Annotated in this window: 53 protein-coding genes (1 of these 53 only partly in view); 30 read left to right on the top strand and 23 right to left on the bottom strand. The window is 41.7% G+C overall.

The window, feature by feature from the left end:
- Window positions 1-1,286: the 3' portion of a DNA polymerase III subunit gamma/tau gene (locus Q0R88_RS07110; protein ID WP_295714269.1), read on the top strand. Its footprint begins 535 nt before the window's first position; the window shows 1,286 of its 1,821 coding nt (coding positions 536-1,821); its start codon lies beyond the left edge, outside the window; the stop codon is at window positions 1,284-1,286.
- A gap of 116 nt (window positions 1,287-1,402) precedes the next feature.
- On the opposite strand, the gene Q0R88_RS07105 is transcribed toward Q0R88_RS07110, so the two are convergent.
- Together Q0R88_RS07105 and Q0R88_RS07100 are read right to left on the bottom strand one after the other, a co-directional pair.
- On the bottom strand, window positions 1,403-1,858 hold the full coding sequence (locus tag Q0R88_RS07105) for a hypothetical protein (RefSeq protein ID WP_295714266.1): 456 nt from the start codon (window positions 1,856-1,858) through the stop codon (window positions 1,403-1,405).
- Between the two features lie 90 nt (window positions 1,859-1,948).
- Complete coding sequence (locus Q0R88_RS07100) at window positions 1,949-2,656, bottom strand: hypothetical protein (RefSeq protein ID WP_295714263.1); 708 nt, start codon at window positions 2,654-2,656, stop codon at window positions 1,949-1,951.
- A gap of 209 nt (window positions 2,657-2,865) precedes the next feature.
- Between Q0R88_RS07100 and Q0R88_RS07095 the strand changes: the two genes are divergently transcribed.
- Window positions 2,866-4,095, top strand: coding sequence for an NADP-dependent isocitrate dehydrogenase (locus Q0R88_RS07095; RefSeq protein ID WP_295714259.1), 1,230 nt, complete (start codon window positions 2,866-2,868; stop codon window positions 4,093-4,095).
- A 175-nt stretch (window positions 4,096-4,270) separates the two neighbouring features.
- Here Q0R88_RS07095 and tyrS read toward each other — a convergent pair whose 3' ends face one another.
- A complete protein-coding gene (tyrS, locus tag Q0R88_RS07090; protein WP_295714257.1) occupies window positions 4,271-5,554 on the bottom strand; it encodes a tyrosine--tRNA ligase in 1,284 nt (427 codons plus the stop codon).
- A 168-nt stretch (window positions 5,555-5,722) separates the two neighbouring features.
- On the opposite strand from tyrS, the gene Q0R88_RS07085 reads away from it, so the two are divergent.
- Window positions 5,723-6,394: a hypothetical protein gene (locus Q0R88_RS07085; RefSeq protein ID WP_295714255.1), complete on the top strand. Its 672-nt coding sequence runs from the start codon at window positions 5,723-5,725 to the stop codon at window positions 6,392-6,394.
- A gap of 8 nt (window positions 6,395-6,402) precedes the next feature.
- Here Q0R88_RS07085 and Q0R88_RS07080 read toward each other — a convergent pair whose 3' ends face one another.
- Window positions 6,403-6,702 carry a hypothetical protein gene (locus tag Q0R88_RS07080; RefSeq protein ID WP_295714253.1) on the bottom strand — a complete coding sequence of 100 codons (300 nt, stop codon included), beginning with the start codon at window positions 6,700-6,702 and terminating at the stop codon, window positions 6,403-6,405.
- 208 nt (window positions 6,703-6,910) lie between these two features.
- Here Q0R88_RS07080 and rpsA point away from each other — a divergent pair, with 208 nt between their 5' ends.
- The 5 genes from rpsA (at window position 6,911) to Q0R88_RS07055 (ending at window position 12,975) form a co-directional block, all read left to right on the top strand.
- Window positions 6,911-8,902: a 30S ribosomal protein S1 gene (rpsA, locus tag Q0R88_RS07075; protein ID WP_295714306.1), complete on the top strand. Its 1,992-nt coding sequence runs from the start codon at window positions 6,911-6,913 to the stop codon at window positions 8,900-8,902.
- A 105-nt stretch (window positions 8,903-9,007) separates the two neighbouring features.
- Window positions 9,008-9,403 carry an ACT domain-containing protein gene (locus Q0R88_RS07070; RefSeq protein ID WP_295714251.1) on the top strand — a complete coding sequence of 132 codons (396 nt, stop codon included), beginning with the start codon at window positions 9,008-9,010 and terminating at the stop codon, window positions 9,401-9,403.
- 461 nt (window positions 9,404-9,864) lie between these two features.
- On the top strand, window positions 9,865-10,413 hold the full coding sequence (pyrR, locus tag Q0R88_RS07065) for a bifunctional pyr operon transcriptional regulator/uracil phosphoribosyltransferase PyrR (protein WP_295714248.1): 549 nt from the start codon (window positions 9,865-9,867) through the stop codon (window positions 10,411-10,413).
- Window positions 10,414-10,555: 142 nt separating this feature from the next.
- Window positions 10,556-11,482, top strand: a complete 927-nt coding sequence (locus tag Q0R88_RS07060) for an aspartate carbamoyltransferase catalytic subunit (RefSeq protein WP_295714245.1) — start codon at window positions 10,556-10,558, stop codon at window positions 11,480-11,482.
- Between the two features lie 59 nt (window positions 11,483-11,541).
- Window positions 11,542-12,975, top strand: coding sequence for a serine hydrolase domain-containing protein (locus tag Q0R88_RS07055; RefSeq protein WP_295714242.1), 1,434 nt, complete (start codon window positions 11,542-11,544; stop codon window positions 12,973-12,975).
- Window positions 12,976-13,092: 117 nt separating this feature from the next.
- On the opposite strand, the gene Q0R88_RS07050 is transcribed toward Q0R88_RS07055, so the two are convergent.
- The 5 genes from Q0R88_RS07050 to Q0R88_RS07030 form a co-directional block, all read right to left on the bottom strand.
- Window positions 13,093-13,968, bottom strand: coding sequence for an alpha/beta hydrolase (locus Q0R88_RS07050; RefSeq protein WP_295714239.1), 876 nt, complete (start codon window positions 13,966-13,968; stop codon window positions 13,093-13,095).
- Between the two features lie 284 nt (window positions 13,969-14,252).
- Window positions 14,253-14,951, bottom strand: a complete 699-nt coding sequence (locus tag Q0R88_RS07045) for a head GIN domain-containing protein (protein WP_295714235.1) — start codon at window positions 14,949-14,951, stop codon at window positions 14,253-14,255.
- An 87-nt stretch (window positions 14,952-15,038) separates the two neighbouring features.
- The gene (locus Q0R88_RS07040) at window positions 15,039-16,166 is read right to left on the bottom strand and encodes an efflux RND transporter periplasmic adaptor subunit (RefSeq protein WP_295714232.1); all 1,128 of its coding nucleotides are present in this window, start codon (window positions 16,164-16,166) and stop codon (window positions 15,039-15,041) included.
- Complete coding sequence (locus Q0R88_RS07035; protein WP_295714230.1) at window positions 16,159-19,407, bottom strand: efflux RND transporter permease subunit; 3,249 nt, start codon at window positions 19,405-19,407, stop codon at window positions 16,159-16,161. Before Q0R88_RS07035 ends, Q0R88_RS07040 begins: the two co-directional genes overlap by 8 nt.
- 19 nt (window positions 19,408-19,426) lie before the next feature.
- Window positions 19,427-20,827: a TolC family protein gene (locus tag Q0R88_RS07030; RefSeq protein ID WP_295714228.1), complete on the bottom strand. Its 1,401-nt coding sequence runs from the start codon at window positions 20,825-20,827 to the stop codon at window positions 19,427-19,429.
- A gap of 91 nt (window positions 20,828-20,918) precedes the next feature.
- Here Q0R88_RS07030 and Q0R88_RS07025 point away from each other — a divergent pair, with 91 nt between their 5' ends.
- The gene (locus tag Q0R88_RS07025) at window positions 20,919-21,863 is read left to right on the top strand and encodes a LysR family transcriptional regulator (protein WP_295714225.1); all 945 of its coding nucleotides are present in this window, start codon (window positions 20,919-20,921) and stop codon (window positions 21,861-21,863) included.
- 506 nt (window positions 21,864-22,369) lie between these two features.
- On the opposite strand, the gene Q0R88_RS07020 is transcribed toward Q0R88_RS07025, so the two are convergent.
- Both Q0R88_RS07020 and Q0R88_RS07015 read right to left on the bottom strand, forming a co-directional pair.
- Window positions 22,370-22,810, bottom strand: coding sequence for a cupin domain-containing protein (locus Q0R88_RS07020; protein ID WP_295714220.1), 441 nt, complete (start codon window positions 22,808-22,810; stop codon window positions 22,370-22,372).
- Window positions 22,811-22,897: 87 nt separating this feature from the next.
- Entirely contained in the window at window positions 22,898-23,407 is a 510-nt protein-coding gene (locus tag Q0R88_RS07015; protein WP_295714217.1) for a hypothetical protein, read from the bottom strand.
- Window positions 23,408-23,590: 183 nt separating this feature from the next.
- On the opposite strand from Q0R88_RS07015, the gene Q0R88_RS07010 reads away from it, so the two are divergent.
- The 4 genes from Q0R88_RS07010 to Q0R88_RS06995 all read left to right on the top strand — a co-directional run bounded on the left by Q0R88_RS07010 (window position 23,591) and on the right by Q0R88_RS06995 (window position 30,502).
- Window positions 23,591-26,842, top strand: a complete 3,252-nt coding sequence (locus tag Q0R88_RS07010; protein WP_295714215.1) for a VIT domain-containing protein — start codon at window positions 23,591-23,593, stop codon at window positions 26,840-26,842.
- 80 nt (window positions 26,843-26,922) lie between these two features.
- Window positions 26,923-27,060: a hypothetical protein gene (locus Q0R88_RS07005; RefSeq protein WP_295714212.1), complete on the top strand. Its 138-nt coding sequence runs from the start codon at window positions 26,923-26,925 to the stop codon at window positions 27,058-27,060.
- A gap of 762 nt (window positions 27,061-27,822) precedes the next feature.
- Window positions 27,823-29,064, top strand: a complete 1,242-nt coding sequence (locus Q0R88_RS07000) for a membrane dipeptidase (protein ID WP_295714209.1) — start codon at window positions 27,823-27,825, stop codon at window positions 29,062-29,064.
- A 130-nt stretch (window positions 29,065-29,194) separates the two neighbouring features.
- Window positions 29,195-30,502 carry a metallophosphoesterase gene (locus Q0R88_RS06995; protein WP_295714206.1) on the top strand — a complete coding sequence of 436 codons (1,308 nt, stop codon included), beginning with the start codon at window positions 29,195-29,197 and terminating at the stop codon, window positions 30,500-30,502.
- 24 nt (window positions 30,503-30,526) lie between these two features.
- On the opposite strand, the gene Q0R88_RS06990 is transcribed toward Q0R88_RS06995, so the two are convergent.
- A complete protein-coding gene (locus Q0R88_RS06990; protein ID WP_295714204.1) occupies window positions 30,527-31,462 on the bottom strand; it encodes a DUF5996 family protein in 936 nt (311 codons plus the stop codon).
- Window positions 31,463-31,640: 178 nt separating this feature from the next.
- Between Q0R88_RS06990 and Q0R88_RS06985 the strand changes: the two genes are divergently transcribed.
- Entirely contained in the window at window positions 31,641-34,562 is a 2,922-nt protein-coding gene (locus tag Q0R88_RS06985; RefSeq protein WP_295714201.1) for a gliding motility-associated C-terminal domain-containing protein, read from the top strand.
- Window positions 34,563-34,741: 179 nt separating this feature from the next.
- On the opposite strand, the gene Q0R88_RS06980 is transcribed toward Q0R88_RS06985, so the two are convergent.
- The 4 genes from Q0R88_RS06980 to Q0R88_RS06965 all read right to left on the bottom strand — a co-directional run bounded on the left by Q0R88_RS06980 (window position 34,742) and on the right by Q0R88_RS06965 (window position 38,708).
- A complete protein-coding gene (locus tag Q0R88_RS06980) occupies window positions 34,742-35,272 on the bottom strand; it encodes a DinB family protein (protein WP_295714199.1) in 531 nt (176 codons plus the stop codon).
- Between the two features lie 244 nt (window positions 35,273-35,516).
- On the bottom strand, window positions 35,517-36,581 hold the full coding sequence (locus Q0R88_RS06975; RefSeq protein WP_295714196.1) for a S41 family peptidase: 1,065 nt from the start codon (window positions 36,579-36,581) through the stop codon (window positions 35,517-35,519).
- 245 nt (window positions 36,582-36,826) lie between these two features.
- The gene (locus tag Q0R88_RS06970; RefSeq protein WP_295714194.1) at window positions 36,827-37,807 is read right to left on the bottom strand and encodes a membrane dipeptidase; all 981 of its coding nucleotides are present in this window, start codon (window positions 37,805-37,807) and stop codon (window positions 36,827-36,829) included.
- A gap of 199 nt (window positions 37,808-38,006) precedes the next feature.
- Window positions 38,007-38,708: a helix-turn-helix transcriptional regulator gene (locus Q0R88_RS06965; protein WP_295714191.1), complete on the bottom strand. Its 702-nt coding sequence runs from the start codon at window positions 38,706-38,708 to the stop codon at window positions 38,007-38,009.
- A gap of 96 nt (window positions 38,709-38,804) precedes the next feature.
- Here Q0R88_RS06965 and Q0R88_RS06960 point away from each other — a divergent pair, with 96 nt between their 5' ends.
- From Q0R88_RS06960 to Q0R88_RS06900, 13 genes are all read left to right on the top strand, one after another.
- Window positions 38,805-39,014, top strand: coding sequence for a hypothetical protein (locus tag Q0R88_RS06960; protein ID WP_295714187.1), 210 nt, complete (start codon window positions 38,805-38,807; stop codon window positions 39,012-39,014).
- Complete coding sequence (locus tag Q0R88_RS06955; RefSeq protein ID WP_295714184.1) at window positions 39,007-41,067, top strand: hypothetical protein; 2,061 nt, start codon at window positions 39,007-39,009, stop codon at window positions 41,065-41,067. The genes Q0R88_RS06960 and Q0R88_RS06955 overlap by 8 nt, the downstream gene beginning before the upstream one ends.
- Before the next feature lie 54 nt (window positions 41,068-41,121).
- The gene (locus Q0R88_RS06950; RefSeq protein WP_295714181.1) at window positions 41,122-41,961 is read left to right on the top strand and encodes an AAA family ATPase; all 840 of its coding nucleotides are present in this window, start codon (window positions 41,122-41,124) and stop codon (window positions 41,959-41,961) included.
- Between the two features lie 11 nt (window positions 41,962-41,972).
- Entirely contained in the window at window positions 41,973-42,296 is a 324-nt protein-coding gene (locus tag Q0R88_RS06945; RefSeq protein WP_295714178.1) for a hypothetical protein, read from the top strand.
- Between the two features lie 11 nt (window positions 42,297-42,307).
- Window positions 42,308-42,775, top strand: coding sequence for a hypothetical protein (locus Q0R88_RS06940; protein ID WP_295714175.1), 468 nt, complete (start codon window positions 42,308-42,310; stop codon window positions 42,773-42,775).
- A gap of 6 nt (window positions 42,776-42,781) precedes the next feature.
- Window positions 42,782-43,075 (top strand): hypothetical protein, encoded by a 294-nt coding sequence (locus tag Q0R88_RS06935; protein WP_295714171.1) that lies wholly within the window; start codon window positions 42,782-42,784, stop codon window positions 43,073-43,075.
- Between the two features lie 105 nt (window positions 43,076-43,180).
- Window positions 43,181-43,450, top strand: coding sequence for a hypothetical protein (locus Q0R88_RS06930; protein ID WP_295714168.1), 270 nt, complete (start codon window positions 43,181-43,183; stop codon window positions 43,448-43,450).
- Window position 43,451: 1 nt separating this feature from the next.
- Window positions 43,452-43,802 carry a hypothetical protein gene (locus Q0R88_RS06925; RefSeq protein WP_295714166.1) on the top strand — a complete coding sequence of 117 codons (351 nt, stop codon included), beginning with the start codon at window positions 43,452-43,454 and terminating at the stop codon, window positions 43,800-43,802.
- A gap of 16 nt (window positions 43,803-43,818) precedes the next feature.
- Complete coding sequence (locus Q0R88_RS06920; RefSeq protein ID WP_295714163.1) at window positions 43,819-44,484, top strand: hypothetical protein; 666 nt, start codon at window positions 43,819-43,821, stop codon at window positions 44,482-44,484.
- A gap of 17 nt (window positions 44,485-44,501) precedes the next feature.
- The gene (locus Q0R88_RS06915; RefSeq protein WP_295714161.1) at window positions 44,502-45,197 is read left to right on the top strand and encodes a DUF6046 domain-containing protein; all 696 of its coding nucleotides are present in this window, start codon (window positions 44,502-44,504) and stop codon (window positions 45,195-45,197) included.
- Between the two features lie 264 nt (window positions 45,198-45,461).
- Window positions 45,462-45,650: a hypothetical protein gene (locus tag Q0R88_RS06910; protein ID WP_295714158.1), complete on the top strand. Its 189-nt coding sequence runs from the start codon at window positions 45,462-45,464 to the stop codon at window positions 45,648-45,650.
- Window positions 45,651-45,689: 39 nt separating this feature from the next.
- Window positions 45,690-47,075, top strand: a complete 1,386-nt coding sequence (locus Q0R88_RS06905) for an HK97 family phage prohead protease (RefSeq protein WP_295714155.1) — start codon at window positions 45,690-45,692, stop codon at window positions 47,073-47,075.
- Between the two features lie 259 nt (window positions 47,076-47,334).
- Window positions 47,335-47,874: a hypothetical protein gene (locus Q0R88_RS06900; protein ID WP_295714152.1), complete on the top strand. Its 540-nt coding sequence runs from the start codon at window positions 47,335-47,337 to the stop codon at window positions 47,872-47,874.
- A gap of 81 nt (window positions 47,875-47,955) precedes the next feature.
- On the opposite strand, the gene Q0R88_RS06895 is transcribed toward Q0R88_RS06900, so the two are convergent.
- The 6 genes from Q0R88_RS06895 to Q0R88_RS06875 form a co-directional block, all read right to left on the bottom strand.
- A complete protein-coding gene (locus tag Q0R88_RS06895; RefSeq protein WP_295714150.1) occupies window positions 47,956-48,249 on the bottom strand; it encodes a twin-arginine translocation signal domain-containing protein in 294 nt (97 codons plus the stop codon).
- A 352-nt stretch (window positions 48,250-48,601) separates the two neighbouring features.
- A complete protein-coding gene (locus Q0R88_RS06890) occupies window positions 48,602-48,949 on the bottom strand; it encodes a protease inhibitor I42 family protein (protein WP_295714148.1) in 348 nt (115 codons plus the stop codon).
- Window positions 48,950-49,172: 223 nt separating this feature from the next.
- Complete coding sequence (locus Q0R88_RS06885; protein WP_295714146.1) at window positions 49,173-50,279, bottom strand: acyltransferase; 1,107 nt, start codon at window positions 50,277-50,279, stop codon at window positions 49,173-49,175.
- A complete protein-coding gene (locus Q0R88_RS27185) occupies window positions 50,269-50,334 on the bottom strand; it encodes a hypothetical protein (RefSeq protein WP_366086898.1) in 66 nt (21 codons plus the stop codon). Before Q0R88_RS27185 ends, Q0R88_RS06885 begins: the two co-directional genes overlap by 11 nt.
- A 456-nt stretch (window positions 50,335-50,790) precedes the next feature.
- The gene (locus Q0R88_RS06880; protein ID WP_295714144.1) at window positions 50,791-51,231 is read right to left on the bottom strand and encodes a hypothetical protein; all 441 of its coding nucleotides are present in this window, start codon (window positions 51,229-51,231) and stop codon (window positions 50,791-50,793) included.
- 186 nt (window positions 51,232-51,417) lie between these two features.
- Window positions 51,418-53,229 carry a sugar-binding domain-containing protein gene (locus Q0R88_RS06875; protein WP_295714141.1) on the bottom strand — a complete coding sequence of 604 codons (1,812 nt, stop codon included), beginning with the start codon at window positions 53,227-53,229 and terminating at the stop codon, window positions 51,418-51,420.
- A gap of 315 nt (window positions 53,230-53,544) precedes the next feature.
- Here Q0R88_RS06875 and Q0R88_RS06870 point away from each other — a divergent pair, with 315 nt between their 5' ends.
- Together Q0R88_RS06870 and Q0R88_RS06865 are read left to right on the top strand one after the other, a co-directional pair.
- Window positions 53,545-53,775 (top strand): hypothetical protein, encoded by a 231-nt coding sequence (locus Q0R88_RS06870; protein ID WP_295714138.1) that lies wholly within the window; start codon window positions 53,545-53,547, stop codon window positions 53,773-53,775.
- The gene (locus Q0R88_RS06865) at window positions 53,772-54,218 is read left to right on the top strand and encodes a type II toxin-antitoxin system VapC family toxin (protein ID WP_295714135.1); all 447 of its coding nucleotides are present in this window, start codon (window positions 53,772-53,774) and stop codon (window positions 54,216-54,218) included. The genes Q0R88_RS06870 and Q0R88_RS06865 overlap by 4 nt, the downstream gene beginning before the upstream one ends.
- 406 nt (window positions 54,219-54,624) lie before the next feature.
- Here the strand turns inward: Q0R88_RS06865 and Q0R88_RS06860 are convergent, their stop codons facing one another.
- On the bottom strand, window positions 54,625-55,434 hold the full coding sequence (locus Q0R88_RS06860) for an HNH endonuclease (RefSeq protein WP_295714133.1): 810 nt from the start codon (window positions 55,432-55,434) through the stop codon (window positions 54,625-54,627).
- A gap of 143 nt (window positions 55,435-55,577) precedes the next feature.
- Here Q0R88_RS06860 and Q0R88_RS06855 point away from each other — a divergent pair, with 143 nt between their 5' ends.
- Window positions 55,578-57,173 (top strand): P-loop NTPase fold protein, encoded by a 1,596-nt coding sequence (locus tag Q0R88_RS06855; protein ID WP_295714130.1) that lies wholly within the window; start codon window positions 55,578-55,580, stop codon window positions 57,171-57,173.
- Window positions 57,174-57,671: the final 498 nt, after the last annotated feature.

Genomic DNA, 57,671 nt, shown 5'->3' with positions numbered 1-57,671 from the left:
GCATCAGGGTTGATGATATGGCCGGCCACCTGGCATCCATTGCCGGTAAAGAAAACATCAGCTATGAAACCGATGGCTTGCACATTATAGCCCAAAAGGCCGATGGTGGTTTAAGAGATGCCTTATCGATGTTTGATCAGATTGTTAGTTTTTCGGGCGGCAAGGTAACCTACCGCTCTGTTATTGATAACCTGAACATACTTGATTATGATTACTACTTTAACATAACCGAAAGCCTGCTTAAAGAGGATACGGCAAAAGTATTGTTGTTCTTTGATGAGATCCTGTCACGTGGTTTTGATGGGGCGCATTTTATTGCCGGTTTAAGCGAACATTTCCGTAACCTGCTGGTAAGCAAGGATCAATCCACATTAAAATTACTGGAAGTAAGCGAGGGCATCAAGAATAAATACCTGCAGCAATCACAGGCAGGCTCGGTGTCATTCCTGCTCTCGGCCATGAATATTGCCAACCAGTGCGATGTTAGTTATAAGCTGAGTAAAAATCAGCGATTGCAGGTTGAGCTGGCCTTGCTCAAGATGTGCCATTTGCCATCAGCCTTTAATATGGCTACCACGCCGCTAAACGCAACGCCCTTCGCAGAAGGGTCATTAAAAAAAAAACCTGATACCTCAGCAATAGCACCGGCGCAGGAGCCTAAGATCATTCATGAAACGGGTGTATTAAACGATGCCCCCCCGGTTTATAATAAAACTGCACAGCCTTCGGTTAATAAGCCCGAGCCTGTAACTTCTTCGGCACCGGTAAAAGAAGCTGCCCCTGTTATAACCGAAAAGCCTAAAATATTTATCCCAAGTCCCAGTTTAGGTTCTTTATCTATCCCCTCATTAACAGACACCGGCAAAACCGAGGAGGAATTGCTTGAAGAGGAAGATCCCTACCTAAAGGGCGATGCCCGGGAGGATTTTACCATGGATAGTTTTTTGCGATATTGGAGCGATTTTGCCGCTAAAGTAAAGGCCGATGGTAAGAAAAACCTGGTTACCATTTTTACCTCAAACGCTCCACGCATGATAAAACCGTATGAGTTTGAGATTTTGGTAGGCAATAAGGTGCAGGAAAACATATTTAAAGAGGAGCGGCCCGAAATGCATAATTTTTTACGGGCCAAGCTAAACAACTTCACTATTGAGGTAAATGCGCGGGTTGATGAACAGAAGGTTGTACGCAAGCCTTATACAACAAGCGAAAAATTTCAGCACATGGTATCACGCAATCCGCAGTTGATGGACTTGCGTAATCGTTTCAATCTTGATCTGGATTGATTTTTATACGCAGTAATAAGAAAACTGAGAATTGTACAAAACAGAACAGACTTTACCTGTTTCTGAATAAAAGACACAAAAAGTGACTGCTTTTGTACTCAGAAAGTAGTCCCCTTTTATTTAAAAAAGGTATCATTCTTAGGGTAGCCTTCTTCATCCAGATCATCCCTGTCATCTTCGGGCGTATGAGCCAGCGCAGCGTCTACAGGGTCAACTTCTGTAATATTGCCATTGTCAATGTGCATAGCCAAATCATCTACATCTGTTTCAATTGATCTTTTTTCAGAGTATTCGCCATCGGCAGTATCGTAAGGATTCGCTTCATCATAAGTGGAGTTCATATCCTCGCCGTTTTTTACTGATGTTTTGTATGGATCGGGATGGTAGTAATCGGGGTCGTCGCTTTTTACATCATATTCAAAGCTATCCTCGTCGGCGTTATAGCTCAGGTCTTCCTCTTCCACTGTAGTTTCATCCAAGTCATCTTTCAATGTCCTGTCCCCGTCATTGCTGTTATCAGTTAATGCATCGTCATCATCTTCGTAGCCGGGATCAATATTCAAGTTATTCATAAGCTTTGAATTTTATATTAAATATACAGAAAAAACCTTGCCAAAAAATCAACAGAGTGCCACTAAAATAAAAATAAAATAAGCCTGTGGTTAATAATGAATTTGTTTACGATAGGACGTTACTCCGCCAATTGCAAATTTTACACCTATGGTTAGTTGCGCGTAAGCATCTTTATTGGAAGCCTGCGTGCTGTAGCCATCCAGATTGTCACTAAATACAAAATTATACTGATACCCAATATCAATTTTAACGCTGGGCTGGTTATAATCATTATAAATCTTAAACTCATACCCAAGCCTTGCGGGTATAAATAGTGTTTGTGCATTATTATCTCCAACTGCATAAGCAGGGTTTCGTTTGTCAAGACTTTTGGCTACTATATGGTTGGCAATGTAGCCTACACCGGTAGATACATACCAGTTTTTCATCACATTCATAAAAGGGCTTGCGGAGTAATCTATAAATTCGCCGGCCTGTAACTGTGCCCTGAATAAAAAAGATGTAAAATGATTTTCAAACTGCCTGCCCGATGAGGATTTAACAGAATCCCCACCCTCTAAGCGGCCAACCTGCAGTTCCAATACATAGTTAACATACGGAGATTGGTTGTAATTAAAATTAAAGTGGATGGAGGGTGCAATTCTAAGTGTATTTACATCGGCCATAACAGCGGTATTAAGACCAACAGCTGTACCAATGTCATACTGGGCGTAATCATACCCGATTTGCGCTTTTGCCAAAAATGAAGTTGTACACAGGGATAATATCAGGGTGATCTTTGCTATTAGTTTTACCATAATGAAGCAACCGGGCTTTGGTTTAGCAACCGGCTTGGGTTATTAACGTTTAATTTTATAAAAATAGCATCATTGTTTATAAAAACAATAAACTGTGTTAATAAATCGTCAGGATTATCAAATCAATTATTTTCATGTGCTATTTAGTTAATTTGATAAACTCAAATTAATATATTTGAAGCCATTTAAATAAAACAACAACATCAGATATGTCAAAAATTAAAGTAGAAAATCCGGTAGTTGAGCTGGATGGCGATGAAATGACCCGGATAATCTGGAAATTCATCAAAGACAAATTAATTACCCCTTACCTTGATCTGGATATAAAATACTATGACCTTGGTATTGAGTATCGCGATGAAACCAACGATCAGGTTACCGTTGATGCCGCAAATGCTATTTTAAAATATGGCGTAGGTATAAAATGCGCAACCATTACTCCCGATGAGCAGCGTGTTGAAGAGTTTGGCTTAAAACAAATGTGGCGTTCGCCAAACGGAACTATCCGTAATATACTGGATGGTACTGTTTTCCGTGAGCCAATTGTTATGGCAAATGTTCCGCGTTTGGTACCAAACTGGACAGCTCCAATTTGTATTGGCCGTCATGCTTTCGGCGATCAGTACCGTGCTACAGATTTTGTAACCAAAGGCAAAGGTAAATTAACCATTACCTTCACCCCGGAAGATGGTGCTGCAGAGCAATCATTTGAAGTGTATAATTTTAAAGGCGATGGTGTAGCTTTGGCTATGTACAATACCGATGAATCAATAAAGGGTTTTGCACATGCGTGCTTTAACCAGGCATTGATGAAAGGCTGGCCTTTATACTTATCAACCAAAAATACTATCCTTAAAAAATACGACGGTAGGTTTAAAGATATCTTTGAAGCCATTTACCAGGAAGATTATAAACAAAAGTTTGCTGATGCGGGCATCACGTATGAGCACCGTTTAATTGATGACATGGTTGCATCGGCCTTAAAATGGAACGGTAACTTTGTATGGGCTTGTAAAAACTATGATGGCGACGTACAATCAGATACTGTAGCACAAGGCTTTGGTTCATTAGGCTTAATGACCTCAACCCTGGTTACACCAGATGGTACAGTAATGGAAGCTGAGGCTGCCCATGGTACAGTTACTCGTCACTACCGTGAGCACCAGGCGGGTAAGCCAACCTCAACAAATCCAATTGCATCAATTTTTGCTTGGACAAGAGGTTTGGAATTCCGTGGCTTACTGGATAACAACCAGGAACTGATTGACTTTTGCAAAGCGTTGGAAGAAGTTTGTATTGAAACTGTTGAAAGCGGTAAAATGACAAAAGATTTGGCCATCACTATTAAACCAAAAGTTGAGCATGGTACAGATTATTTATATACCGAAGAGTTTTTAGCTGCAATTGATGAAAATCTGAAAGCAAAGCTTGGTAAGTAATCATATTTAACCAAAAATGAAAGAAGCTGTCTCCAAAAGGGCAGCTTCTTTTGTTTTTGGGATGTTTTATAATTGGAAAATGCCGGGGATGGAAATCAACTCATAGTATCCATATAAAAAAAGAAAGCCGCCTCATTGATTTATGAGGCGGCTTTCTTTTTTGTAATAGATAAATCTATTCTGCAATTATCAGGAAGTAGTTCTTTTTGCCTTTTTGTGCAACAAGAAACTTTCCGTTGATTAATGAGTCTGTATGGTAAGTGTCATCTGCCGAAGCAATTTTTACTTTATTAATGGCAGTTCCGCCGCCCGCTATCATTTTTTTGGCTTCACCCTTTGACGGGAAAACCGAAGTTTTCGCAGCCAGCAGATCGGTAACATTTATACCTTCCTGTAATTCGGCTGCCGAAATAGTGTAATTAGGTACACCGGCAAACAGGCCGAGTACTTCGGCATCATTCAATTCGTTTAAAAATTCAATGCCGATGTTGCCAAACAAAAACTCCGACGATTTTATCGCTTTTTCATATTCTGCTTCGCCATGTACACGGATGGTGATATCTTTTGCCAGGGCTTTTTGAAGAATGCGGGTATGTGGGGCTGCATCATGCTCAACTTCCCAGGCTTCAATAACCTCACGATCAAACAATGTAAATATGCGGATGTAGGCTTTGGCATCAACATCAGTGGTGTTTAACCAAAACTGGTAAAACTGGTATGGCGATGTACGCTCAGCATCCAGCCAAACCGCGCCGCTTTCTGTTTTGCCAAATTTGGTGCCATCAGCTTTCTTGATCAATTGGGTTGTTAAAGCAAATGCTTCGCCCGCATCTTTACGGCGGATGAGCTCGGTGCCGGTAACAATATTACCCCACTGATCGCTGCCGCCCATTTGCAGGGCACAGTTATGGTGTTTCCACAGGTAGTAAAAATCATATCCCTGTACCAATTGATAAGTAAACTCGGTGAATGACATACCGGTATCGCCTTCCAGGCGTTTCTTTACCGATTCTTTAGCCATCATATAGTTTACAGTGATGTGCTTGCCAACATCCCTTATAAAATCAAGAAAAGTAAAGCTCTTAAACCAATCATAATTGTTTACCATCTCGGCACTGTTGGCGCCGGTGTTAAAGTCAAGGAAACGGGTCAATTGTACTTTTACCGATTCCAGGTTATGATTCAGGATATCCTCTGATAATAAATTACGCTCCTGCGATTTGCCCGATGGATCGCCCACCATGCCTGTTGCACCGCCTACCAAAGCATAAGGCTTGTGGCCCGCGCGCTGAAAGTGGATCAGGGTCATGATTTGGGTTAAATGGCCTACGTGCAATGAATCGGCAGTAGGGTCAAATCCAATATATCCCGAAGTCATGCCTTTATTTAACATTTCTTCGGTACCCGGCATAATGGTATGCAGCATACCGCGCCAGGTTAGTTCTTCAACAAAATTCATATCAAGTGTTGTTTCAAAAGCTGCAAAGATATAAAGCTGAGCAAATTATTCACCATTGATGTATCATGAATAATTGTGTTAATGGTTAACTACAGGTAAATTCTATTTCAAATAATTACTTAATGTTTGTATATTGAGCAAAACGGGGTATTTTGCAACGTAGCGCTTATGAATTTTTTATCGCATTATTATTTCGACAAGCATACCAGTAATTGTTACCATGTATTGGGAACGGTGCTGCCCGACTTGTTGAAAAATGCGGATAAGCACATCATTCTTCACCCCGAAAAACTGCATCATGGTAATAATGAGGTTAATTCCATCATAACCGGCTGGAATAAACACCTGGCGGTTGACCGTTATTTTCACTCATCCGTTTTTTTTTTAACTCACTCGCATGAATTAAAAAAGGCGTTGCTGCCAGCTATTGAAGGCTCGCCGGTGAAGCCATTCTTTTTAGGGCACATCGCTTTGGAGCTCATCATTGATAATTTATTGCTAACTACCGGCAAAATAAGCGTTGATGATTTTTACGCGCAGTTATCCGGCTGTAAGCCCGGGATCATTGAGGAGTTTTTAACCTTCTCTGGCCTGGCAGATACCAGCGTTTTTTTTAAATTTTATGAAGGTTTTAAAAAAAGCCAGTACCTGCATACCTATGCCGAAACCCACCAGATAGCTTATGCCCTTAAACGCATTTGTATGCGGGTTTGGAAAGATCCCTTTACCCCGGAGCATGAAGCGCAGATGAACGACGTTTTGGGCAATTACAGGGATTATCTTTTAGATAGTTTCATGGATATTTTTGAGGAGATAGAGGATAAATTGAATAATCTGTAACTCCCTTTTTACTTACCGTTGTTTATAATCTTCTTTAAGGCCTCAAAATCTTCATTTAATAATAACTGATAAAGTTCTTCTACCTCCTGCCAGTTTGCAGCCTTGTAAGATAGTTCGGTATTTTCCACAACGCATATCATTTGCAGCCACTTATTGGTTTCCAGTATAATTTCCTCTTCTTCGGTACCCACCCAAAATGCGCCGTGCTCATCATCCATTTGTTGTGTTTCGGCTATGGCGGTAATTACATCAGGCATACCAACATTATCTATGCTGTCGCCCCAGGCTTTTTGCAAATATTTGATCATTTAATTAAGCATTAATTTACTGTTCAGGAAATTGTGTTGTATCAAAACAGGCATACTAAATTAGCGTATTTTGCTTTACCAGCACCTATTCTCCTCAAAAAGCCTTAAATATCAGTAATTAACATTAAAATATTCTTTTTTAAATAAAATTATGTCTGTACCTTTGCAGTCCCAATTAACAAATTGGGAAAAGGAGATAAATTATTTAATGGCAAAAAAACAAGAAGCAGAAAAAGAATTAAAAGCGAAAGAAGCTGAACTGGGTACAGTTACGGCGTCTGGCGAAAAAGAAACTATTGAATCAGAAGCTGATTCAATCTCTATCGAAGAGATCAAATCAAAAATTGCAGCTACACCAAGCGAAGATTTCGACTGGGATGCAGATGACAAAAAATTTGGTAACTACAGCGATAGCGACCGTGAGAAATTCGAGAAAATGTATGATGGAACTTTTAGCTCTATCACCAAAGGCGAAATCATCACTGGTACTGTTGTTAACGTTAACAACAAAGATGTAGTGCTGAACGTAGGATTTAAATCAGACGGTTTAGTTTCAGTATCGGAATTCCGTGATACACCTGATCTGAAGATCGGTGACACAGTTGATGTATTTGTAGAGTCGCAGGAAGATGCTAACGGTCAGTTAGTACTTTCACGCAAACGTGCAAAAACTCAAAAATCATGGGAACGCATTAATTCAGCACTTGATAATGATGAGATCATCACTGGTTTTGTTAAGAGCAGAACTAAAGGTGGTTTAATTGTTGATATTATGGGCGTTGAAGCCTTCTTACCAGGTTCACAAATCGATATTAAACCTATCAGGGATTACGATGTGTACGTAGGTAAAACAATGGAATTCAAAGTTGTTAAGATTAACCACGAGTTTAAAAACGTTGTGGTATCGCACAAAGTGCTTATCGAAGACGATTTGGAAAACCAAAAAACAGAAATTGTTGCTAAACTTGAAAAAGGACAAGTACTTGAGGGTACTGTTAAAAACATTACCGACTTTGGTGTATTTATTGACCTTGGTGGTGTTGATGGTTTATTGCACATTACTGATATTTCTTGGGGCCGTATTGAGCATCCACGTGAAATTCTTGCATTGGATCAAAAGATCAACGTTGTTGTTCTCGACTTTGATGACGAGAAAAAACGTATTGCTTTGGGCTTAAAACAATTAACTCCTCATCCTTGGCAGAGCCTTGACGAAGGTATCGTTATCGGTTCTAAAGTTAAAGGACGTATTGTTACTGTTGCTGATTACGGTGCATTCCTTGAAATCATCCCTGGTGTTGAAGGTTTGATCCACGTATCAGAAATGTCATGGTCACAAAACTTACGCAACCCTCAGGAATTCCTGAAAGTTGGTGATGAGATTGAAGCACAAGTATTAACACTTGACCGCGACGAACGCAAAATGAGCTTAGGTGTTAAACAATTAACTCCTGATCCATGGCAAAATGCTGGTGAGAAATATGCTATTGGCACAACTCACATTGCTACAGTAAAAAACATGACCAACTTTGGTGTGTTTGTTGAACTGGAAGACGGCATCGATGGTTTAATTCACATTTCTGACTTATCATGGTCTAAAAAAGTAAATCACCCTAATGAATTCACTAAAGTTGGTGAAAAATTAAACGTGGTTGTTTTAGAACTTGATATCGATAACCGTAAATTAAGCTTAGGCCACAAACAGCTTGAAGAAAACCCTTGGGATACTTTTGAAACCATCTTCACTATTGATTCAATACATGAAGGTACCGTGTTAAAAGTAACAGACAAAGGTGCTATCGTAGCTTTACCTTACGGTGTTGAAGGCTTTGCGCCAACCAAACACCTGGTTAAAGAAGACGGCAAAAGCGTTAAAGCTGAAGAAGCTGCTGAATTCAAGATCATTGAATTTAACAAAGAAAACAAACGTATAGTTATTTCACACTCACGTATATGGGAAGAAGCTCGCGCTGATGCTCGTGTACAGGAATTTGAAAACCGCAAAAAAGAAGCAAAATCTGCAAGCAACGCGGTTAAAAAAGTGAAAGAATCAGTTGAGAAATCAACTTTAGGTGACCTTAGCGTATTAGCTCAGTTAAAAGAGCAAATGGAAGGTGCTGAAAACAAAGCCCGCAAGGCTGCGCCAGCCCCTGCTGCTCCGGCTCCGGCTAAAACAGCTGAACCTGAAGAAGAAGCATAAGCTTTAACTGAAGCATAATTTTACAAGCCCTTCCGAGAAATTGGAGGGGCTTTTTTTATGGAGCTACCCAAAAGATCGGATTCTTATTTTTTTATATTTACAACCATGCCCGGAGAAACCAACCTCAACACTTTATTAAAAAACATGACACCTGTTTTAAATGACGGTGATTATGTTTATTGTGCCATTTCAGATGTCGGTACTATAGATATCAAAGAGATCATCGGTTTATTTAAGGAAGAAGAGGCAACAACCGTTATTCTCAAAAAAGAAATCGCGGATCAACTCCATTTAAAATACGAATACGTTGCCGCCTGGATAACCCTTACCATTCACTCCTCATTAGCAGCAACCGGTTTAACGGCTGCATTTGCCAACGCGTTGGCAGCAGAAGATATCAGCTGTAATGTGGTTGCTGCATACTATCACGACCATATTTTTGTTGCCAAAGAAGATGCGGCGCGGGCAATGGAGGCTTTGAAGAAGTTGGCTGAAAGATAATTTGTATTTGTGTAGTTCGCGATTGCTACGTAGCAATCTATGATAAGTTTGTTATTAAACGTATATGCATTTTAAAAAAGGCCTGTCACCCTGAGCTTGTCGAAGGGTTTTGCGCAGAGGCCTTTGCCCACATGCTTCGACAGGCTCAGCAGGACAGCCCTTTTAACATCAGGTCATCTTTCAGAGTTTCACTAAATTTTATGGCAACCTATGATGTATTCGCAAAAAAAAACTTTTGTCATGCTGAAGGCAGTGAAGCAACTATTATTCGCCATGCTTCTTCGCCCCGTAAAGTCTGCGAATAGAACCTTCGTCCCTCAGGATGACAAACTTTTTTTAACACTTTAATGATATTCGTCAAAACAAGCATATCTTGATCTACTGTGAGTAATGCCCCCTTTTAAAACTCATCACCCAAAACTCAAAACTATTTGTTATTTTTGCCCAAATCCACCCATACGATGCAAAATCTTACACTGCTCGACGGTCAAAAATTTCAGATAACCATACAACGTTTATGTCACCAGTTAATTGAAAATCATAATGATTTTTCAAGCTCGGTTTTGATTGGTATACAGCCCCGTGGCATTTATTTAGCCCGCCGCGTTGCCGAAGAATTACGTAAAATACTTCCCGGTAAAACAATAATGCAGGGCGATCTGGATATCACCTTTTACCGCGACGATTTCCGCAGACAAGGGTCACCACTGGTGCCCAATCAAACAAAAATAGATTTTATTATCGAAGGCAAAAAAGTGATCATGATGGATGACGTACTATGGACAGGGCGTACCATACGCGCGGCCATGGATGCCATGCAAGCCTTCGGCCGGCCAGAGAAGATTGAGCTATTGGCATTAGTTGATCGCCGTTACTCACGTCATATCCCGGTAGCTGCAGATTATGTAGGAATTGAAGTAGATTCTATTGCGTCGCAAAAAGTAGTGGTATCATGGAAAGATACAGACGGGGAAGATAAAATAGTATTAATATCAGAGGGGCAAGATTAATAGGATATTAAATATGTCATTGCGAGGAACGAAGCAATCGCGACCTGTGCAGATTCACCTGTATAGTATAGAGATTGCTTCGTTCCTCGCAATGACGGACAGAAGATAATAACGGAAAGAAAAAATCCGAAATCAAAATAAAATGGCAGGACTAAGCACAAGGCACTTATTAGGCATAAAAGATTTAAACCGGGCAGATATCGAGTTGATATTTGAAACGGCTGATACTTTTAAATCAGTTTTAAACCGACCGATCAAGAAGGTGCCGTCTTTGCGCGATGTAACCATTGCCAATATATTTTTTGAAAACTCTACCCGTACCCGTTTATCGTTCGAGCTGGCAGAGAAAAGATTATCGGCCGATGTGGTAAACTTTGCAGCTTCTTCCTCATCGGTAAGCAAGGGCGAAACACTGATAGATACCGTAAACAACATCCTGGCCATGAAGGTGGATATGGTGGTGATGCGGCATCCTTACGCAGGTGCCGGTATCTTCCTGTCTAAGCACGTAAAAGCCCAGATTGTTAATGCAGGTGATGGTGCGCATGAGCACCCTACACAGGCTTTGCTTGATGCCTTTTCTATCCGCGAAAAATATGGTTATGTTGCCGGTAAAAAGGTAGTGATAGTAGGGGATATACTGCACTCACGCGTAGCCCTGTCAAACATCCTTTGCCTGAAACAATTAGGCGCCGAAGTAATGGTTTGCGGTCCGACTACGCTCATCCCTAAATACATCGGTTCCTTAGGCGTTAAGGTAGAGCATAACCTCATCAAAGCCCTTAACTGGTGCGATGTAGCCAATATGCTGCGCATCCAGCTGGAGCGGCAGGATATTAAGTATTTCCCTTCGTTAAGAGAATACACTATGCTGTTCGGATTGAATAAAACCATCCTGGATTCGTTAGATAAGGAGATCACCGTTATGCACCCGGGCCCGATCAATCGTGGCGTGGAGATCACCAGCGACGTAGCCGACAGCAAACAATCAATCATATTAGACCAGGTGGAGAACGGTGTAGCCGTAAGGATGGCAGTGCTGTACCTGCTGGCCGGGCAAACACCGTAAAATATTGTACTATATTTTAACTGAACTCGTTTTCAGTGGTAAATAGTTGAACTATGCAGATGAAATTTAAATACTTCCGCCGCTTAAGTATTGTCGTTTTCTTTTTCTGGATAGGTTCAACATCGGTTATAGCCCAAAGCCTTCAGCAACGTAAAACCGATTCGGTATTTGCCTTAGTTAAAACCTATTTTAATCATAAACGCGCCGATTCATTATACTCATTGGCCGGCGAAAGTTTCAGGAAACAATTAAGCGAGGATGCTTTCCGTACGGTTGCCAATCAGCAATTGATCCCCCTGGGAGAAATGAAGGGATCATCATTGATCAGCTTTGTAAATAATAAGGTAGCTACCTATAAGGTAATCTTCAGCAGCGTTACCTTGCAGCTTCTGCTGAGCATCGATCGGGAAGACAAGATGGATATGCTGCTTTTTCAGCCATTTAAAGAGGCCACAGCCCAAAGGATAACGAAGGCCACCACATCAAATAAAATGCTCACAGCTATGGATAAAAAGGTTGACTCGGCCGCCAGGGCTTACGTTGACCAGGAAAATACGGCAGGCCTGAGCATTGGTGTTTTAAAAGATGGCAAGATCACTACTTATGGCTATGGCGAAACCACTAAGGGCAACAGTAAATTGCCGGATGCCAATACTCTTTTCGAGATTGGCTCCATCTCCAAAACATTCACTTCAACTATCCTGGCCTATTATGTAAACGAGGGAAAAGTAAAACTAACAGACCCCATTACCAAATACCTGCCCGATTCTGTAGCCGCCAATCCGGCACTTAAAGCGGTTACTTTACTCACTTTAAGTAACCATACTTCTGGCCTTGCGCGGATGCCGGATAATTTGAATCCGGCTACGGATCCATTGAATCCCTATAAATTATATGATAAAAAGCTGCTTTTCGCTTATCTTAAAACCTGTAAGGTCAATAGCGTACCCGGTGAGCAATATGCTTATTCAAACTTGGCGGTTGGTTTATTAGGAGAAATTTTAATGCAGATCAGCGGTAAAACCTATGATCAGCTGGTGGCAGATATTATCTGTAAGCCGTTCGGTATGAAAAGCACGGCTCAGCATTTAACCCCAGCGTTGCAGGCCCGTTTTGCCACCGTTTATAACGGCGAAGGTAATTTAACCCCGGCATGGGATTTTGATGCCCTTGCGCCCTGTGGCGCGCTGCATTCCTCATTAAGCGATTTGATGATTTATGCAAAAGCCAACATGACGCCTTCCGGCAACAAGCCTGGCAAAGCACTGGAATTAACCCATCAAATAACCTTTAAAAAAGATGCCAAGCTGGGCCTTGCCTGGCATATCATCACGGTGAATGGGGTTGAATACATTTTTCATAATGGCGGTACCTTTGGCAGCAGTACATTTTTAGCTTTTAATAAAGAGAAAAACCTGGCCGTTGTTGTGCTCTCTAATTGCGGCGAAACGGTGGACGCAGTAGGCGTAAATATTTTGAAAATGTTGCAGTAGGAGATCCGTCCGAGTAAAAAGATGTGTACACACCGCAAAAGTCTGTTTAAAAATAAATAAATAGATCCTTGTTGCGAGGTACGAAGCAATCCCAAACTTACGGCATATACGATTTTGTTATTTTAAAAAATCATCCAGGTAACCTAATATTATTTTCGTCTGCATCATTAGACTGACATGCCCCTGCGAAGGAACAACGGCCAAATGCGATTTTGGCATCGGCGCCAAATCAGCAGCTATTCCACCTCCCAGTAATTGGTAGGTTTTCATCAACTCCACTTTGTCCAGGCCATCATTGTCGCCCGATATAAGCAATACCGGTGAAGTAATTTTCGCAATATTGGCATCGCCCACGTTAAAGGGTTCTCCGGCAAAAACAATCATTTGTTCTATGAACTTTGTCCATTTTGTTTTGTCGGGTGCTACTGCGTCATAGGCCACTTGCAGAGGAGTATTGTTAAAAAATTCAGGCTTAAAACCTTTAAACCCATTATTTACAACGGGCAGCCAGCCACTGGTTTTGTAGGTAGAAGAAATGATCACTAATTTTTTTACCCGTTTAGGGCTTTTTACTACCAACTGGTAAGCCACCGAGCCACCCATGCTATATCCTGCAACATCGGCACTGTCAATTTTTAAGTGGTTCATTACTCCTTCCACATCACTTGCCAGGGTAGTAATGTCTAATTTTCTGTCCGAAAACGGGGTGTGCCCATGTCCCTGCAATTCAATAGCAATCACCTTTCTTGTTTTTGACAATTCGGGTATTAATTGTCCCCAATTCATCTCAATGGTCATAAAAGCACCATGCAGCAAAACGAGGGGCTTACCCTCGCCATATACCTCATAGTAAACTTTGATGCCATTAACAGGCGCATAGCCACTGTTTGCAGGTTTAAGCTGTTGGCCTTTAGACTGAAACACCGTAAAAAATAGAGTAGCGATTAATAGTCCCGGTTTGAGGACATTAAACCCTTTAATTGCTCTTTTCATAATGCGTTATTTAAATTGTTTTGATTTTATTGACAATACAAATATCGAAGGAATATGAGGATTATAGGCGGTGTAAAAACGACATTTTGGAGGCAGATTATGACAGTAAACTGAAACGGAAGTCATCCCGAACTTGTTTCGGGATCCGGATTAAATCGATGGCATTCCCCCTTCAGAATCAGCTTCTAAGATATAGGCAAAGTAATAATAATCCCGGAAATACTTATAAAAAAAGGACCGCTCGATTAAGCAGTCCTTTTATAATTAAAAACGAATAGTATCTTTTAGTCAACCTTATTTACTCTTCCAGATCCTGCGTAGTGTGTAGTTCCGGTTGTAGCATTGCCGGAATATTGTACGCTGCCCGAGCCTGCAATACTGGCTGAAACGGTTTTATCAGCAATTATATTTACACTGCCCGAGCCTGAAATCCTGGCTTCAACCGTTTGTGTTTTTAAGTCTTTCCCGTTCACCTCGCCAGAGCCTGCAATATGTATATCAGCCGTGCCGGCGCTGCCTTTAATATCAATTGAACCCGATCCGCTGAGGCTTAAATCAAGCGTGCTGGATTTAACCGCTGTTTTGATATTGCCCGATCCGCTTAAGGCTACCCTGGCGTTTTGAGCGCTCATTACACCATCAACCGTGGTATTGCCCGATCCGCTGTTGCCCAGGTACGCTAATGTTTTTGCAGTGATATAGATATTGGCCCTTTGAATATTACGGTGATTTCTCCAGTGATCTTTAAACTCCACCTTCAACACACCGTTTTCTACTTCTGTTTTAATATCGTTTACCACATTGGCGTCTACATCAAGCTTGATGCTTTCTGTACCATCTATCTTTATAAATACATTAAACGGGCCGCCACAACTAACGCCGGTATAACCCGAAACATTTCTTGTAACTGTTTGTGCCGATGAATTAAAAGCCATGGACACTGTAAGCAGCAATGCCATTCCAGAGAAGATAAGTTTTTTCATGATCACCTTTTTTCTTTATAAGACGCAGCCACTTATAAAACGTTGCAGGCTATATCATTTTCCCTTTTCTTCCCCAGTCCATCAACACTATTTGTCTTTTACCGTTGATCCGTCCCTGATCTCGTCGCTGGCTACTTTTACCAGTTTTTCATCAGGACTAAGATTGCCGTAGATCTCTATCATATCGCCAGAGGTAAATCCTTTTTTTACATCAACCCATTGCGCCTTGTGGTTTACCACCTTCACTACAAACACCTTTTCGGTAGAGGTTACAACAGCTGTTTTAGGTACCACAAAAGTACTATCGCCGGCTGGCAGGGGTACATTAACCTCGGCAAACATGTGTGGCAACAGTTTTTTATCTTTATTGTAAACGTCCATTTCTAAACGCTCGGCTCTTAGTTTTTCGTCAAGCGCGCCGGCCATACGTTTTACCTGGGCGGTAAATTTCTGGTTAGGTAATGCTTTTACCGTAAAGTTTACTTCACTTTTATTGCTTAAAAAGCCGGTAGAGTTTTCTGGGATAGATACCACTAAACGGAGTCTTTTTTGATCCTGTAAGGTAAACAATGGGTCAGATCCTTTACCTCCGGGGCCAACATAAGCACCCAGGTTTACATTGCGGCTGGTGATCACGCCATCAAAAGGCGCCCTGATTTCCAGGTAAGCCAAATTAGCCGAAACTTCTTTCAATGCTGATTTAGCAGATTCCACATTAGCCATATCGGCATTTTTCTTCGCTTCGGCCTGTTCCAGGTCGTTCAGCGAAATGGTACCCGGGGTTTTGCTGGTATTTACCAACCTGTCATAAGTGGCTTTACTGGCATAGTAAACTGCCTCATATTGCTTGATGCGTGATTGTGCACCGGCTAATTGTGAGTTGATCTCTGGGGCTTCCAATACTACCAGCAATTGCCCGGCATGTACTTCTGAACCGATATCAACAAGCAATTTTTTCACGTAGCTGTTAACCTTTGCATACAGGTCAACCTGCTGGTAAGGAATCAGTTCGCCCGGAATGGCAATACTGTTGCTCAGCTTGCCTTTGGTTACAGGTACAAGATCAACCGTTGGTGTTTCAACCGCCTGTTCTTGTTGTTCCTCTTCGGAGGGCTGTTCTTTTTCTTTAGCGCCCGACTGGCATGAGCTCAACGAGCTGATGGTTATGGCTAACCCTGCGAGGATTAGTAATGATGTATTTTTAAATTTATTCATGATGATGCAAAGGGACATAAAATTTACTTTCTTTATCTTCAGGGTCTAACGAAACAGATTGGGTGGTGGCATTGCCCTGTACCCAGGCAAAAACCAAAGGTAGTATTAACAAAGCCGCAAACGTAGAGGCTACTAAACCGCCAATAACAGCGCGACCAAGTGGCGATGTCTGGTCTCCGCCTTCGCCTAAACCTGAGGCCATCGGGATCATTCCCACAATCATAGCCAAACTGGTCATTAATATTGGGCGTATACGTAAAGCAACTGCTTCGCGGGCTGATTTTAAGGCGTCGCCATTGTGCTTGCGTAATTCTTCGGCATTGGTTATCAGTAATACCGCGTTTGATATAGATACACCTACCGACATGATCATACCCATGTATGATTGAAGGTTGAGCGTAGCGCCTGTAATTTTAACCAGTAACAACGATCCAAACAATACAGCCGGCACAGTTGATAATACAACTAACGACATTTTGAACGATTGGAAGTTGGCCGCCAGCATCAGGAAGATCACCAAAATGGCTACCATTAATCCCGATTGCAGGCTATCAAGCGTATCGGTTAAGGTTTGGCTCATGCCGCGCATCTCTACAGTTAAACCACGGGGTGGCTTACCTAATGAGTTAATTGCTTTTTGCACGTCGGTTGTGGCGGTACCCAAATCCTTGTTAAACAGGTTGGCTGTTACTGATAACGTAGGTATAGCGCCTATATTATCATTTTCGCCATTGGTTACACCGGTTTTAATATCGGCCACATCACTTAACACCGGCCGGGCCTGGTTGTTTAATACCGGGATCTCGCGGACATCATTCAGGCTCGACATTTGATACTCCGGTATTTGTACCTGTACCTGGTAGCTTAAGCCTATCTTTTGATCAAGCCACACATTCTTCTCGGTAAACCTTGATGATGACGTAGAGGCCACAAGTGAGCGGGAAATATCACTTAACCCAACACCTAACTGCGCGGCCCGTTGCCTGTCTATATTAATATCTATAGATGGGTAATTGAACGACTGGGCAATCTGCGCATCACGTAAATAATTGATGTCTTTTAATTTATCCAGTATTTTAAAGGCATACTCCTGGTTTTGTTTTTTGTTTTTGCCTGATAGGGCAATTTCAATAGGCGTTGGCGATCCCTGGCTTAAAATTTTATCGGTAAGCTCTATAGGTTCAAAAGAAAGCTTAATACCGGGTATTTCTTTGTGAATCGCGATTCTGAATCTTTCTTTCAGATTATCAAGGTTGGGTACTTTATAATCTTCTGTTAAGCTTATCTGCATTACAGCCTCCTGTGGGCCCGCCATAAACAAATAAATAGGGTTAGTTGAAAAAGACGAAGGGTGCGATCCTACAAAGGTAGAGGTTATGGCAATGTGGTTTTTACCCACCAGGTTGGCCAATATATGCTCGGCTTTAATTGCAATTACTTCTGTACGTTCTAAACGGGTACCATCCGGGGCGCGTAAACGTACCTGGAAAGTGCCGGAGTTAACCTTAGGCAATACATCGCGGCCAATAATGTTGAATAGGAAAAAAGCAAGTCCGAATGCTGTAATAACATATAGGGTTACCAGTAATTTGCGGTTGGGCAGCATCTTATCCATCAGGCGCATAAAGCTGTCTCTGAATTTATCAAAGCGGGTTGCTTTTTCGCCCGGATGTTCAAGTGCTATTTTCATAGCCTTTTCTTTCTGCTCCCATGGTTCGCCTTCATCCTCCAGTGCAAATCCATCCGGATGGCTGTGATCTTCATGCTTGTTCACCATGATCCAGTTTGCCATGATGGGTACAAAGGTTTGAGCCAAAAAGTACGATATGATCATGGAGAAACCAATAGCCAAAGCCAGTGGCAGGAATAATGCGCCCGGTATACCTGTCATGGTGAAAGCCGGCGCAAATACCGCCAGGATACAGAACAGGATAAGTAATTTAGGGAACGCTATCTCTTTACAGGCATCCCATATAGCTAATGCTTTGGGTTTGCCCATATCAAAGTGCTGGTGAATATTCTCGATGGTTACTGTTGATTCATCTACCAGGATACCAATAGCCAGCGAAAGACCGCTCAGCGTCATGATGTTTATGGTTTGATGAAACAAGGCCAGGAAGAATATGGCAGATATGATACAGGTTGGGATAGTTAATATTACAATTAACGCGCCGCGCTTATCGCCCAGGAACAATAATACCATTAAACCGGTAAGTACAGCGCCTATAGCGCCTTCTTCGGCCAAACTTTTTACCGCGTTAATTACATATACCGATTGATCAAACACAAACGATAGCTTAACATCAGGAGGGAGCAAAGCCTGGAAACGCGGAAGCGCTTTTTTTAGATTTTGAACTACTTCCCAGGTAGATGCCGTTGCCGATTTGGTGATAGGCAGGTAAACCGACCGTTTGCCATTAATAAGCGCGTAACCGTTTGTAATATCCGCGCCATCTTCAACGTTGGCTACATCACGCATAAATACGGTTTGGATGCCGTTTTTATACAGTGGGATATCACCAAAATCCTTGATCTCCTTAATGGTGGTGTTGGATGGGGTGAGGTAATTAATATCGCCTATGCGCACGTTACCGGCCGGAGTGTTCAGGTTGTTTTCGCGCAGGGCGGCCACAATCTGGTCGGGCGTTAAATTATGCGAGCGTAACAAACCGGGATCAACCTTGATCACTACAGACCGCTGGTTACCACCAAATGGGGCAGGGGCAACCAAACCGGGGATAGATGTAAAGGACGACCGCACATATACCAGGGCATAATCAAGCAGTTCATTATTGCTCCGTTTGGGGCTGCTCAATACCAGCTGCCCAACAGGCAGGGTAGAAGCATCAAACCTTAAGATAAACGGTGGCTGCGAACCTGGCGGAAAGCTGGCCTGGGCTCGATTGGTATAACTCGTGACCTCGGCCGCGGCCTGCGCCATGTTGGTTCCCTCGTAAAAAGTAACTTTTATTAATGTTAAACCCTGTATGTTTTTTGTTTCGATGCTTTTAACGCCCGAAACAAACAGCAGCAGGTTAACATATTGCTTACCAAAGTAAGCCTCCATCTGGTTTGGGGTAAAACCGCCGTAAGGATGGGATACATAGATAACCGGCAGGTTAAGATCAGGAAAAATGTCGATCTTAATGGTACGTACCGCATTTATCCCGAAAAAAAACAACCCGGCTACTATAACCAATATGGTAATTGGTTTTTGAAGCGCCCCTTTTATCATTCCCATTATATATGTGTATCTGTTATTAAAAATTATTTATAAATAAGCCAAAGTCGCCGGTAGCGGCAGCTTTATAAAGCAGTGCCTGCCATACGTTGTTTGATGCGATGTATTTGTCAATTTCGGCGCGGTTAAGTGTGTAAAGGGCCTGCGTAAAATCAACAATGTTTGATAGCCCGTTTTTATACAAGGCATACTTTTGGGTATAGGCATCACTGGCGGCTCTAACTTCAACAGGTACTTCCTGGTAATTTTTAAGCGCGTTGCCGATGCGGGTTTCTGCTAATACCTGCTGGGCCTGTAGTTGCTGGGTAACTAGGTCGTAGTCATTTCTGTATTGTGCCGAAGTGTATTTTTGTGACTGCACCTGGTAATGTGTTCTGAAAATGGTAGTTAAATTCCAGGCCATAGCCACACCTACAAGGTAATTGTAACGGGTTGGGTTGGCCCCAGCTCCGTAACTGCTGCTGAAACTTGATTGATCAGTGCCGTAATCAGAATTAAAGCCCGATCCCCTGCCCTGGTAAACACCAAACAGGCTAAAGGTTGGCAGTGCAAAGGTTTTTAAATATTTAACTTGCTCATCGCTCACCCCCAGGCGGTTCTGGAAATAACGTAATGACGGATGATCTGTAATGGCAACCGCGCTTTGTGCGGCCAGGTTTGCGGGTGCTTTGGTAATAAAAGCGCTATCGAGTGCAAACTCCTGGGCGGGTATGCCCAGGTAGATAGACAGCTGGTTACTTTGTTCCTGCTCGGTTTGCTGGGTATTGGTTAACGCTATCTTCGCGTTGGATACCTCGGCATTAGCTAAAGATGAATCAACGCCTGCGTTAAGGCCGTTTTTTACCCGGGCAACAACAACCGCTTGCAGATCAATTGCCCGCTTAAGGTTATCCTGCTGTGCCTTTGCCAGTTGCTGAGCCGCCAATAAGTTAAGATAGGTGCTTGCCACACGTATTTGATGCTGAAATTGCTCCTGCGATAAATCGCTTTCTTCGCGGGTTACTACAGAACGCTGTACTTTCACTTTCTCTTTGGCTTTACCAAAGCTGAAAAAATCCCAGCTTACGTTGCTGAGGTAAAGTGAGCCGAAAGCCGAGTTCCAGTTCTGCTTAGGTAGTGCAGGGCCTGATGAGGCAACTGATAAACCATGGTAACCAAACAGCGGACCATTTTGTCCGTTTGCGGTTCCGTAGTCTTGTTGGGCCGAGATGCTTACATCTGGTAGATATTCTGTACGTGTTTCTTTTAAGTATGCCTTTGCAGCGTTTAGCTGGTTTGCTTTCGACTTAATGGTACCGTAATTAGCGAGTGCCATTTGTTCAGCGTCTTTAATATTGAGAACCTTTTGCTGAGCCTGAGCGTGTATGACATAAAAAACACCTAAAAACAGAAGTAGTTGTTTTGAAGGTATCTGTAACATTGTGGTGTAATTTGTACACCGCAAATGTAGATGTATACCATATATTAGAAAAATGAATTAATTTTGTCATAATCATTAGAAAAACTAATATATGAATATTGCGCTACATCATTTTCGTTTGGTTGATACCATTTCGAAGGAGGGATCGCTCACCAAAGCGGCCGCAACTTTGCATCTTACACAGTCGGCATTGAGCCATCAATTGAAAGAATTGGAGCGCGAAATGGACATCGAAGTTTTTCATAGGCAGGGGAAAAAACTGCACCTTTCTGAGCACGGTTATCGCTTCCTGAGAAGCGCCGAAAAGATCCTCGCCGAGATCAATTCTTTGGAAGAAGATATCCAGAATTACAAGAACGGGAAGACCGGAAAACTGACCATCAGTATGCAATGTTACACCGCTTATCATTGGCTGCCCGGCATCATTAAATATTACAAAAACCGCTGGCCTGATATCAATATCCACATTTTATCGGATGCAACGCGCCGTCCGCTGGAGTATTTGATGCGTGGAGAATTGGATATTGGTATCGTGCGCACGCAGATGATCAACCCCAAAATAACCTACGAACACATCTTCGAAGATCACCTGGTAGCCATCATTTGTAAGGACCATCCGCTGGCAAAAAAGGACGTAATTAACGTGGCAGATTTTCAGGGTGAAGAGCTTATTTTGCCCCTCTATGATCCCTCTTACCAGGACACCCCGGTGATAGAATCATTGATCCAGGCGCAGCAGGTAAAGCCCAAAACTTTGCACCGGATCCATTACACCGACGCCACCATTGAGATGGTAAATGCCGGCCTTGGAATCAGCGTTATGGCCGACTGGATTGTGAAACCATACCTCAATGGTCGTAATATTGTTACAAAACCATTGCATCACAGCGTTGCAAAACGGGCATGGTACGCCGCAACTATTAAGCAAACACCCGCCATTCAAAACTTTTTAGAGTGTTTGAAAATGCATTTTTCTATCAATGGCATGATAGGGAAAGACGAAAAAGCTTTTGCGCCAATGGCAGAAGTGGTGTAAAGCAACGGAAGGTTTTATCAACGGTTTTTAAATTCCCTCCCAACGGGAGGGGTGCGGCTATAATGCGCACAATAGCAGGGAGGGGTTTCGCCGACATGCCATCTGAGGCGGTATTTAAATGCTGATCTAACCCCTTCCTCCTCCTTCCCCGAGGAAGGAATCGCACATTGCCCCCGCTTTTTTATATCAACGTTTTTTTTAATTCCCTCCCAACGGGAGGGGTGCGGCTGAAATGCGCGTAACGGCGGGGAGGGGTTTCACCGACATGCCATCTGCAGCGGTATTTGAACGCTTGATCTAACCCCTACCTCCTCCTTCCCCGAGGAAGGAATCGCACATTGCCTCCGCTTTTTTTTTATCAACGTTTTTTTAATTCCCTCCCAACGGGAGGGGTGCGGCTGTAATGCGCGTAATGGCAGGGAGGGGTTTCGCCGACATGCCATCTGCAGCACAGCAAGCCTTAAGTGGGCTATTGAGTATTGCCCCAGGTTTTACTATACTGATATTTATACGTTCTTCACAGGTTCCAGTCCGTGATGTTTCATGATGGCTAAAATCCTTGTAATATCAGGCGGACCGCCGGCATTGATCACATCGGCAATTTCACGAAAATAGGCCGGGCCTATGGAAGCCGGTGACAGTGCGCAAAGGACACGTGCGGTTTCGGTATGCGGGTTGCTAAAGCCATGCACCGTGCCCCGTTTTATAAACAATTTATCACCTGCCTTTAGTTCAAGGGTTTCTGTGCCGTAAAGCTGGGTCAGGGTACCTTCCATAATGTAGAGGGTTTCATCCACTTCCACGTGAAAGTGCGGCGCTGGTATTTTGGCCTGTGGGGGAACCAGCATTTCAAATAATACAAGTGTTCCGTCGGTATCCTCACCGTCGACCAGGAAATTCAGTTGTAAACTACCTATAGTGATCTTTTCTTTAAATGAAGGAAACATAATTTATCAGGTTTAACAGGCCAGGGACAGCCATGCACGTTTAAAATTAAAAAATTTCAGCGGCATCTAACAAACCGCTGCCTCACCTTATTTTTTCAACCCTGCCAGCTTCGCTATCTTTAAAAGATCGTTCAACATCATTACATAAAATGTTTTATCGCCGGTTGTTTTCTTTTGTATTATAAAACGCAAATCCCCCTTCGCAAAAAGCGTTTTTCCCGACTCGGGGCTTGTAGCTTCGCCCGGTGTAAATCCCATATCCTTAATTATTTTTAAAGCTTGCGTATAATCATCTTCATTGTAGGTAATAATTCCCGACCCGGCCACGCTGCCTGTTATAACTGTTAATAAATAACTATTCTTCAGCTTATACTTATACAAATCCATGGTATAAGTAGCTTGTGGTATGCTTTGCTTGCTCAACAAAGTATAACCCTGATCTGTAAAATATTTGCCTGCTTCGTCGGCGGTGAGGTTGTTTAATCCGGATAGGCGGGTTATTAAATTAGTTTCATCAATTTTGTTTTGTGCATTTGCGCCGGTTTTTAAAACAAGGCAAAAAAGCAAAATGAGGCCCGCGCGTATAATTATTTTCATTTGGGAATGCTTATAAAAGTGTTTAAGGTTTGTCGAGGTAATATAGCGAATATCTAAATAATTTAACCTGCATAAATAAACTTTGCCTGGCATTTATTTAGCACGGACGATTACTTTAAGTTTTTTTCAAAATCATTTATGGAATGTTTTTAATCCCTGCATCCTACAGGAAATAAGCAGTCCATGAAAAAACTAAATTCATTCCTTTTATCGGTAATTATACTCTTCACGTTACAGCTATCAACCGCCTTCGCCCAAACGCCGCAGCTTACTGTAGATGGTAAAAGCAATAATGGCGTAAAGCTGCAGCAGCTAAAAATTGATGTTGCTATTTACGGTAATATCAGCCGTACTACCTGGCAAATGACTTTCTTTAATTCTACTTCGCGTATTTTGGAAGGGACGCTCACTTTTCCGCTTAAGGATGGTGTGAGCATCAGTCGGTATGCTTTAGATATTAATGGCAAAATGCGCGAGGCCGTTCCGGTTGACAGGGGGAAGGGTACCGTAGTTTTTGAAGCTATTGAACGCCGACGGGTTGATCCTGGATTACTTGAAAAAGTAGAGGGTAATACTTTTCGTACCCGCATCTATCCCATTAATCCGCACAGTACCCGTACGGTAATTATTGGCTACGAAGAAGAGATGCCACTGGCAGATAATGGCAATCTTAAATTTACCTTACCGCTCAACGTAAAAGATACAGTAGATAAATTTTCGCTGAATGCTGCTGTAATTCAAAGCGTAACTGCCCCGGTTGCTGATAACTCCAATGATGATAACCTGCAGTTTGATAACCATCAAAATACCTACACGGCTTCTATAGAGAAAACTAATTACACTCCAAACCATCCCATTTCATTTTTGATCCCCAAACCATCGGATGCAAACGAGGTAATGATACAGACACAAGGCAATAAGTATTATTATTTCATCAATACTACCCTGCAATCGCAAAGTATAAACAAACCGGCTCCACACCGCATAGGTTTGCTTTGGGATGCATCCTTAAGTGGTGCCAATCGCGATAGCAAAAAGGAATTTGCGTTGCTGGATGCCTATTTCAGAAAGATAAACAATGCCGAAGTTACCCTGGTAACCTTTAGCAACACCATTTTAAGTACTAAAGCATATACCATAAGCAATGGCGACTGGTCGGCCCTTAAAAACCAACTGGAGCATACCACCTATGATGGGGCTACCAATTTAGGGAACATCAATTTAACGCAATACCCCGCCGATGAGTTTTTACTAATGAGCGATGGGCATCAAACCTTTGGCGAAAAGACCATTAAATTAAGTAACAAGCCCGTTTATTGTATCAATTCATCAGCAGCGGCCGATTATAGTAACCTGAAACTGATTGCCCTGAAAACACATGGCGAACTAATTGACCTTACCGGGGATGATAACGCCAAGGCCTTAAAAAGTTTAACTACGCAGCCCCTGCATTTTTTAGGGATTAAGGCCGGGGCGTCGGTCGAAGAAAATTACCCTTCCTTACCGGTTGCAGTTGGTGGCACATTTTCAATAGCGGGGATTACCCGCAATCCTAACCAAAGCATTACTTTACAATATGGCTATGGCGATAAGGTAAGTTATGAAAAAGTGATTGCGCTTGACCTGGCAAAAAATACCGTTGATGATGTTAATGTGGCCAAACTATGGGCGCAAAAAAAGATAAGCGAACAGGATATTAACTATAACGCCAACCGGCAGGACATTGAATCATTGGGCAAACGTTTTGGTATAGTTACCCGTAACACCTCCCTCATTGTTTTAGAAACCGTGTACGATTATATCCAATACGACATTGAGCCGCCAGCCGAATTGCGCGAACAGTATGATGCCATTATGAAACAAAGGGCACCCAATAATGTGCAAGCCCGGCAAAAAGACCTCAGCATGGCAGAAACCACACTCAAGGAATTAACCCAATGGTGGAATGCCGATATCAAGCTTGCGGTTAAACCCAAACCTAAGAGCAAGCAAAGAGTTCATCAAAGTGCACCTGCCGTGGTTGCATCTTTACAAATAGCTGAACCGGTAGGAAATCCAGACATACAGGTGGTCTCAGACGAGGCAGTACAATATAAGGCAAACGCGGCTTCGTCAAATTCTAGTCAGCTTAATGAAGTTGTTGTAGTGGGGTATGGAGCACAAAGAAAAACTGCGGTTACAGGATCTCTGTCAACTGTACAACCGGGTTTTTTACAAGGTCGGGCAGCGGGGCTTAGTGTTGGAAACTCAGGTGCTCCCGGCGCAAATGCAGAAGTACGTATCCGCGGGGCAGCAACAATGGGTAACGGTCAACCATTATACGTTGTAGATGGGGTAGCAAGCAGCAGTCCGCCAAATATAGATCCTAACTATATTGCATCCATAAATGTAGTAAAGAATGCCAATACAACTGCTATTTACGGAGCCAGGGCCAGCAATGGTGTCATCGTAGTAACTACAAAAAAGGGTAGAGCAGCCCATGCGGATTCTGTGATTAACCGTGCAGATAAAAATGGAGGGATTAATATAGCCTATAACCCCGCTGCGGCCGATTACTTAAAAACTATCCAAAAAACAGACAAAGCTGGCCAATACCAGAAATACCTGGAGTTGCGGCAAGCTTTTAGCGGAAACCCCGTTTACTATTTTGATGTGGCCGGCTATTTTATGAACGCCGGGAACAAGGAACTGGGCGAGCGCATATTAAGCAATTTGGCCGAGTTGGACCTGGGGAGCTATGAGCTTTATAAAATGCTGGGCTATAAATTAAAGCAACTGGGCGATGTGGAGGGTGAGCTATTCGCGTTTAAAAAAGTTATGGAATTACGCCCTTTAGATCCGCAAAGTTACCGAGACTATGGGCTGGCCTTAGAAGATGCCGGCGAACATCAAAAAGCTTTAGATGTACTTTATGCCGCCATGAAAAGGACCTATACCCCCGAAGCAGAACGCCTTTACAATGGCATAGAGGAAGTATTTTTGCCAGAAATAAACAGAATTATTGCCTTAAATAAATCAGACCTTAAGCTTTCTGGTGTTTCTAAAACGGTGATAAAATCATTGCCGGCAGATATTCGCATTGTAATGGACTGGAACATGAACAACACCGATATTGACCTTTGGGTAACCGACCCTAATAACGAAAAATGTTATTACGGCCACAACCGCACCGAAATTGGCGGGCGCATCTCGCAGGATATGACCCAGGGTTTTGGTCCGGAGCAGTTCCTGTTGAAAAAGGCGATCAAGGGAACTTACAAAATCGAGATCAATTACTATGGCGACAGGCAGGCAACCATTGCCGGCCCTACAACTATCATGGCCGAGCTGTTTACCCATTATGGAACCCCACAGGAAAAAAAGGAGCTTATTGTATTGCAAATGAAAAAAGATGCCAAAGGGGCGGTATATATTGGGGACCTGGATTTTAAATAAATGAGTTTTGCTTTTCGTGGGGCGCTTTTTTTCACCGCAAGTGTTCAGAAGATGACTATTCGTTATTTTAACGAATAGTCATGCTGAATTTATTTCAGCATCCTATCAGCAAGGTTGACGCTTTACAGGCCATCATGCCGATGCAGATCGGCATGATGGCCTTTTTTAATTTTTTAGAACACATCAATATTATACTTTTAAATAAACCAGTGGCGTAGCCACGGCTAATATTGTAACAACGGATTTTAATCCGTTGAAAAGAAGCAGCCTATAAAAAGAACCATAGGTTCGGCCCATATACCCAGCTGGTTACGGTTATTCAACATGCAATAAATGAAAAATGCTGGTATCTACTTAAAAGATATACGCCGTGCCTACGGCACTCATTTTTCATTTTGGTTTATGATCAACGGATTAAAATCCGTTGCTATAATATGTTCGAGCCTATGGCTCTATAAAAAATGATAATTTGCCTGACCCTTCAAATCGAGTATTGACCTAATGAAAAGGACTGTCCACAAGGCAGGCGTTCAATCGCCCGGTAGTTATTTATAATGACGATTGAATGTTTTGAATATAAATATATATTATTTAGCCTAAACAGCTGTTTATTTGATATTTACATTTGCAGTTTAGTCTTTTTGTATATAGCTTTAGTTAATAAATAAGCCAGGCCTCTACCATCTTAACAATTATTGCGTGAACCCATTTGAAATTAGATTATCCAACAAGATGATAATAACCAGGATATAAAATATTGCTGTACTATTCCTTGCGCGCCGCACTGTACCCCCTTACAGTCCCAATTGGCCGGCAGGAAGGTACAATATCGAAATATCCTGCGTGATGTGGCTAAGCTGAACTTGATTTAAAAAGGTATTAAATAGCTGTTTTAAGTACGATAAAACGGCAACTGTTAGTTTTATTATAAAACAATTAACACGGATACTAATAACAACAAGCTTTAAACTTTGCATCCTATGGAACAACAAGTAATTGACATCCACTGTCATCCGGCTTTAAAAACCTGGCTGTTTCCCTCGCACCATGTTTATGACGAAGTGAATCCCACAAATTATGAGTTTAGTGAAAATTGTTTTGTAAACATCGATCAGATGCAGCGGGGCAATGTGGGTATAGCGGTATCTGTTTATTACCTGCCCGAAGCCGAGCTGGAATCAGATCAAATGCGAAACGTGCTGTTTACGTTACTGCGCGGTTTATTGCGGATTGTATGCAGCAGGCTGCCACAAATTATAGAAGATAAATCAACCCCTACGGCTTCGTTTGAGCAAATGAAATCCTATATCAACATGTTTGCGGAGGATATTAATGTTGCTATCAGGAGCGGTAAAAATGTATCCATTGCAACCAGTTATAGTGATATACTGAATAAAATAAATAATGGGACAACTATTTTTCTGCATAGTATTGAGGGGGCGCATTGTTTAGGTAATAACCCAATTGCTAATGTTACTGTTGAAAAAAACCTGGAGTATTTTTTTAACATGGGCGTTTGCCAGATAACATTAGGGCACTTTTTTGAAAATATACTGGTATCCTCATCAGGTGGAGTACCGCCCAAACTGGCCTTCGAGCTGGATTATGAACCCGATAAGTATAATACCTACCCGCTGGGGTATAACGGTGATTTAGCGATTGGCATTATTGACAAAATGCTGGAACTAGGGATTATTATTGACCTGGTGCATTGCCACCCTAAAGCCAAGCAAATGATTTACGACAGAAATAATTTACGGCTTGATAAAAAGCGGCCATTGGTATTTGCGCATACCGGGGTTAGGGAGGTAGCAAAAAAACATAATCCGGATATGCCCGATAATTATGCTGCATTTCTGCCCGATGCAAGCGATATCAGGGCAATAAAAGATTGCGGGGGTGTTTTGGGCGTAATTTTTATGGATTACTGGCTTACCGGCGATGACGATTTCAGACCTGGTATACAAGCAGTAATTGAAACCATGGTATTTATACGCGATGTGCCCGATAGTAATGGCGTTAAAGGCACCTATGATCATATTGCAATTGGGTCTGATCTGGATGGATTCACCACCATTCCGAGTGACCTTGGCGGGGCAAGAATGATGAAGGACCTGGTAAATGCCATTAGTCGTATCCCCGGTATTAGCCGCGATGATATCGACAAAATTGGCTGGGCAAATTATATGAGGGTATTAAAGAACGGCTGGGGTAAAAAATAATTGATATACCCACAGGCCCTTAACGGCATATATAAAAATGGAACTGAACTAAGGAAATTGCGTAGCCGGTATTACTTCCTTTTACAACCTGGCTGTCCATATATAACGGTGATACGTAAAGCACATTAATATGAGAGATAAAAACGAACTTTTAGGGTTAAGCGGTACAACACCGCTGGCCAATAATTTGCGGTCTATCAAGGAAAGCGTTGTAAAGGCGCCGCCGGCATACAACATGGATGGACTTATAGCAGAAAATAAATGGGCGTGGATAAAAAAGAATGTTAGCAGCATTGGCAAAAACAAGTTTAAGCCCTATCCTTATTACCATGATCCCCAAAATAATAATGGCATCTTTAAAATTCAAAAGCCCTCTGCAGATCCGGTTACCGTTGCCCTGTTGAGCGACTGGGCCGCAGATACCGCCGAAGCGCAGCTGATTGCACAGCAGGCGGGCATCCAGGATTATAGCATCCATTTGGGAGATACTTATTATGTAGGCAACGAAAAGGAGATTGCCGAAAATTTTAATACCGATGAGGGCGGTACCTGGCCTTATGGCACCCTGGGCAGTTTTGCTATGGTTGGTAATCATGAAATGTACTCAAACGGGCAAAGTTATTTTACCCAATTACTGCCCTATATGGGCACCTATGTAGAAAATCAGGATTTGCCGGTGCAGGTACAGCAAGCGAGTTTTTTTTGCCTTGAAAATGACCACTGGCGCATTATAGGGCTTGATACAGGTTATGATTCCCTAACCGGGTTCCTGGGCCTTAGCCCAAATAAAAAGCTTGATCTTACTCCGGAACAGAAGGATTGGCTGCAGAATACGGTTAAACTTAACGAGGATAAAAGAGGGATCATCATCCTATCTCATCACCAGTGTTTTTCGGCATTTGAAGATGAATTTCCAAATCCGGCTAAATTTATTTCGTCTCTGATGTCGCCCGGCCGGGATATTTTGTGGTTGTGGGGGCACGAACACTGGTTTTCGGTATATGGCCCCAACAAGCTTGATAACGGCTCAAACATTTTTGCCCGCTGTATAGGCAACGGTGGCATGCCGGTTGAACTCTATAATCCCGATGGGGGCATCAAAAAACCAAGGAATAACGTTCCAGCCAGTCACGAAAACCGCAACCTGGTTCTTTATGATCAGCGTAAACGCCAGGTAGTTAAAGGCAATATCGCTTTGGGGCACAATGGTTATGTCATCCTAACCCTACAGGCCAACCAATTAACCATCGGCTATTTTGATGATAACGGGGGCAGTGGCGCCGGCCGAAAAGTACTTGACGAAACCTGGACAATAGATACCACCACTGGAATACTAAAAGGAACCAGCATTACAGATCATACCATCAACGGCAATCAACCGGCAGCATTGCAGTTGTCTCTTTTTGGCGCGTGGCTAAAGGATGCTATCGGTGGTTGATAATGGAGGTTTGTGCTTATTATGTTAACTGTTTTTTAATGCCGATAAGTCGCATTGAAGGTTTTTGTCCCAGTTGCCGGTTTTGGCTGCCGCGTCATAAGTGGATTGCATAAATTTCAGCAATGTTTCTTCTGGTTTGGCAGATCGCTGTACAGATTCATAGGTTAATAAAAACTCACCCATTTCGGCGCTATAAAATGCTTCTGGAGGTGCTATCTGCTGGTTTTTAAAATCATCAGGAGTAGGATAGCAGTATGCATAAAACACAGCATGAGGAAAATCGGCCGAGCCGGGCCAAAAGCCACATGAGCTTACCTCCTGCGAGTAAGCTTCCTGCATAACAGCCTTGGGTATATTGGGCATTCCTCCGGGATGTTGAGGAGCCGGTCTGCCAGAAAACCGGGTAACGGCCAGGTCAAACGCGCCCCAGAAAAAGTGTACCGGGCTGTTCTTCCCCTGAAACCCAGCCCTGAAATCAGTAAACACATTATGGATCCTGACCAGCGCCTGCCAAAAATTGTGCATCAGGGCAGCATTGTAACCGCAGGGTGTATGATTTTCTGCAAAAGGTACGGCAGGGTCAACCTCATTGGGCACGGGGTAAATAGCTACATTTACGCCGGCTTTTTGTATATTATCCATCAGTTGGCCATAAAAGCCGGCTACCGTTTGGGTGCCAAGTGTAAAATGGAGTTTTATTCCCGTACTGGTGATGATTTGCACCTCATGACTGATAAAATCCAGATCGATCTGGAAAACGCCGCCATCATATGGCATACTACCCGTAGTTAATCCTGTGGGGCTTACATACAGCGTTACCTGCCACGAATGGTTTATCCAGGGCATCTTCTGCAGCCTTATTTTGCCAACTATTTGAGTATACATGTGTACCGTAGCAATGGTGTCTTTAATGGCATGAAAATCCAAAGCTGGCCAGGTTGAGGTGGTATGATCTGTCATGAGAAATAGTTTAAATGTAAACAGTGAGATGGGGTATTATGTTTTTGTCTTTTGGCTTGTGTTTCATGGTGTTGTGGCTGCGTTTGTTAAATAAAAGTATTTATTAACAACCTTGCAAATATCCACCAAAAACCTATATTTTGGTACATATATTACATGATCAGTGTAGGAGGTTTTTATGAATAAAATTTTTACCAACTTTTTACTGTTTTTAGTTAATATAATTTTCTTCTTTGATACCTATGCGCAGTCACCAGATAAAAATTACCTGTATTTACAAAGCTACAGTGTTAATAATAAAGCCCAATTATCGCCTAAAATAAATGCTGCGATAGCCAGTATTAAAGGCAATGCATTACCAACTGTTTTGGCCCCCGACATTAAATATCAAAGTCCCCAGGCTTATGTTATAAATACCCCCATTGCACCTTTGCTGCCTGTAAATACTGGTGGCCCGGTGCTGCCCGGAGTTTATGGACAGGTAAGCACATTTGCAGGCGGGGGGGCGCCCGTTACTCATGATGCTCAGGGCTTGGATGCCGGTTTTAATTTACCATCGGGAATTGGCGCCGACGCGGCAGGGTATATCTATGTTTCAGATTATGGCAGCGGAGCTATCAGGCAAATTTCGCAGGGGGCTGTTGTACATACCATTTCTCACACCCGTAACCCATCGGCATTAATAGTTGATGACCAGGGCTATATTTACGTTTCTGATTTCGCCAGTAATGATATTCTCAAAATTACTCCGGCTGGAGTGGTATCGGTTTTTGCAGGTAGCGGCACTGCGGGTAATACGGATGGAACCGGCACTGCTGCTTCATTTAATTCGCCGGGTGGCCTGGTAATTGATAAGTCCGGGAATATTTATGTTGCCGATCAGCTAAATAACAGCATCCGTATGATCACTCCTGCCGGCGTGGTTAAAACAATTGCGGGCAGCGGCATTGCCGGGTCAAATAACGGACCCGGCATGACAGCCAGCTTTAATAATCCTGATGGTTTGACTATTGATAAGCAGGGCAATGGGTATATAGCCGATACCAAAAACAACCTGATCAGAAAAGTAGCCCCCGATGGTACTGTTACAACATTTGCGGGCAGTGGTGCGGCAGGTAAAAGTGATGGGTTTAAAACAGCTGCAAGCTTTAATTACCCCACAGGCATAGCGATTGATGCAACCGATAATTTGTTTGTAGTCGATAATAAAAATCATTCCATAAGAAAAATTACCCCGGCCGGCGATGTAACAACTTTTGCAGGTACCGGAAGCCCAGGCTATGCAGACGGAATAGGTACTGCGGCAAGCTTTAATTTTCCAGTAGGATTGACTTTTGATGTAAACGGGAATTTATTTATAACAGATTACGCCAATTATCAAATCAGAAAAATAACTTTAACGGGGTATAGCATTGATAAGCCTCTGCCCGCCGGCTTAGTATTTAACCCCCAAACGGGAGCTATCACCGGCACGCCTACTGCAATATCACCTGCTACCGATTATACCATTACCGCGCATAATGCAGGGGGTAGCAGCAGCACTGTGGTAAACATACAGGTAAGTTTAACCACGCTTAAGCCATCAATAATTACTTTTCCTCCGCTTGGCGACGCTGTTCAAAATTTGATAATCCTGACTGCCAGTAGTACCAATAAAGAAACCCCGCTTATTTATACCAGCAGTAATCCCGCTGCAGCGATAATTACTGCCGATGGGCACATCCAGTTGATAGGTGTAGGTTATTCAACCATTACCGTTAGCCAGGCGGGTAATGGTAATTATAGTACAGCCGCTCCTGTATCCCGAATACTTACGGTTTACCAGAAGGAAGAGATCGCATTTGTAGCACCACCAGTTAAACACCTGAACGATGGCGATTTCAGTCCCGGGGCAACAAGCAATGTTTCTGCTTTTCCGGTTACTTATACAAGCAGCAATCCGCAGGTAGCAACCATCGTTAACGGGAAGGTCCATATTACCGGGATCGGCACTACACTTATTACTGCTTCGCAAGCGGGTGATGCATTGCATGTTGCGGCAGCTCCTGTTACGCAGGAGTTTACAGTAACTCCCTTATTGGCATTTGGCGGCATCCCATTAAAATTAACCTGCGATAATGATTTTGATCCCGGTGCAACAAGTACCAAATCAATTGCCTATGTAAGCGGCAATACCGCCGTGGCAACCATCATCAACGGTAAAATTCATATAGTTGCCCCGGGTACAGCAACTATAACTGCAACCAGTAATGGCGAGGTGCTTACCCAGGAGTTAACTGTGGGCGCGGTGCCACAGCCTGCCATAACCATAAGTGCTTCAATACCTACCCCCAATTGCGCGGGCACCCCGGTTTTGTTTACAGCTTTACAAACAGATGCAGGTACAAATCCAACTTACCAATGGCGGGTAAACGGTTTAGATGCCGGTACCAATACGGCAACTTTTACAAGTAATACCCTTGCAGATGGCGACCAGGTATCCTGCACACTCACCAATAACAGTAGCTGCGCCGGTCCGGTGCCGGCAAAATCGAATGTTATAAATGTGGGGGTATTATCAGCGCTTGATCCGGCACCAACTGTGGCAATAGCAGCATCTGCTAATGATGTTTACTCGGGCACAGCCATTACTTTAACGGCTACTACTCAAAACGCGCCATTGGTTACAGCCTATCAATGGAAAGTAAATGGCGTAAATGCAGGTTCAAACCAAAGTACATTCACAAGTACAATCTTTAAAAACGGGGACGAAGTTACCTGCACTATTACGGTAAGTAATGCCTGTACGCTGCCTGCTACGAGCAATATTGTAACAATTAACGTATTGCCGCCGCTCGCCATAACCGTTGCCAATATTTTTACGCCCAATGGCGATGGCGTTAATGATACCTGGAGTATTCCAAATCTTTCTTATTATCCGGATTGCCTCGTAAGTGTTTTTAACCGCTATGGCAACAGGATCATGCAATCCACAGGCTATACTAAACCCTGGGATGGTACTTATGGCGGTAAACCATTACCACCAGGCGTTTATTATTACATCATTAATATTAAAGATGGCAACCAAAAACTATCCGGCAATGTTACTATTTTAAGATAGGATGATTCGCCGATTTATCGCTTGGTACCGGGGTGTTGGCACTTATCGCTTTGGGAAACGGCATAGTTTTGTGGAGATAAAAGACTGAGTGAATTTGGGTAGATACTGAAAAGTACTCCGCAGGGTTCTTTCAATGAGAAGCCTGCGGAGATGAAGCTTTTTAAACCTGCTTGGGTTGCTTAAAACAATTTTTCCTGTGGTGGTTTAACACCGGCCAGGCGTAAGTAAACGGTAGTTTGGCCCCTGTGATGCGTTTGGTGCTCAAAAGCTTTGGTAAACGCCATTCTCCTTGTAAGATCCATACTGCCGAAAAGTTTAATTTGCTCATCCAATTGTTGGGGCGTTAACTTTTTAAGCGCGTTTATGGCAAAATCATAACTTTCCATCACGGCTTTAGTAACAGCTGCTTTTGATTTGTCGGTTGATTTTTCCAACGCGCCGGGGGCGTAAGGGCTTTTTTCGCCCGATGCACCTGAAGCAAATCCAAGGTTGGCATCGCTAAGGTGAAGCATCTGCTCGGCAAATGAACGCATTTCGGGCGTGGGCTTTAAGGCATAACCAGTTTCGGTCATGGCATCCAGGTACTCTTTGGTGTAGGTTTTTGCCCGTTCCCATTCTTTCACCAAATCGGCGGTGCTTGTTTGTGCTTTAGCAAAGCCCGTGAAGCCTAAAATAAGGCACAACGTAGTTAGTAGTTTTAAAGTTCTCATAATCATGGTGGTTTATGAAAACAAAGTTCGACTATTTAATGTAAAACAACCAAATAGGCAGGTTAATAAATCATAAAAGATTGACCTGCTGGCAGCTTGGGGGACTTTGGCAGGTGACGCAGAAAATTGATTGGTCAACATTTCGTCCCCGCGGGGTCCTATTTTCGTCCCCTCGGGGACGGTGAAAGATTGACCTGCGGGGCAGCTTGGACAGGATAGAACTGGCGGGTAGTTTCATCTCTTTCTAATTTTTTAATGCCTCCAGTTTTTTTTCTTTCTCAGCGATCACCTGCTGCAAGCCGGCTATGCGGTCTTTATCGTTGGGATTACGTTTTATCACCGCCCGGATGGCCATGATCTGCGCGGTCAACAGGGCTTTGTTAGCGGGAACTTTCACATCTGGCTGAACGCCTTTTCCTTCCCAGTCGGTGTGTGTAACCGGGTTTACACTGTAAGCAAATGGAATATCCGCTAAAAAATAAGTGCCAATCTTGTAGGGCTTAGTTGGATGAGCGCCCCCGCCGGTGACCTCGCCGATCACTTTTGCACGGCCCAGCGCCTGCATATTGTAAGCAAAATCTTCCGATGCTGAAAAGCAGTCTTTACTGACGAGGATATAAATGTCCTTATCAACCAGTTTGGGACCGGGAACAACCGGCAACGTCCATGACTGGCGCAGCGTTTTTGCGTCGCGGTCATAGTTATCATTCCAGTGTACCGGATCGCCAAAAAAATAACTGGCGATCAAATAGCCGCCGTCGGCAAAACCGTGGTTGTTGCGGATGTCAATGATGATGGCGTCGGAATTGGCGAGAAACGTCATGGAGGACTGGGCAAGGTCCTTGATCCAATCTGAGGGGAAAAATGTATCAACCTGCAGGAGGCCGATATTGCCATCAAGTATTTCGACTTTCTTAAAATTGAAATTACTGCGAGCCCAGGTCTTTCGGAACGCGTCGGCATCTGCTTGCGAAGGAGCTTCCGGTTTTTCATCACCGATAGGAGTAGCCGAATACTCTACGCCTAAATGTCCGTCGTTATTGGCGGCATGGAGGTCAGCAGTTAATGTTTTAGCGAGCACTTCCCGGCTGCTAATTGTATCGTAATTGTGATGCTGCTGATGTTGGCGAATGGCCTTAGTCATTTTTTTTGCCAGGTCTTCATAAACATAAAGGGCGTTAATTTTCGCAATCAGCGTGTCTATCACCGTGTTTCGTTCTGCAGCTGTAAGTTTAGGCGGCTGAGCTGGTTGTTGCGCGCGTACGGTTAGCGTGGAGATAAGGCAGATCAGGTAAATTATTTTCTTCATAATGGGGTGATTTTCAGTTGTTCCATGCCGGTGGATCGGTATCTGAACAATAAAAATAAGAAAATAATTGCTGTGTAAATTGGATTATTGTGGCATATCCAACAAGAGGAGATATTTCAACTGATGTTTTTATTTTGTGTAGTTGATATTGGAGCATGCCTGCATTAATGTTGTGTAGATACAGCCTTAGTGCTACCGCGGGGGCCTCTTTGAGAAACCCCGCGGGGACGGGAACATTCGAACCCTTAACTCTTCCCAACTGTTGCTGCATCAAACACACGGCAGAAGTTACCGCCGCCTACTTTACCTATTTCATCGGCAGTAAAGCCGGTTTTTAACATTGCATCAACCACGGTGTAATAGAAACCGGATTTCTGATCTGCCCAGGCCTGGTTTGTGCGCTCGCCGATCCTGCCGCCATTTTGACCGTTGCCGCCTGTACCATCGTGACCTTTATCCATGGGCGGCCCATCATGGCGATCACCAGGATCAACACCAGGTTTAGGGCCTAAGTTACCGGCTGGCCTATATGGCGAGGTCAATTTGGTATCGGTGCCGATGCAAACATGGTCGATACCTACAACATGTACCAGGGCACGGATATTTTGGGCGTACTCCAATGCGGAGTCGGCTAAATGTGTCCATACACCAATCACGCCGCCCGTGTCTGCCACAATTTTAGCCTGCTCCTTGCTTATGAGCCTTGGCTTCATCATTCGGGCCATATTTTGGTTCTGTCCCAGCTGGGTATCAAGTCCTGTATGGGAGATGATCACCGGATGTTTCGCCACTTTGAGCGCGGCGGCCACCGTCTCTGTGCTGGCGTGCCCAAGGTCTACAAGAATGCCCAGGCGGTTACATTCCCTAATCACGCTGGCACCGAAAGTGGTGAGGCCGCCCCAACGCGCGGGGTTGGTGAAAACATCGCCCAGTGGTGCTGATGCATCGCTGTCATGAAGCAGTGTTAGGTGGCGTAAGCCCCGGTCATAAGCTTCGCTAAGGCGCTCCAGCTGGCCTTCAAGAAAGTGACCGCCCTCTACTGATTGGATCACGGTGGGCTGGTGTTTTTTGTGGGCCGCAAGTAGATCGGCAAGGTTCAGAGCGCGCTTCATGCCGTTGCGGGCCAGCTGCTGGTCCATAGAAGCCAGGCCATTCTTAAACCGTTCGTAGGCTTCTCCGGGGTTTTGTAATTTTTGATAATCTACAGCGAATGTATAGGGGCTCATTTAAAATGTTAACATAATATAAAATGGCAAAATGGCAAAAAATGGCGTTTTTGAGTTAGATAGGGCGCTTTTTGCTTTTATGGTGGGTACAAAAAAGTCAGTCAAATTGTTAACTTAATTACTATTTTGTATAATTTGAGTATAATTTTGATCGGTTTTACCTATAGTAATTATACTCAAAACAGTATAAATGTATAACTCAACTCTTATTAAATTGGCTCTCTTTAGTATATCCCTTATAAAAATCAGCATACATATCCATGTAATTGATTAATTGAGAAATGGCCATTCTATCACCCTCAATTTCACTTTCATAAGCAACCAATAAAAAGCATTTTAAAAGTTTTTTATCGGTTATATGATTATGACTTTCTCCAAAATCAAAATCAAATTCTTTTTTGTAATCCTTGAAATTTGAGCCTAAAGGGAACTTTTCACGAATAAAATCCGGCGCGCCAAAACTTTCAGATACCTTAACAAGCTTTGAATAATCGGTAAAAGCCTGCTTTAGTTCGGTAATGGACACGGATAGTAATTTATTGAGTTGGCGGTCTGGATGCCTATAGTAAAAGTCAATTTTATTCTCTTCATAGTAGCCTTTATACAAAATTTCTTTTGCAGGTGGATTTGTTACATAGTCCTTTTGTAGTTGAACATCGTTTTCCCCATTAGTTTCCCCAATTATATTACCCATAGAACTATTAAAAATATCACCATTGTTATTGTAGTACCATTCTGGAGAAATCTTGAATTTTTCTATCAAAATTTCGACAATCTTATTTGTTACGTTTTTTCGGCCTGTTTCAAGCGCTGAAAGATAAGATTGAGTAATCTTTAATGCCGTGGCAAACTCATTTTGTTTGAGATTCAAAGCCTCTCTAACAGCTTTAATTTTTTCCATTGGTAATATTTATTTCTTTATTCTCTTGTTTATATTACTATTAGTACTAAATTTGTTCTATAGTTACACTTTAATTGTACTGCAATATTACTAATTATGGTTTATAGTCAAGAATTAAAAGAGAAATTACCGCACGGATCAGGCAAAGTAATAGCCAAAATAGCCGGGGTTAATGAGCAATCAGTATCAAAATTTTTGAACGGCAAAACAAGAAGTTTAAAACTTGAAAAGGCGGTTTTGGAATTTATTGCCGAACTGGATCAACAAAGGGATAAGGTTTTAAATCCGGGTAAGGGTAATGAGTAGTGTTGTTAAAGTTGACGGAAAGATTTATCTATCATACTCTTATTTAGAGGGTAAAGGGATAAGCTATCATGTTATAAAAAAATGGGCTGCAAGAAAGGACTCTAAGCCGTTTAAATATAACAATGAGGCTTTTATTGATTTTGCAATTATTCCAGCTCCATCAAAAATTAAACTGCCATCTGAAAACGAATTGCTTGCAGCTATAGCCAGTGATAAAAAGGATAGCGAAGTTGTTAGCCTATCTGAAAAGCTAAAATATGCACAGGCTAACAAATGCACTGATTTTAGGGCTTACTATCGTGATACCTATTCACTATCAAGTGATGAGGCTTTAAAGGCAGCTATGAAGCGCGCCGTTTGGGAGCGTTTAATCAAATTATATGATGATGCACATACCACCGGATATAAAGGCGGTTTAAAAAAAGGCGCTTTAGAGTTGCTTTTTGCTGCTTATAACACCGTTTATAGTGGTCAATACTCATCAAAACAGGCTTTTTTAAGGACAATAAACGCCTGTAAAGTGGCTGGATATGATAGTATAATCATTGATAAGCGCAAAATAACAGGCGGAAATAACCTTAAATTCAATGAGTTACACGCCTTTTTTGTTGGAGGTGTTACAAGTATAGGCAAAGCTTATACTGCTGCACAAGTTTTACAAAAAATTATGCCTATGTGTAACGAGACAAATATTGCAGTTCCGTCTCTTTCGTGGGTTAAAAACTTCATCAAAAACAACACTAAAAATAACGAGTATTCTACAAGGTATGGCAGCGATAAACTTGCAAAAACAATGCCTTATGCAACGATGCAAACCGCTTTGCATGCTGACAAACAATGGCAGGTAGATGGCTGGAATTTACCATTCTATTTTAAAAATGATAATGGTTATTTAAATAAGTTAACGCTTATAGCCATTAGGGATGCGTACAGTCGTAAAATAATTGGCTATAGTATCAGCCAGTCAGAAAACAGAATAAGCATACTGGAGGCCTTTCAGGATGCTGTAGCAAACACCGGATGTTTACCGTTTGAAATTGTTGTCGATAATCATTCATTCAACAAAACCAAAGAGGCCGAACACTTTATAAGCGAAATTGGAAAAATTGGCGTTACCTGGACTGTTACCGAAAACCCTCAACATAAGTCTATAGCCGAAAGGTATTTTAAAAACCTTGGTGAGCAGTTTTGTAAAGATCATTACGGTTACATAGGTCAAGGTATAAAAACTAAAGACAAAAATGGCCGGTCAAGTGATGAACTGATACAGAAATACGCAACAAAGGCCGGTAAAATACTTTCTGAAAATGAGATAAAACTGATAGGTATGTCGGTTGTACAACAGTTTAATGATACCACATTGAGCGGTTTTAAACTATCACCGAATTTGTTGTACAGCCAAAGCGAAAAGCCTGTCAGGTTTGAAATAGATCTATTTGAACGGTTAAGGATTTTTACTAAAAAAGCTGAATACAAAATTTCGCGCGGGCAAATCAACATCACTATAGCAGGAATAAAATATGAGTATCAAGTTGATGCAGCAACCTTTAAAAATTACAATGGTAAAAAGGTAGCTGTAAGATATGATACTCCAGATCTTATATACCTGTTTGACTTGAAAACCGACGTTCCTATTTATTCAGTTAAACAAAAGTCAATTATTCACGGAGCAATAGCAGATCAAACCGAAAGGGATTTACGCCTTTTAATTCAAAATAAAGGCCGTACAAAAGGAATTGTATCACAATCCAAAAACCATTCTGAAAACATACGAGAAAAGGCCTTGCAGCATCATCCAGATGCTTTAGAGATCCTGCATCACTACACCACGCCAAAAGATGTGTTAAAGCAAGCTGATACGGATTTTCAATTTAGGCAGGAGGCCGAAAGTAGAGGTATTGATTTAAGCCGCGTAATTACCGTGCCTAAGATAACCGAAATCACAAATCCTGTTTACCTCAACAAAAAGCAAAACCGAAAAGAAGTAAGCCCATTTACCCCGGCACATCACGAAATAAGCATTATTGAGCCTCAATATATAGATAACGAATAAAAAAAGCCTATGCGACAACATAGGCTCCAATTAGATAACTAATTATATAAGAACATGACAAAGTTAGCAGAAAAAACAGAAATCAAAACAGCGGTAAATCACTACTGCAAAGTGAAAGGAATTAGCAAAAATGAGTTAGCCACGCAATTAAATATTAGTGCATCTACGCTCAGTAGCATTGAGAATGAAAACTGGAAAAGCATTGACCAAAAAATGTGGCAAAAGATCTGGAATAAGGTAGGGCGTATAAACGATTTAAAAATATTCCACACTAAGGACTTTAAGGCCGTCGAGGATTTATGCACTTTTTCCCGCAATAACTTTTTCATGACAGGTTTAATTGCTGATACAGGCATGGGCAAAACAACCGCTTTAACATCTTACAGCCACCGCACAAAAGAAACATTTTATGTAAGCTATGATAAAACCATGAAGCCCCGTCAATTCTTTGCAGCCCTTTTAAAAGAAATGTCAATTCAGTTTGATGGCAGTATTAATGAAATGGTTAATCGCATTGCCGATGAGTTAAATGTGATGGAGAGTCCCTTAGTTATAATTGATGAGGCTGGTAAAATTACGCATACCATGATAGTTTACTTACAGGTATTAAAAGATAAAACTCCTTTGTCTTGCGGATACGTTTTGGCCGGCATGCCATATTTTAAGACTAACCTCATAAAGTTTGCAAACAAGCAAAAAGAGGGATATGCGGAATTTTATCGCAGGGTGAATTTATGGCATGAACTGGAGGGATTGAGCGGTAATGATATTGTTTTCATCTGCACTGAATCAGGTATTACTAATCAGGACGATCAAAAACAATTTAGACATAAAAGAAGATTTGGGGATTTAGCTAACGAAATATTACTTAAAAAACTGAACGCTCGCAACTAAAAACATAAGCCATGAATCAGCAAGTATCACGCAGAAATAAGCGCTACAAGGCCAAACGCTTATTCTTTACCCACAAGTATACCTCCCGGCAAATTGCAGCAAAGGTAGACGTTACAGAGGCCACAATGAGTAAATGGGTGAGACAAAACGGCTGGAAAAATCAAGATACTGCGGGTGCGGTGTCTCTGGTTACTACTTTCAGTATTATATCAGCATCCTTTTATGAACACCTGGAGCAAAGCAATCCCGAACTTTTGGCACTGGTAAAAGATGAGATTTGTCTTTATGTCAAAGCAACCAGTAGTTTATCAAAAAATAAAAAAGTAACCCTCTAAATATCCATGATATGGAAAGCGTAACAAAACCCCAATTAACTAAAATACATATCCTGCTTAATAAATTGCAGTTGATAGATGATAAAAAGGCCATAATAAAAGAAGTAACCAAAGGCAGAGCAACCAGCAGCAAAGATTTAACTTTTGCCGAGGCTAAATTTCTTATAAGCCGCTTGTGTGATTGTGATCCTACTGAAAGGTTAAAAACAGTCATTAATCAATTAGCATTTAGAGCCGGGATTATTTACGGCGAAACCGAAACAGATAAAATTCTGAATAAGGTAAAACTGGACTTGTTTTTTAAAAATAATGGATCAGTCAAAAAGGATTTACACAAGCAGAGTTATACGGAACTTACAAAAACTCATAGGCAATTTGAGGCTATTGTAAAAGGGATTGCCAAAAGTAAGGAGCATAGGCAGGCTGAAAAGGCAGTGAGAGAATTATTAACAGAATTGAATTTAATACTTAGTAAATAAACCGATATGCTAAAGCTAATAGGTAAAGAGGTAAAGTCTTTTACTCATCAATTAAATATTGATGTTTTAATGATTGATTTAACTGCAAGGCAGATACAAATAAATTTCAATGGTGCCGATGACTGGTCAGAGGATTGCGGTACAGGAGCCATTGCGACAGGTGATACACTTTTACGATTTATGGCACGAGGATTTGATAAAGATGAAACAACTTTAGGTTGGAGAGCCTCTTTGTTCAACGTTGTCGATAATCGAAAAGTGTGCTTATTCGGTCCTGTAGTTAAAACAGAATTGAGATGAGTTTTAAACACCGTTTAAACACCGTTTAAAATGCCGTTTAAAGCCGGATTACTAAATTTTTGATACAAGGTATCTAAACAAGCAGAAATAGTTTAAATCAAATATATGGGAATAATAAAGTTAGACAAAGAAAACCTTACAGACTTAGCAATCACGCTAAGCGGTGTAAGTGCTTATTCAGACACTTTTTTTGACTTGGTCAGAAAATCATTGTCTGATATTGGAGATAAGATACAGACCGATAATTGCGGTACTGTAAGGCTTAAGAAGCAACAATTTGATGATTGCTTGCAGGGGCTGGTATCTGCATCTGCGCTGCCTGATGTCGCTGATACATTAAGTGCAGCTATAGTAACAGTAACCAAAAAACTATAAGATGGAACAAATTACCACTGAAAAAGAGATTGACGGAGTTGTCGCAAACCTCGTCCTAATTGACCAGCAGTTAACAGTACTATTAGGAATGGCACAAAAGTCAAGAGTTAAATTGATAATGGATTTTTCAGCCGATTGCACCGAATTCGGGCAGCAAGCTGAAATTATTAATCAAACCAGGCAAATGTTTTACAACTCCATTGATAACCTCTTAGCATTTCAGGAAGCTATAAAAGAGTTAGGTAAGGTTATTGAACCAGGGCCAAAAAATTCCTTAAATAAAAACTGGCCTCCTAAAGAAATACAGCCAGAGGATCTGGATTGGACAACACCTTTAAACAGAAATAATTAATTATAAAAAAAAGAAAATGAAAAAAAGACTATTGAATTTTGATAAAATATCTTATGAGCGTGAGTTAAAATTTGCTGACAAAGATCTTTCACTGTTTAACAATGTTTTGGCAGTGGTTAAAACAAGTGTGTCCGACTTGAAAATTGACGAAACATCGTTTAGCCAACTTTTGAAAAGCCCGAAAGAATACGGGTTTGATATCTTGGTTGGATCTAATCCCCTTACAATTGGCGGTATAACTGTAAGCAAAGAAAAGGCGATGGATTTTGTAGAGATGCCGTCCAATTGGTTGGCTGTAATCAAAATAGTAAACGAATTTAAACGGGATAGGAATGACAATCCGAGCCATATAAAAGATCACCCTCAGTGGAGCCGGGAAACAAATCCAACCCGATTAGAGCTGTCTGATATCGAATTAGTAAAAGGGCAGTTTGTGCTGAAGAAGTCTTTTATAGAACGTACTGAAAATCAATTTTCTGTTTATACTCAAAATGATAAACAGAATCAAGTTCATGACACGCTTACATCCATCTATGATGGTCTTTGTAAATTAAAAGAAGTAGCCCCACAACACTTTAATTTTCGTGGCGAAAGTTTCGGTTTGGAAGATTTAGGTTTTACAATAGGCGGTGACGGCACAATTAATCAGGACATAATTTCTATAATTAAACGTGTACACTAATTTCTGATAAAAAGCTCATGAATAAATTTGATCTAAAAGAACTATATCAAAAAGCTTTTGGTATATCTGGTATTAAGTTCTCTATTCCGCCATCTGAAAATATAGCAATATCAGCTATTAAAACAGCAACCTTTTCAGCGGGGCAATTTGCTAACGATGAATTTCGCAAAACCAGCCAGCCCGATTATTATTCAGGTATTGAAACATTGCCTTTGCCGGTTGCAAATATGCGTAGCGTTTTAGGTACGCCAATTTATGAACAAATAAATTTGTCTTTGCCTGGTGGTGCTTTGGATTACACTTTTCCTGATTGGCCATTATTTGATATAACAGGTCAGGATATCATAATAAAAACCATTATGATGAAAAAGAAAGGATCTGTTAAGGAGTTTATATCGGAAGATGATTATAACATCAGAATAAGAGGGATATTAATAAATTATGAAACACAGGAATATCCTGAAAAACAATTACAGGATTTGATGCAAGTGATAAAATCAAAGGAACCACTTCTAATTAAATCGCAAGTTTTTAACCTCTTAGATATTTACAGTATTTATATTGTAAGGCATAGCTTTCCCTCTGTCGAGGGATATCAAAATATACAGCCGTTTGAGCTTGAATGTATTAGTGATGTGCCTGCTATTTTAGAGATAAAATCTACAAAAACGCGCCTGCCAATAGTGGCAGGTATGCCAAGTAATCGCCAATAAACGGGTTTTTGAACTATGTTTAATAGTTTCATGCAGGCTTTGCCGGTGATTGGTCTATTTTGATCCAAATTTTGTACAGCTATGTAAAGCCCGTTTTTAAATTGGTAAAACGGGCTTTACTTTTGAAACGTGGTTTTTGCAAATTCATATAAGTTGCGCAAGGGAGCTAATTATTGCAGATGTCCATAACATAAGCACTCATTCATGTTTCTGGTTAATTCATAAAAGGGCGCGAGCCCTTTTTTATTACTCACTTTATAAATTATGAAAGAAAACGAAAGAAAACAAAATCGGGATCAACTGATCTACAACGACTATGCTAAGCTTTGGGGCGAAGGCTTGAGGGAAGAATTAATATGGCCAAAGCTTGAGGAAAAATATTATTTAGCTCCAAGTACCCTTTACAGAGTTGTTCTGAATATGAGCAAACAGGCTAAAGGAATAAAAAACTAATTATAATTATATGGCTACACGCTTACTTAATACTTAAATATGAAAAAAAGTTCAAAACGATTTATCCTATCTGATGAATCACAAAACCTTTACGGTTTTAAAGTAATCACTAACGGCATACAATTAGATGATTTTAAATTGAATCCTGTTTGCCTGTATAACCATGACTATAACAAGCTTTTAGGTTTATGGACTGATCTGCAAATACAAGGAACGCAACTCACTGGCGTACCTGAGTTTGATGAGAATGATACCGAGGCCATGCTTTATTACAGCAAAGCAGAGCAGGGTATTTTAAAAGGCGCGAGTATTGGCATTACTCCAATTCAGTTTGATGAGGCAACTCAGACTATGACAAAGTGTGCCTTGAAAGAAACGAGTTTAACACCAGTTCCTGCAAATAAAAGTGCTATAGCCTTATATAGTTTATCTGGTAGTAAGCTTGATGTTTCAGATGTAAAAAATTATCTTCTTTCGGTTACCTCTTTAGTAGCCAGCAGCATCCAGCTCAATAATTTAAGTTCATCTGATAAAATATTGCAAATTGATGCTGCAATATTAAAAAATCCTGCTTTGAGTGCTGCAAAGAGTACCCTGATTTACATTGCTGAAAATATGCCTAATGACCTTAGCGCAATTTTAACCAGGTATGAGAATAACTACCATAAAGGCAGTCAAATAGCATCTTTAAAAGAAAAAACATTTGACGAGTACGCACTTAATGAACCGGCTGAACTGGAGCTTATGCAGCGCAATGATCCGGCTAAGTTTCAAAGATTGTTATCCGCAAAGGTTGCCTCTGTAAGGTTAAGCGGTCAAGTTTCAAATGATGACTTTATGGATTATGGCAATAATCAGCCCGTTTTAGGCGCTATCATTGAAGGTACTTATAAAACCTATGATGAGTATGCCTTACATGCACCAAATGAACTGGAGCTTATGCAGCGCAATGATCCGACTAAGTTTCAAAGGCTATTATCTGCAAAAGTTGCCTCTGTCAGATTAGGTGGTCAAATTTCAAATGATGGCTTTATGGATTATGGCAATTATCAGCCCGTTTTAGGCGCTATCATTGGAGGTACTTATAACACCTATGATGAGTACGCTTTACATGCGCCAAAAGAGCTGGAACTTATGCAGCGCAACGATCCCGCTAAGTTTCAAATGTTGCTATCTGCAAAGGTTGCCTCTGTCAGATTAAGTGGTCAAATTTCAAATGATGGCTTTATGGATTATGGCAATTATCAGCCCGTTTTAGGCGCTATCACTGGAGATACTTATAAAACCTATGATGAGTATGCTTTACATGCTCCCAATGAGCTGGAACTCATCCAGCGCAATGACCCTGCTAAGTTTCAAAGATTATTATCTGCAAAAATTGCCTCTGTAAGGTTAAGTGGTCAAATTTCAAATGATGGCTTTTAATTAGTAACTTGCTTTTACAGATTATTCATATATGACAGGAGAACAATTGTTTTTTCATTACTTAGAAAATGGCCCGGATGAGTATTCAAGTGTGCTTATGACATTGTATAGTGATTTGGGCGAAGAATTATTCTCGTTACTAAGCAAGGCAAACAATGAAAATAAAAAGTTGGACATAAAGTCCTATTACTTTAATAATATTCTTAGAGATTTAACGATAGATGATATTGTTTATATTTAGCAACTTAAACATAATCACATGACAGTTATATCTGAAAATGAATTAAATAAAGCCATTGGAAAGAATGGCTTTTTTGTTCCTAAAACATCCCTGCTTTGTACCCAATATGCTGGAGGTATTGGCTTTTTTGATAGTCTTATAGAGGCCAAAAGCATCATGGGTAATGCAATACCAACAAATATTTATTTACGGCCATCAGGTGTAGAAATTAGCATTATGCACCGGTTTAAGCTTCAAAAGGTTGGTATAAGCTTTAATGATATTGTTAGCGTACACATAGAGGATAAAGAAACTATAACTCAATTTAAAGAAAAATCTGTAATAGGTAGGGCTTTAATAGGCGGTTTATTATTGGGGCCAATAGGTGCAATTATAGGCGGTATGACAGGTATAGGCAAAAAAGAGGTGGTAGTTTTTGAGCCGGATCTGGTTATGACTATTACCTATATTGACGATAAGGCAGCTGAAAAAGTGGCCGTTTTTACCGCTGATTACGGCAAAAAAAGCAAGCTATATAATGATGCTAAAGCCGTTTTTGGATCAAGATTGCAGCCTTAAAACACCATTTAAACACTAATCAAAAGCCCTTTAAATGGGCTTTTTTTATTGATGTAAGTTAACATTTTGCCGTTTTGTAAGTTAACATTTTAAAAAAGCGACTATAAATGTCATGCAGATGGCCGATAAACCCGAACGTTTCATCTCACTGGTAAGGTCGATATCCGGACCGGGAACTTCAGCCGTGGTGAGCGGTACGTCGATATGATTGTGTGCGTCGATGCCGATGGTGGCGGCTACAATTCTGGCTACCTCCGGGTCTGATCCGCTGATGGCCCATGCGGCCAATGGATTCATTAATGTAGTGCCTGCCCCGGCTATAGTGATAGCGGCCAGGAACTCCCGTCGAGACCATTTTGGTTGAAAGTTCATCATAATTTACAATTAAGGGAATTGCCGGCAGGTTGCTATTGGCCGCCGGCCCGCATTATATTTTCTTTGATCCGTATAGCTTTAAAGATAGTAACAGTTGGGGATATCACTTTGTGTAATCGTCGTTGGGCCGCAATCAATAGACGAATTGGCGAATACAGCCGATAAGGGAACGGTAAATATTTTACTTCATTTTAGCGCAGGCGTTGCAGATGTTTTTTTTTGGCGATGGCTATCCTGTGTTCTACAATATAATGCGGTTCCCTAAAGGAAGGGCGCATACTTAGCATGCGGTCGACAAGCCGGGGACGCTTGCGCCAAAGGAGAGGGCCGCCCTTTGTAGTTTTAACGGTTTTTATTTTACGGTGATCTGATTGGAAAATAATGATAAAGTCTCGCCACTGCCGCGGCTGGCTGTAACTTCGAGCGTTGTTGTGCCGCTTCCCTTTGCGGTAAACGTCCAGATATCCTTACCAAAATCGCCAATATTATTTGTGCCATTTTGGTGGGTATGGCTCTGCAATGTTAATACCGAACTTTTATACTGAGGGTTGTTAAACTGGTAGCCGCCATCACCGGGGTTCCCTAAGATTAAAGAAATACTTTGCCCCATGGTAACCGACGCTGTGCTACCTGCGTCGGCTGCGGTTAATTGCTTAACGGTATTTTTATCTTCGGTGTTTTTATCTTTATGGCAACTCATTATGACCAGGCAAGTTATGATACATGTACAGTTGTAAATTAACTTCATGACAAGTTTAGTTTATTGGTTTATAAATTTAAGCGTATTTATTGAAAACCGTTACATATCATATAACGTAGCTGCACTGCTAAACGCTACAATTGTTTAAAAAATAAAGATCGTTGTGAAAAATCTACAATTAATTATTTTCAACCTCATTGTCTAATCCGGGGGACTTTTCTTTTTAGCCAAGTTTTTTTCGCAGCCATTTACGAACTGGCTCATCGTGCCATTTCAAAGCGATATACGCCAGGATAATTGCACCTATCAAAATAGCTAACGCATAAGGCCAGGCCTGTACAATGGTTACGCCTTTGTGATTGCTGATCCATGCCACATAAAAATAAACCAGCGGATAATGTACCAGGTAAAGAGGATAGGATATATCGCTGAGAAACCTGCATATTCTACTCTCCGTTTGGGTATGAACCTCACCGCTGGCGCCAATGTAAACGATAAGCGGAAAAATGATAATGATGCAAACAGATTCGTATATCCCGTTCATCCAAAGATGGTGTGCACCGCCGATGCGCGGCATATACAATACCATCGCTAATAAAACGCTGCACCATAAAAAGGCATGCCTGATGCGGGCGGGCTTAGCAATACGCGAAAGCAACAGGCCGGCAAAGAACGGATATATCGTACGGGTAATGCCCACGCGCACCTGCTCCACATTAAATGTCCAGCCGCCGCTCACATCCCCATTGGTGATCGCCAGGTGCGCAAGTGCTACAGCTGCAACGCATACCAATACAGCCAATGTTGTTTTTGAAAACTTTCTTATCCAAACCGCATAAAGGATGTTGGCGATGTATTCAAAAAATAAAGACCATCCTACGCTGTTAAGCGGATGCATTTCCTGCCAACCGCGTATATCCAGGGATAGCGGTACAGGCAGAATAGTGTAACCGATGAGCATAACCAGCAGCATTTTCCAAACTGGCACGGTATGGATAAGCGGCCAAAGCGTTGAATCGGTGAAGTAAAAGCCTATAGCACCCAGTGTCATGCCCAGAACCACGAGCGGCTGAAGGCGCTCGATACGGCGTTTAAAAAAGCTGCCAATCGTCATTTTATGCCAGCGGTCGTCATAAGCATAGCCGATAACAAAACCCGACAGCAGGAAAAAGAAATCGACAGCCAGGTATCCGTGATTTACTATGATATCCAGATGACCGCTCCCCAGCGGTTCTGTTAAGTGAAAGGTAACTACGATGATGGCTGCAACACCGCGTAAACCATCCAATATCTGGTAATGCGGTTTGGTGATCAGTTTATTATTGTCCATGTATAGGATTAGAGTTGTTGAGTTGGCCGGTATTTGACCAGATGCTAAAGTAGATGTTGTGGGCGATCAGCGGGTAAGCAGGTGCTTATCTATCCTGTGCATGCGCAGGATAGGTCAAACATGTATAGGCCAGTAAGACCGATGACTTAAGTCGGTTAGATTGGTTCATGGATGGTATATAATTATTTATTCAGATCGTAAAAATAAGTAAAAGCGTTGCCGGGATATCTTCATATTGTATCAAAGTCCACGCATATCGTCTCATTTTTGCATGTTTTTGCCCTCCGGTGCTCGCACATGTCATGTTCAGACAGCAAAAGAGCCGCTGTACTTTCGTAGAGCGGCTTCGTAACCCATAGTGGAATCGGACTCCTAATCTAAGGCACCTTGAAGAAAGCTAATTCCTTATGTCCCCTCATGGTCTCTCGTAGAGGACCCTGAGGACAAGACAAGCATTATGCTACCGCAGGGGCCTCGTTGAGAGACCCCGCGGGGACTGAATTTTTCATCCTTAATTAACCTTAGCTAAGGTGATAGTTCCCGATCCGGTAGGATCAGGCGAATTTTTCCAGGTGCCATGTAACCCGCCGGTTTTGTCAACAACAGCTACGGCAACTTCCGTTACGCCAACGTTACTGGCAATGCCGTAAACACAGGTGTAGGTACAGGTAAGGGTATCGGCTTTTAAAGTCCAGGTGCCTGGCGCTAAATGCTGCTGACCGGCCCCCTTGGTATCGGCAATCATGGTGCCATCGGGCTTAATGATGAGACTGAAATATTGCTTGCCAAGGCTGGCGTTGGCGTTATCGGTATAGGTGCCAATCCACAAGCCATGTATGGATGTCACTTGTGGTATATCGGCAATGGCCCCTTTCTGACAGCTTATTTGAAACAACATCATCGATAGTGCGAAAACGGTTAATACAACCGCGCTCATTAAAATTTTTTTCATGATAATTTTTTTAACAGTTTAGGCGTGGTTCTGGGCCTCATTAAAGTTAAGCGGAATCATAATAAAAAGCAAGAGGTAGTAAATATCAGGTAGTTAGTTCCAGGTTGCAATACTTTTTGCAGGCCGACCGCAATACACAAAGCATTGGCTGCTGGGGTGAAAACACCAACCAGCGGCCAAACTTTTTTACTTATTCATTTTATAACTTTCCTTAACAACGGCCTCATTAACTTCTTTTATCCTTTGAAGCTCCATTTTTTCAACGGCGCGGTCATAGGTAAGTGCACCGTTCACTTCATGTTCCACGTCGGTGGTTTGGGTGTATATGGCTACGCTGAGGCCCTTGTATTTCATGAGCTGTTCTACCTGATCAAGCAATAAAATGTAACGGTCGGTAAGCGAGCTTTTGGTGGGTTGTAAATCATAGGCGTTGTTTTCTACCGGCCACATATGCCCACGCACAAACAGGCCAACACCACCAAATTCTCCTAATGATGCTGCACGGTGGGCATCCGGTTCCGAAGCACCATTAGGGCCTATGTAAATATGGGTATCTACATAATCGCCATTGCCCGGGTCGCCGTAAGCTTTCTGATAGCCGGGGTTATTGTTAAAACCCGAGTTGCCGTTCACCAACCGCGATGGGTCATATTGCTTTACCCAATTGGTGATGTTTTTAACATCAAAAGCTCCCCAATTTTCGTTAAAGGGTACCCATGTTATTATCGATGGCGAATTGTAATGATCGTCCATAATGGCTTTCAACTCCTGGCGGTACACGCGCCTGTTTTTGGTGGTGTCTTCATGCTGATACCAGATAGCGGGCATATCCTGCCAAACCAACAAACCCATTTTATCGGCCCAGTAGTAAAAGCGCTGCGGCTCGGTTTTCATGTGTTTCCGGATGAGGTTGTACCCGGCCTTTTTGGTGTACTCCATATCATATTTCAGAGCTTCCTCCGTTGGGGCGGTTAAAACACCATCGGGCCAGTAACCCTGATCAAGCAGGCCAAGCTGCATCATAAATTTACCGTTTATCAGCGGCCTTACCACATCGTTAAGTTTGCCCAGCTTTATATCGCGCATTCCGAAATAGCTTTTAACTTCATCGGCCTCACTGCCATCTGCATTAAAAACGGTCAATTTAAGATCATATAAAAAAGGCGCATCAGGCGACCACAACATAGGTTTATCTATCGGCAGATAAAAGGTTGCACCCCCGGTTGCATCAGCTTTTGAAACTATTTTTCCGTTATTGAGCGCAACAGCCGAGATCCTGGCGCTGCCCTCTGTATTAACCAAAACTTTTAGGCGGCTATTGTCCAGATCGGGCAGCAGGCGAATACTTTTTATGTAGGATTTACTCACCGGCTCCAACCAAACTGTTTGCCAGATGCCCGAGGAAAAAGTGTAATCGCCGCGCGGACCGTTTTTACCGGATGGTGTTCTGCCATCATTTAAATCATGTGCTGCAACAACAAGGCTGTTTGACCCTTTTTTCAGATATGGGGTGATGTTGAAGCTGAATGAATCATATCCGCCCGCGTGCGTACCCGCTTTTTTGCCATTTACAAAAATGGTGGCATCATGATCTACCGCTTCAAAATGAATAATTACCTGCTTACTTTGCCATTTTGCAGGCACATCAAAAGTACGACGATACCACATATTAATCTCCTGTTTCCGCTGCACACCCGATAGTACAGATTCGGGACAGTAGGGCACCAGGATCTTATCGGGCGTAGCGTTAAAAGATGCCGGTTTTTCGGGGTTCAACGCATCGGGAGCAGTTTTGCCGCCTAAATAATCCCACTTACCATTAAGGCATAGCCAATCGTTACGCTGCAACTGCGGTCTCGGATATTCGGATAGTGGAACAGTGGCTTGCATGGCAGCGGTTGTCCACTGCGTAGGCAATTTCGGCTCCTGGGCAAATAAGCTACAGCAGCTAACAACAAACAGGAAAAATGCAGGAATAGTTTTTTTATAAGGATTCATAATAGGTGTTATTATTCACAGGGTTATTATCGCCTAAAATAGGTATTTGATATAGATTATGACAATTTATTAAGATGGGAAGGGATTACGCCATGGTAATTGTGTGCCTAACAGTTCCATAAACCGGGTACCCATGTATTACTTTGTATTGAATAGGCCAATTGCGATGGACAAAGCATTGGCTGGTGCGGTGAAAACACCGACCAGTGGCTGAATGAACTAATTGCTACCCAGAGGTTAAAATGATCCTTATGCCATTTCCAAAATGACATAACCGAAAGATTTTTTGTAATTTTGTAATAAGGAGGACAAGTCATGAGAAAAACAGGTATTCAAGCAGGTGGAGAAGCCCAACACTCCTTCTTCAAAGTAAAGACACATTCTATTGCCGATATATTAGCGGCCGGTGGAGCTACTGAGTTTGCCGCCAAAATGGGCAAAAAGTCGCAGAATCTCGCTGCGCGCCTTAAAGATTTCCCGCAAGAAGCTTTCCTGACAGATGACGAAGCAAAATCAGCATTGGAATCGCTAAAAAGCAGTAAATGAATTTATTGTTTGATACAAACATCCTAATCCATCTTGCCAAGGATTATTCTCTAAAACTACTACAACGCGTTAACCCCAATAATGATAAAGTATTCATATCGGTTGCTACAGTAGCCGAGCTAAAATCCATTGCTCTGCAAAATAGCTGGGGAGCAAAAAAAATGGGATTGGTTAATGTTATACTTGATGAAATACTGGTTGTTGAAATTAATGAAAATCTAATTGACACGTACGCTGAAATAGATGCCTATTCTCAATGTAAAAATCCGTCTTTTAATGATTACACACATACTGCCCGGAATATGGGCAAGAATGATCTTTGGATTGCGTCCACAGCCGCTTTACTTGGTCTGATGCTTGTGACTACGGATGCTGATTTTGACCATCTTAACAAAGTGTTTTTCGATATTCACAAAATGGATCCAGCGGATATCAAAATTTAAAAACCTTAGCTAGATATTGCCAACGCAGGCAGTTATTGTCGCCGATAAATGATTTATTAGCAAGCCTTCCTTATCAACAATCATTGGATTGTTGGAGACCCATTTTAGCGCAGGTCTTGTGTGTGTGGTTTTTTAGCAATGGGTGACCTATGCTTCACAATACATGCACTTCCCTAAAAGGCATGCCTTATACTTAGCATGCGGGCCACAAGCCGAGGACGCTTGCGGCAGCGGGGGAGGTATTTCTTTTGGCTTACCTTCGGGTGCTGGCAATAATGGGAAGCTGAATGGATACTATTCATGGAGGGTGAGCCAGGTATTTTGGGATACCTTAAATATTAAACTTGAGCATATAAATTATAAGCAGTTAGATACTTCATACCGGTATTCGGTTGATGATCAAAGCTTAGAAATATTGTTGGCTCAATTTTCTTTCTTCAAATATTTTTTTCAAATCGCCTACGGCCATAGCTGGTTTCTTTCTATGCAATATTGCGTGACAATTTGGGCATACTGGCCTTAAATCAGTTATCGGATCAGTGTAACGTCCGGCATTCAACGTTGCAAGTTCATTTATGTGGTGAACATGTATAAAATGCTTTCCGATTTCGCCATAAGCAATTTCAAAGTTCACATCGCAAACAATGCAATTATAGCCATATTCTAATAAGCATAACGCCCTTGCAAACTCACTTCTTTCATAGGAGATTATGACTTTTTGATATGGAGTACCTTCAAATAACGTTTGCACCAGAATATCCGAAAATGGCCTAGTTTTCTTTTGCAAAAACTCATGCCAGAGCGGGCCTAACCTTGCAGCGGCATCCTCTCTTATTTGAATGCCAGATTGATGCGGTGTCCAAAATTGTTTGCTTGGGATATTTTTTTCTATTTCGTCAAGTGAAAGATTACTTTCCGTAAATGGGTTTAAAAATACGTCGAAATCTATGTTCACTTGCGATACCAATTTTGTTGGGTTTTTAAAATAAGGCCCTTTATATGGTAGCTTGGAAATTATTCCAGATGCAAATATACCGCGGCAATTGTCACCCACCCGCATTACATAAGCACGGTCTCCAAGTTTGATTTTTTTGGTAGATTGAACCTTCCAGTCCATTGTGGTTATCCCAAAATCCTTTAATTCATTTAAATTTCTTTCGAGATCTTTAAAAACCCAATTCTTAGGATTCCAAGCAAAAAGGTAGGTGTTTTCCATTTCTATGCGTAATATGGAGATAAATATAATACTTTGGGCTACTTTTCTTTCCTGTAGTAACCTAAAGAAAAGTAGCAAAAAAAGATCCGCCCCCTGAAATCAAATATTTAAGTTTGATGAATATCTGATTTAAACCTTATTATATGCCTAATGCCAAGATTCCTACGGTTCCTACCAAAAGTTTAGATAAAAGTTTCGACGAACACATCAGGGACGATTTTAACGAACGCATTTTATTTTCTGCCCCATTCGGTGCAGGAAAGTCGACATTCCTGAAAAACTATTTCGATCAACAGGACGACATTATTGTTCTTAAGCTTTTTCCGGTGAATTATTCGATCGCACAAAATCAAGACGTCTTTGAATTGATTAAGTATGATTTGTTGTATGAACTTTTGAGTAAGTACCCTAAAGAAATCCAGTTGGAACAGGAGCAATACTCCTGCCTATTAATGAGCCAAATGTTCTTGTTACATCGGATGAAAATAGACTTGCCACTCAAATTGATTTTAAAAGCCGCGGGAACCGTTACTGGTACGCCTATTCCTGAACAAGAAACAATTGATGGGATAACTAATCTAATTGGTGAGTTTTCTGAGTTTAAAGGAAAAATGAACACTTCAGAATGGACACAGTTGAACAAATACATTCAATCATTTAAGAACAAGACTGGCCATGTTCATGAATCAGATGATATTACAGAATTGATTGTTGATATGTTGGAACGTGTTAAAATAGCAAAAAACGGCGATGACGATCAAAGAAAGATTACAACAGTGCTATTGATCGATGATTTGGACAGATTAGATCCTGAACATGTATTTCGATTATTTAATGTATTTTCTGCCCATTATGACGAGGTAACTGAATCAAACAAATTCGGATTTGATAAAATAATTTTCGTTTGCGACATCAATAATGTTCAGCAAATGTTCGCCCATCGCTATGGTATAAGCGTAGAGTTTAACGGATATATCGACAAGTTCTATTCTTCTGAGGTATTCAATTTCGATATCAGCCAATATCTTAAGGATTCGCTAAAGGCTTTGTTGATGGCCAGACATCAGCTTAAAAAGTTTTTTCCAGATGGCTTAAACCAAACCTATGAAGATAGGTTTCGACTCGATAAGCACGACGGTTTTTATTCGTTTTTGTCTTATGTCATCACTGGTCTTATAGATAGTCAGCAGATTCGAATCCGAAATTTCCAACGGTTTCAATATTTTGCCCTCCCTAATCGTCAATTTAAACACCGCCATCGGGAATGGCATGTGCTATATTATCCTTTGTTAGTGTTGGTTAATACATTAGAGCGTTTTTTTAGCAGACAGGCTGAATTGGAAAATGCCCTCAAATTTCTTTACGAAAATTACTCGGCCGACTACCGCTTGGTAACTATATTGGAACGAAATCGAAGTGACTATGACGATCAAGCGCATACGCTGATTTCTTATTGTCTTCCTTTTTTACTTGATCCTATCCAAATTTTTGAAGCAGGGTTTACGCGAGAAATGGAGTATACCGTAGAATTTAAAAATGAGCATAGAAACAGTCTTTATATATTGTATACGGTAAAAGAAAGTTTCGAAAGCAATTATACATGGGTTAATTTTTTACGGTGTAGTCTGTCCGGTGAGCTAACAGACGGCAAAAATGAAAACCCGGCCGTATATAAACCGAACCCATTCTGGTTTTTATATAAGGCTTATAAAAATATCAAAGCCAATAGATATATCTAATTTACATCAAGTTCTGGACTGGTTAATGTATAATAAGCGGCCAATAATGGATAAAATTCCAACTCCGCGCTCACGCAAACATTTTTCGCTGCTGCTCCAGGCTTGTGCGCCCGCATGCCAGGCATTGAATATGCAAATACCGGATGTTTATCTGATCCGTTTTTTTTTATTTTTAGAGGCTATTTGTACACATCAATTTGAATTGTAGCTGATTGTCCTCGGAACATATCGTATACTTAACATGCGAACCACAAGGGTAGCTGAGGCTTTTACTGCGCTACTCCAATGCCGTCCCCCCCGCGTAAGGGATAGCAACGAATACCGGCCTCGCGCCTAATGCCTGAAGCCGTATAAGTGAATAGCCCGACCCGACCTAAGGAGGGTTACGCCATAATTAATGGTGTACCTAAATAGTTCCATAAACCCCTAACTTTCCTTCCCCGGGGAAGGAATCGCACGTGGCTGGGCTTTAAAAGTTATTGGGGTAAGGTAATGCAA

It is taken from the genome of Mucilaginibacter sp. (assembly GCF_025362475.1).
GTDB lineage: Bacteria > Bacteroidota > Bacteroidia > Sphingobacteriales > Sphingobacteriaceae > Mucilaginibacter.
The sequence above is the reverse complement of the archived record's forward strand: the minus strand, read 5'-3'. Positions and strand labels throughout refer to the sequence as shown.

Bases quoted from the DNA above. Each gene is read 5' to 3' on its own strand.
- Q0R88_RS07105 (WP_295714266.1), bottom strand. From the start codon at position 1,858: ATGAATAACTTGAATATTGATCCCGGCTACGAAGATGATGACGATGCA.
- Q0R88_RS07100 (WP_295714263.1), bottom strand. From the start codon at position 2,656: ATGGTAAAACTAATAGCAAAGATCACCCTGATATTATCCCTGTGTACA.
- Q0R88_RS07095 (WP_295714259.1), top strand. From the start codon at position 2,866: ATGTCAAAAATTAAAGTAGAAAATCCGGTAGTTGAGCTGGATGGCGAT.
- tyrS (WP_295714257.1), bottom strand. From the start codon at position 5,554: ATGAATTTTGTTGAAGAACTAACCTGGCGCGGTATGCTGCATACCATT.
- Q0R88_RS07085 (WP_295714255.1), top strand. From the start codon at position 5,723: ATGAATTTTTTATCGCATTATTATTTCGACAAGCATACCAGTAATTGT.
- Q0R88_RS07080 (WP_295714253.1), bottom strand. From the start codon at position 6,702: ATGATCAAATATTTGCAAAAAGCCTGGGGCGACAGCATAGATAATGTT.
- rpsA (WP_295714306.1), top strand. From the start codon at position 6,911: ATGGCAAAAAAACAAGAAGCAGAAAAAGAATTAAAAGCGAAAGAAGCT.
- Q0R88_RS07070 (WP_295714251.1), top strand. From the start codon at position 9,008: ATGCCCGGAGAAACCAACCTCAACACTTTATTAAAAAACATGACACCT.
- pyrR (WP_295714248.1), top strand. From the start codon at position 9,865: ATGCAAAATCTTACACTGCTCGACGGTCAAAAATTTCAGATAACCATA.
- Q0R88_RS07060 (WP_295714245.1), top strand. From the start codon at position 10,556: ATGGCAGGACTAAGCACAAGGCACTTATTAGGCATAAAAGATTTAAAC.
- Q0R88_RS07055 (WP_295714242.1), top strand. From the start codon at position 11,542: ATGAAATTTAAATACTTCCGCCGCTTAAGTATTGTCGTTTTCTTTTTC.
- Q0R88_RS07050 (WP_295714239.1), bottom strand. From the start codon at position 13,968: ATGAAAAGAGCAATTAAAGGGTTTAATGTCCTCAAACCGGGACTATTA.
- Q0R88_RS07045 (WP_295714235.1), bottom strand. From the start codon at position 14,951: ATGAAAAAACTTATCTTCTCTGGAATGGCATTGCTGCTTACAGTGTCC.
- Q0R88_RS07040 (WP_295714232.1), bottom strand. From the start codon at position 16,166: ATGAATAAATTTAAAAATACATCATTACTAATCCTCGCAGGGTTAGCC.
- Q0R88_RS07035 (WP_295714230.1), bottom strand. From the start codon at position 19,407: ATGGGAATGATAAAAGGGGCGCTTCAAAAACCAATTACCATATTGGTT.
- Q0R88_RS07030 (WP_295714228.1), bottom strand. From the start codon at position 20,827: ATGTTACAGATACCTTCAAAACAACTACTTCTGTTTTTAGGTGTTTTT.
- Q0R88_RS07025 (WP_295714225.1), top strand. From the start codon at position 20,919: ATGAATATTGCGCTACATCATTTTCGTTTGGTTGATACCATTTCGAAG.
- Q0R88_RS07020 (WP_295714220.1), bottom strand. From the start codon at position 22,810: ATGTTTCCTTCATTTAAAGAAAAGATCACTATAGGTAGTTTACAACTG.
- Q0R88_RS07015 (WP_295714217.1), bottom strand. From the start codon at position 23,407: ATGAAAATAATTATACGCGCGGGCCTCATTTTGCTTTTTTGCCTTGTT.
- Q0R88_RS07010 (WP_295714215.1), top strand. From the start codon at position 23,591: ATGAAAAAACTAAATTCATTCCTTTTATCGGTAATTATACTCTTCACG.
- Q0R88_RS07005 (WP_295714212.1), top strand. From the start codon at position 26,923: ATGCTGAATTTATTTCAGCATCCTATCAGCAAGGTTGACGCTTTACAG.
- Q0R88_RS07000 (WP_295714209.1), top strand. From the start codon at position 27,823: ATGGAACAACAAGTAATTGACATCCACTGTCATCCGGCTTTAAAAACC.
- Q0R88_RS06995 (WP_295714206.1), top strand. From the start codon at position 29,195: ATGAGAGATAAAAACGAACTTTTAGGGTTAAGCGGTACAACACCGCTG.
- Q0R88_RS06990 (WP_295714204.1), bottom strand. From the start codon at position 31,462: ATGACAGATCATACCACCTCAACCTGGCCAGCTTTGGATTTTCATGCC.
- Q0R88_RS06985 (WP_295714201.1), top strand. From the start codon at position 31,641: ATGAATAAAATTTTTACCAACTTTTTACTGTTTTTAGTTAATATAATT.
- Q0R88_RS06980 (WP_295714199.1), bottom strand. From the start codon at position 35,272: ATGAGAACTTTAAAACTACTAACTACGTTGTGCCTTATTTTAGGCTTC.
- Q0R88_RS06975 (WP_295714196.1), bottom strand. From the start codon at position 36,581: ATGAAGAAAATAATTTACCTGATCTGCCTTATCTCCACGCTAACCGTA.
- Q0R88_RS06970 (WP_295714194.1), bottom strand. From the start codon at position 37,807: ATGAGCCCCTATACATTCGCTGTAGATTATCAAAAATTACAAAACCCC.
- Q0R88_RS06965 (WP_295714191.1), bottom strand. From the start codon at position 38,708: ATGGAAAAAATTAAAGCTGTTAGAGAGGCTTTGAATCTCAAACAAAAT.
- Q0R88_RS06960 (WP_295714187.1), top strand. From the start codon at position 38,805: ATGGTTTATAGTCAAGAATTAAAAGAGAAATTACCGCACGGATCAGGC.
- Q0R88_RS06955 (WP_295714184.1), top strand. From the start codon at position 39,007: ATGAGTAGTGTTGTTAAAGTTGACGGAAAGATTTATCTATCATACTCT.
- Q0R88_RS06950 (WP_295714181.1), top strand. From the start codon at position 41,122: ATGACAAAGTTAGCAGAAAAAACAGAAATCAAAACAGCGGTAAATCAC.
- Q0R88_RS06945 (WP_295714178.1), top strand. From the start codon at position 41,973: ATGAATCAGCAAGTATCACGCAGAAATAAGCGCTACAAGGCCAAACGC.
- Q0R88_RS06940 (WP_295714175.1), top strand. From the start codon at position 42,308: ATGGAAAGCGTAACAAAACCCCAATTAACTAAAATACATATCCTGCTT.
- Q0R88_RS06935 (WP_295714171.1), top strand. From the start codon at position 42,782: ATGCTAAAGCTAATAGGTAAAGAGGTAAAGTCTTTTACTCATCAATTA.
- Q0R88_RS06930 (WP_295714168.1), top strand. From the start codon at position 43,181: ATGGGAATAATAAAGTTAGACAAAGAAAACCTTACAGACTTAGCAATC.
- Q0R88_RS06925 (WP_295714166.1), top strand. From the start codon at position 43,452: ATGGAACAAATTACCACTGAAAAAGAGATTGACGGAGTTGTCGCAAAC.
- Q0R88_RS06920 (WP_295714163.1), top strand. From the start codon at position 43,819: ATGAAAAAAAGACTATTGAATTTTGATAAAATATCTTATGAGCGTGAG.
- Q0R88_RS06915 (WP_295714161.1), top strand. From the start codon at position 44,502: ATGAATAAATTTGATCTAAAAGAACTATATCAAAAAGCTTTTGGTATA.
- Q0R88_RS06910 (WP_295714158.1), top strand. From the start codon at position 45,462: ATGAAAGAAAACGAAAGAAAACAAAATCGGGATCAACTGATCTACAAC.
- Q0R88_RS06905 (WP_295714155.1), top strand. From the start codon at position 45,690: ATGAAAAAAAGTTCAAAACGATTTATCCTATCTGATGAATCACAAAAC.
- Q0R88_RS06900 (WP_295714152.1), top strand. From the start codon at position 47,335: ATGACAGTTATATCTGAAAATGAATTAAATAAAGCCATTGGAAAGAAT.
- Q0R88_RS06895 (WP_295714150.1), bottom strand. From the start codon at position 48,249: ATGATGAACTTTCAACCAAAATGGTCTCGACGGGAGTTCCTGGCCGCT.
- Q0R88_RS06890 (WP_295714148.1), bottom strand. From the start codon at position 48,949: ATGAGTTGCCATAAAGATAAAAACACCGAAGATAAAAATACCGTTAAG.
- Q0R88_RS06885 (WP_295714146.1), bottom strand. From the start codon at position 50,279: ATGGACAATAATAAACTGATCACCAAACCGCATTACCAGATATTGGAT.
- Q0R88_RS06880 (WP_295714144.1), bottom strand. From the start codon at position 51,231: ATGAAAAAAATTTTAATGAGCGCGGTTGTATTAACCGTTTTCGCACTA.
- Q0R88_RS06875 (WP_295714141.1), bottom strand. From the start codon at position 53,229: ATGAATCCTTATAAAAAAACTATTCCTGCATTTTTCCTGTTTGTTGTT.
- Q0R88_RS06870 (WP_295714138.1), top strand. From the start codon at position 53,545: ATGAGAAAAACAGGTATTCAAGCAGGTGGAGAAGCCCAACACTCCTTC.
- Q0R88_RS06865 (WP_295714135.1), top strand. From the start codon at position 53,772: ATGAATTTATTGTTTGATACAAACATCCTAATCCATCTTGCCAAGGAT.
- Q0R88_RS06860 (WP_295714133.1), bottom strand. From the start codon at position 55,434: ATGGAAAACACCTACCTTTTTGCTTGGAATCCTAAGAATTGGGTTTTT.
- Q0R88_RS06855 (WP_295714130.1), top strand. From the start codon at position 55,578: ATGCCTAATGCCAAGATTCCTACGGTTCCTACCAAAAGTTTAGATAAA.